This is a genomic window from Lysinibacillus sp. NPDC093216 (assembly GCF_050280325.1).
Lineage (GTDB): Bacteria > Bacillota > Bacilli > Bacillales_A > Planococcaceae > Lysinibacillus.
The window spans coordinates 1-57,671 of the sequence record NZ_JBNNVB010000018.1 but is presented as its reverse complement, the minus strand read 5'-3'; the positions used below and the strand labels follow the sequence as shown (position 1 = coordinate 57,671).

Sequence of the window (57,671 nt, the reverse complement as noted above, 5' to 3'; positions counted from 1 at the left end):
AGAATCTCCAAATGTTACTCGTAAAGATATCTTCAGACGCTGTATAATAACCAAATGCAAGTAACGCTGTCCCAAGTATAGCTGCTATGAATGATGCACGTGGAATTTTCTCTCCTTGCTTCTCAGCATGGAACAGGTCAATCAATTTAAATTGATAGATGACACGATAGCCTTGTAAAGATGTGAATAAAAATAGTAGTGCAAAAATCCATGTTGTATTTACTAGAGCCTCAGGGGAAAATGTTAAATTTCCTACAACCTCAAAGCCCATTAAACGTACTAAAATCATTAATAACCCTTGTGACATAAAGAATCCAAGAACAATCCCTAGTACTAAAGAGACAAAACCTATCACTAAATTCTCAAAAAAGAGCATTAAGCCGATTTTCTGCTTACGTACACCTAATAGCGAGTAAAGTGCTACTTCCTTTTTTCGTTTTTTCATAAAAAACGAATTGGAATACGCAATAAAGATGACGATAAAGAATAACAACACAACAGATGATCCACTCATCAAGCCTTTAATTTGCTGTGAAAATTGTTGTGAGGCTAAAATATCATCATTATATTTTAATGTTACAAACGTAAAGTAGATGACGATACTAAAAACCATCGAAGCGATATATAAAAAGTAGTTCGACAAATTACGCTGAATATTTTTACGCGCTAAACTAAATAACGTCATTTACTCCACCTCCGATGCCAGCAAGCACCTGTAAAATCTCTTGGAAGAATTGCTTTCTCGTTTGAGTACCACGATGAATTTCCTTAGAAAGCTGTCCATCCTGAATGAATAGAATGCGCTGGCAAAAGCTTGCTGCAAATGCATCATGCGTAACCATCATAATAGTGGACGCTTGAGAATTATTCAAATCACTTAAACTTTCAAGTAAGTCTGTTGCTGATTTTGAATCAAGAGCACCAGTCGGCTCATCCGCAAAAATTAATTTCGGCTCTGTAACTAATGCACGTGATGATGCTGTACGTTGTTTTTGTCCACCAGAAATTTGGTATGGGTATTTATCGAGTAACTCTTTTATCCCAAACAGTGTAGCTATGCGTTCTACCTTTGCGTTAATTGCTTTTGTTGGCACTTTTGCAATCGCAAGTGGCAGTACGATATTTTCACGAACTGTTAGAGAATCGAGTAAGTTATAGTCTTGGAAGATAAAACCTAGATTGTCGCGACGAAAATCTGCTAACTCTGCATCCTTCATGCGCGCTAAGTTTGTATCACCAATAATGATTTCACCAGTCGTCGGTGTATCAATTGTCGCTAACACATTTAGTAGCGTCGATTTTCCAGCCCCTGAAGGCCCCATTACACCAACAAACTCTCCTTTTTCTACTTCAAATGATATATTCGATAGCGCTGTAAATGTATTTGCGCCTTTGCCGTAAGTTTTTTCTACATTTTGTACCTTTAATAATGGCGTCATAAACGCTCACCTCTTCTTTCTGACTTTAGTATACGACCCCAAACTTACAACAAAATTGTCGCAAGCTTACAACAACCTTAAATCAACCTATCCACATGACATACGTTTTAACAAAATGCCATCCAACTTTTGAGTCTTATCGGAATACTTTTGGGATTTATCACCCAACTTTTGAATTTTATCTACTAACTTTCATGTTTTATCACCCAACTTCTGAATTTTATCGACATCTCCACCTTTCAAAGAGCAAAAAAAGATTCACACACAAACTTGTGCGTGAATCCTCTTACTTTTCTCTACTCCAATCAACTGATCCACATGACATACGTTTTAACAAAATGTCATCCAACTTTTGAGTCTTACCGGAACACTTTTGGGATTTATCACCCAACTTTTGAATTTTATCTACCAACTTTCACGTTTTATCTACCAACTTTTGAATTTTATCTACTAACTTTCATGTTTTATCCCCCAACTTCTGAATTTTATCGACATCTCCACCTTTCAAAGAGCAAAAAAAGGATTCACACACAAACTTGTGCGTGAATCCTTCCTCTATCTTTTTTATGCTAATACTTTTTTAATATCATCCTCAAAGCTACTTGGTTTATCAGCTGATCCATAGCGTCCAACGACTTCACCATTACGACTCACAAGGAATTTTGTGAAATTCCACTTTATACTGTTGCCGAGAAAGCCTTTTGAATGGGATGTCAAATGCTCAAAAATAGGGTGTGCCTCTTTACCATTGACCTTTACTATTTCATGCATCGGGAACGTCACCCCATATGTCAAACGACATTGTGATGCCGCTTCCTCAGCGGTCGCAACTTCTTGCTTAAACTGATTTGATGGGAAGCCAAGAATAACAAGGCCTTCATCCTGATATTTTTTATATAGACCCTCTAATTCTTCAAACTGCGGTGTAAAACCACATTTGGAAGCCGTATTAACAATTAACATTGCCTTACCCTTATAACGATCTAAGCTATATTCAGCACCATCTTCTAGAGCAACTTGAATGTCGTAAATGTTCATATCTAATTACCCCCTATGTTATAATCGCGCATTTTTTCTGGCAATCTGCTGCAGAGGATCCCAAACACCATTGAATGGAGGCGCGTAGGCTAAATCTAAATCTAAATCTAGTAAATCTGGTAATGTCATTTTATTGTATAAGGCTGTCGCAAACACATCGATCCGTTTATCCACACCTGCTGGTCCAACAATTTGTGCCCCTAAAAGTTTTTGATCTCGTTTACGAACAACAATTTTAATAAACATCCGTTGAGCACCTGGATAATATCCTGCAATATGACGCGCAGACAATTTAAATGCCTCATATTCAAAACCTAGCTCTTTAGCATTGCGCTCATTAATACCAGTCGTGGCAATCGTTAAATTGAAAAACTTTAAGATCGAAGTACCTACAATCCCACGAAACGGCGCAAACTTGCCCGACATATTGAGTCCCGCTAAACGACCTTGCTTATTAGCTGTCGTGCCAAGAGGTATATAATCTAAACGTTCTTTCACAATATTAAAATGCGTTGCACAATCGCCCGCAGCATAAATATTTTCAACAGATGTCTCTAAATGTCGATTGACGATGACTGCACCATTTTTAGCTAGTGCTATGCCTGTTCCCTCTAAAAATTGTGTATTCGGTTTAATTCCCACAGCCATAATGACTAAATCCGTATCATATGTGCCATTGTCCGTCATCACACGCTCAACACGGTGATTCCCCTCAAACGCCTCTACTTTTGTATTTAGCACAAGTTCGATATCATTCTTTTTCGCTTCCTCATGAACATGTTGTGCAAGTTCTTCATCTAGAATCCTAGCTACATAGCTACCTCGTTGAATTAATCTCACTTTTTTGCCGCAAGCATGAATCGTCTCAGCCATCTCTAGTCCAATATAGCCTGCACCTATAATTGTTACATTTTCTATATCTGGCGTTAAATCGGCTAGTAAATCATCTAGCTGAGGTATTGTTTTCACCGTGTGTATCCCAGTTAAATCTGAGCCCTTTTCCACTGGCATAATAGGATCCGCGCCTGTTGCAATCAGTAGCTTATCATAAGGAATTTCAAATGATTCCCCAGACGACTGTGTTCCAAAAACAAGCTTCTTGTCTACATCAATTCCGTTAACCTCATGACCAACACGGGCATCAATACGATACTTATCACGAAACGTTTCTACATCTCTTGCTATAAGACGCTTTGTCGATGAAATACGCCCATCTACAACATAGGGCAAGCCACACTGCCCATATGAATAAATAAATCCACGTTCTACAGATGTAATCTCTGCTCCTGGTACATTTCGATAAATTTCCATTGCTGCTGACATTCCGGCAGCATCTCCTCCGATAATTACGTATTTCATCCAACAATCCCCCTTATTTTTTTCTCGTTGCTAGTAAGCCTGCATAATAGTCCATATAAAAACGGCGTTTACCTCCACTTACGATGACACGTATTACATGAATAGCAATGACCATCGTTAGAACAAAATTCGCAATAAAGGCTAGCAACGTAATGACAATTTGCAGTACATAAAATGGTGAATCCATATCTAATTGAATATGACCAAAAGTTGTTATTATTTTCGAAACACATACTACTACGAGAATAGCAACACAACGGCGCCAAGATTGACTTATGATACTTTTGCCGTTTTCACTGACCATTGTAAAACGCATAAATTTCATCCCTAATGTTGCCCCATTTGTAAAGCTTGGAACAACACCAAATAGCAACATATACAAAGCAATTTTTACTAAAAATTCGAACATATCACTATAACCTGTTACGACACCCACGAAGAACAAAATGAACTGTGCGATAATCAAATCCATTGCTAGTGCTAACAAAATAGATAATGGCTTGACGATATCTTTTTCGACCATTTCTGCTGCCTTAGCCGCTACCTCTTCATGCGAAGGAAACAGCGCCCACACAACAGGAGCTAAAAAGAATCCTAATAGTGCACCAACACTGTTAAGCATTAAATCATCCACATCAAAAATTCGATACGCACAATTAAAGATGCCATAAATTCCCGTAAATTGGGTTACCTCATAAAACAATGTTAGCAAAAAGCTATATAAAAATGCACGCTTCCAGTACTCTCTTTTTTTAAGAAAATAACGCAAATATACACCAAAAGGCATGAGCAGTAAGAAATTATAGAATGCCTGGTAAAAAGCAGGTTGCTTCGGTATATACACCCACGTTGATGGATTCGTCAGAACAATCCCACTATCCTTTAAAATATCAGTGACAAATTGAAAAGGATGTAAATTATAATGGACTGTATCTGCAGCTTGTAGAGAGCAAGTATCTCGTGTTTCTGGGAAAGGCAATAAGACTAAACATAAAGCCGATAAGAAGTAAAAAATAAATGAGAACGTAATAATCGTTTTGGATACAGATAAGTAGCCATATTTCCGATACGTATAAATTAGCCAGGGTACAAATAGCACAAAGGATGCGAAAATTGTTATTAAAAAAGCTACCATTATTGAATGTGTATAAACTGACATAGAACACCTCTTCGTTTAAAAATCGGCTCTTCACCATAGGGTTGATTTCCGTTCCGGCTGGGCGCTTTCCTAGGCGCGATGTGTCCGATGAGCCGCGTTAGTGATAAACTTAAAAATAATCTTAAACTTAGTTTAGCACTTGAACACAACACGAATATTTCACCAATCTTAAATAATTCTTAATTAGCTATTATTGATGTAAAGTAAAATTCCGCATAGACTCCCAGGAGACAAACAAGAGTACACCAATGTACCTCGTGCCTGACTACGGAAAGAAAAGCGGAATTTTATCAAAGGAAAAAATATTAATTTTTGTTGGAAAGGCTTTTACACGAGCATACTATGCTTTTGCAATTTCCTCTTTGCAAAATGCTAAAATCTCTTCTAGCTCTTCATCCTCTAGTGCAAAATCTAAATACTCACCTTTAGCTTTTTCTAGGATGAAGTAATTTAAAATAAATGGCTCTTCACCTTTTTCAGCAATTAGTACACGAAGCTCAATTCCTGCTTCATGATAAAGCTCATCTTCTTCATCAATATCTACATCTAAAATAAATTCATAACGCTTACCTTCAATAATGTTTGTTGGATCTAAAATTTCTTCCATTGAGAATTGTGTAATTTCCATTGTATGATCTCCTTTTAGTTAACCTGTTCTTTTATATATTAAATCAAATTCAGCATGGGTCAACTAGAAAACTCGTATACACTTGAAAGTAATTATGCCAAAATGAAAATAAAATAATTGAGAGATGTGATTCTCTTAAGGATACTTTACATAAAGGAGGAGGCTAATTCTTGAAAGAACTACTATATTATCAAGACGTTATGCTACGTGAATTTAATGCAACAGTTGTCAATAAAGGAACCGATATAGATTGCCGTAACTACGTGGTGCTATCAAATACTGCATTTTATCCAACAGGAGGCGGACAACCTCATGATACAGGTACTTTAAATGATATCGAGGTCATCGATGTTGAGAAAATTAATGATGAAATTCGTCATTATATTCAAGGCGACTTTTCAAATTTAGCTGGAGAAGTGCATGGTAAATTGAATTGGCAACGACGCTTCGATCATATGCAGCAGCATGCAGGTCAGCATATTTTAACAGCGGCTTTTGTTGAGCTTTTTGATGCACCAACTGTTAGCTTCCATTTAGGTAGTGAGCAGGTCACAATTGATATTGCCGTAGATGCCTTAACGGAAGAACAGCTTGTGGCCGCAGAAGCCCGCGCCAATGAAATTATTCTAGAGAATCTTCCAATTGAAACGCAATGGATTACAGAAAAAGAACTTGAGAACTATAGCCTTCGTAAAGAGGTAGCCGTCACAGGAGATATTCGACTTGTTATTATTCCTGATTTTGATTACAACGGTTGTGGCGGTACCCACCCAACATCCACAGGACAAGTATGTGCGATAAAAATCCTTGGCACTGAAAAAATGAAAGGCAATATTCGTGTCTCTTTTGTCTGTGGTCATCGAGTTTTAGTGGAGCTTGCCATGCGAAAGAAAGTATTAGCTGACGTTGCAAGACAATTGAGTGTACCTGAAGCGGAAGCAGCTACAGCACTTACAAAAGTCTTAACAACACAGAAAAATACAGAAAAAGCACTCGTGGTAGCAAAAGAGGAGCTACTAAATTATGAAGCAAAAGCGCTAGTTTCTAGTAAAGGACGTATTATTACTGCAGCCTTTACTAAGCGTACTATGCAAGAGCTTCAAAAATTAGCTAGAACTACTGTCGCTGAGCAGACAGAAGCGATCGTTTTACTCGTTTCAGAAAATGAAGACAAGCTTCAGTTTGTCGCAGCACGTGGTGCAAAAGTTGAGAAAAGTATGAAGGACATTGCTGCAAAAGCATTGCCACTCGTTAACGGGAAAGGCGGTGGCAGTGATCAGATGGTACAAGGCGGTGGCGAGCGTATTATTTCTGCCGAGCAACTATTTGAAGCCATGCAAGAAGTACTTAAATAACTAACCTTTTCGATGATAGGAGCTCCCCATTACTTGGGAAGCTCCTTTATTCATTTATGCACATCATCACTTGCTGAACATTCTATTGCCGCTGTCTCCCCCATCGATGATTATCCACAGACATTTGCTCAGCTGTAGTAATCGATCTCTTAGTAGCTTTCGTTTATCCACACGTTACCCACAATTAACACATAACTTATCCACAATCCATCTCAATTACATCAAATCGATTCCACAGTTGGATTAAATTAAAAATTTTTCCAGAGATACCTGATTATAATTTACTTTTTTTGCTGATTATAAAAAAAAGAATAGTTTCTATACATTTTGAGGGGAGGATTTCTATGAGTCCTGAAAAAGATATTTCACGTCGTAATTTTTTAAAAACAACAGGGATCGCGGCAGGTACATTAGTCGGCGGTGGATTAATAGGTGGTCTTGTAGGCTATAACATGCCTGGTAAAGGAACTGCCACGCTAGAGCATGGTCAGCATGGAACTGCTACTGAAGAGACTGGCTCGCCAAAAGCCAAAATGTTTTTTATGAATCAAAGAGATTTTAATATTTTAGCAAATGCTACTGAACGTATTTTCCCTGAGGACGATTTAGGTCCAGGGGCAAAAGGCTTAGATGTACCTTACTTTATCGACCATCAGTTAGCAGGGCAATATGGCAGTAATTCTAAAGAATATATGCATGGACCATTCGGTGAGGGTGCTCCAACACAAGGTTATCAGAGTCGTTTAACGCGTGCAGAAATTTTTAAGCAAGGTGTTCAAAGGTTAGAGTCGGAAGCACAGAATCGCTATAAAAAGAGCTTCAATGATATAGATGCTAAGCAAATGGATGAAATTTTAACTACCTTCCAGAAAGGCGACGTACAAATGAGTGGCGTCACATCTGCTTTCTTCTTTACTTTATTACGTGCAGCTACATTAGAAGGTGCTTATTCTGACCCAATATATGGTGGAAACCGTAATATGGATGGCTGGCGCATGAAAGGCTTCCCTGGTCATCAAATGGCGTATATTACGCAAATCGAAGAACCGAAATTCCAAAAAATTGAGCCTAATTCATTAGGTAGCCACTAATAGGGGGTTAGAAAATGGCAAAAACATTACCTGGTGTAGACGTTGTAACAGTCGGGGTAGGTTGGACCGGCGGCATTGTCGCTGCAGAATGCTCGAAGGCAGGCTTAAAGGTCGTTGGTTTAGAGCGCGGACAAAAGCGCGGCACAGAAGATTATATGACGATCCACGACGAGTATCGTTATGCAATTCGTTACGATATAATGCAAAACCTTTCTAAGGAAACAGTAAGCTTCCGTAATAATCGCAATATGAAAGCATTGCCTATGCGTCAGCTTGGTTCCTTTTTACTTGGAGAAGGGCTTGGTGGCTCTGGGACACATTGGAACGGTATGACGTATCGCTTTTTACCATATGATTTTCAAATTAAAACATTAACAGACAAACGTTATGGTGCGAATAAACTTGGACCTGAATATTTATTACAGGATTGGGGATTAACATACGATGAACTTGAGCCCTATTTCGATAAATTCGAAAAAACGGCAGGTATTTCCGGAGATGATAAAAATCCATTTAGCGGAAAACGTTCAAATCCTTATCCGACTGGGCCTATGAAAATGACACCAATGCTTACGCAATTTGAAACAGCTGCAAAAAAATTAAAATTATCACCTTACATGGTACCTTCTGCAAACGTATCAGAAGTTTATAAGAATCCTGACGGTGAAACGATAAATGCTTGTCAATATTGCGGCTTCTGCGAGCGCTTCGGCTGTGAATATGGCGCCAAATCATCTGCAGAGATTACTGTTGTTCCTACTGCATTAAAAACAGGTAATTTTGACTTACGCTATAATTCCAATGTTGTTGAAATCTTAAAGAAAGGCAATAAAGTAACTGGTGTCCGATACATCGATACGATATCTGGTGAAGAATTTATTCAACCAGCAAACGCTGTTGTACTTACTAGTTATGTCTTTAATAATGCCAAACTATTGATGGTCTCTAACATTGGAGAACGATATGATCCGGCTACTGGAAAAGGGACACTTGGAAGAAACTATTGCTATCAAATACTACCTGGTGCAGCAGGTTTCTTCGATGAGCAGTATAACACCTTTATGGGTGCAGGTTCACTCGGTGTAAGTTTAGATGACTATAATGGTGATAATTTCGACCATAGTGACTTAGATTTTATTCACGGTGGAAATATAGCTCTAACACAAACAGGTGCACGCCCTATCGGCTCGAACCCAACACCTCCTGATACGCCAACATGGGGATCAGAATTTAAAAAGCAATCTATTCATTACTATACACGCTCATTCGGGATTGGTGCACAAGGTGCTTCGATGCCACATAAAGAAAATTATTTGTCTCTTGATTCTACTTATAAGGATGCTTACGGCTTACCTCTAATGCAGTTGACGTACAACTTTACGGATCAGGATCGTGCACTTCATAAATATATTTCAGCACGTGCAGCTGACATTATGAAAGAAATGGGCGCCAAAATTGTTGTCCCCAACGCTGAAATCACTGATTACAATATTGTACCGTATCAAACAACCCATAATACAGGCGGAACAGTTATGAGCTTAAAGCCAGAGGATGGCGTTGTGAATAACTACATGCAGCATTGGAATGTAGAAAATCTTTTTGCTGTGAGTGCCGGAAACTTCTCACACAATAGTGGCTATAACCCAACAGGTACTTTAGGGGCGCTAGCCTACCGCTGTGCAGAGGGTGTTGTGAAATATAGCAAATCAGGCGGTTCCTTAGTATAACTTCTTTTAGCGGGTGTTTGGACACCCGCTGAAATAGAAGAACTCAGTCTAAGAACACCACGTCCTGTGGCAATTTATCTGTGCGAAAGCGAAGCGACAGCAACACGGTTTTATCTGTGCGAAAGCGAAGCGACAGCAACACGGTTTTATCTGTGCGAAAGCGAAGCGACAGCAACAATTATGCCGCGGCACAATTGATATAATAAACATTTTATTAAAAGGAGGCAAGACTATGGGAGGTCTTGGAGCAATTGGATTACCTGGGTTAATCATCATTTTAGTCATTGTTTTAATCGTGTTTGGTCCGAAAAAATTGCCTGAAATCGGAGGCGCAGTCGGTAAAACATTTGCAGAGTTTAAAAAGTCCACGAAGGGGCTTATTGATGATGAGGATGATCCAGCGAAAAAAGAAGAAAAAAAATCTGACGTTTCGTAGGAGGTTGTCCTATGGATCCATATGAAGAAGGAAAAAGAAAATATTTAAGTCCACTTGATAAGAAAGAAGCTGAGCCTCTCACCCCTGTGGAGGCTTTTGTTGAAGTTCCAGTAGAGACAATTGAACAGGATGTGGTAGCTGATGAACCACTTTTCCCAATTGCATCATTACTTGAACATCTTACTGAACTGCGTAAACAAATTATTAAAGGGCTATTCGTATTTATTTTATTTTTTATTATTGTATTCTCTACCATTAATATTTGGTTTCCTTATGTAACACGAGGACATTCACTAATTATTTTAGGGCCATTAGAGGTTGTCAAATTTTATATGACGATTTCCACAACACTAGCATTCGGGCTATCTATGCCATTTTTAGTTCATTTTTTGTGGAGCTTCGTAAAGCCAGGTTTAAAAGAAGAAGAAAGCCGCTTCCTCGGTCTTTATGCACCTGTCATGCTTATACTCTTTTTATCAGGCGTAGCTTTCGGTTATTTTATTGTTAATCCACTCAGCTACTCATTTTTAGTAAGTGTAGGAGCAACTAATTTTGATGTTATGGTATCCGCAAATGAATACATGCATTTTTTAGTGATGACAACCGTACCACTTGGACTACTCTTTGAATTACCAATCGTAGCCCTCTTTTTATCGTCCATTGGTATATTAACGGCTGAATCCATGAAAAAAATACGAGGCTGGTCTTATATCGGGATGGGCGTTGGTTCTGCTTTGATTACCCCACCAGATTTTATTAGTCAGCTACTCATCTTAATTCCAATGATTATTTTATATGAAATAAGTATCTATCTTGTTAAGCGTATAGAGCGTAAACAAATAGAAAGCACTGCGTAGCAATGACGCAGTGCTTATTTTTTCTTTAATTCCATGACAACAATTTCTGGTGGATTAAAAATTCGCATAGGTACTGAACTATTACCTAATCCTCGACTAACGGCCATCGTTGTTGTTCCTTCTTCATAAAGACCAGCCGTATATTTCGGAAATATTCCCTGTCCTCGGGCGTAAAGACCGCCAATACCAGGAATACGAACCTGTCCGCCATGTGCATGTCCTGCAAATACTAAATCAATTCCAAATTCCACATACGTATTAAACACTTCTGGTCGATGTGCTAGTAGAATCGTTAGAACATTCGGTTGAACATTTTTTGTCGCTATCTTTAGCATTTCTTTCGTTGTTCTACCCGATAACGGATCTTCTATGCCAACAATCGCCAAGCGCTCCCCGTCGCGCTCAATGACGGTCGATTCATTGGACAATATATGTACTCCTAACGATGATAGCTCCTCATAAATTACATTCACTTTATTCGTCGCTACTTCATGGTTTCCTAGTACATAATAGACATCCGCTAATTTAACTAATCCTCTAACAGCCTGTAAGCTTCGCTCCAATTCATAGCGATTACTATCAACTAAATCACCTGTAATAAAAATCAGGTCAGGATTTGTTGTCTTCACCTTTGCTATGAGTTTCTCTTGATGTTCGCCGAAGAGAGCATCTTGTAAATCTGATATTTGCGTAATGCGTAGCCCATCAAAGCTGGCAGGCACTTTTTCTGACTCGAATTCATACTTGCTTACAACCAGCCAGTGATTGTTTACGTACAAAAAAATGACTATAAAAACAAGAAAAAAAGCTAAATATAATAATTTTTTCAATCGCAATCGCTCACCCTAGGCTACTTATTCATCAAATCAATCCTGAATGAAGATAAAATCTGACCCTCCTATTATAAGCATAAAACAAAGTAATTGTAAGCACATACACATAAAATCATTAGATTACATATAAAGAGTATCCCAAAAACGTTACATTTAAAGGGGTCCCTCTAAATAGAGAATAAAAGTCATAAGTGATAAAATTCATTAAAAATTATGAATAGGTGGTGCTTTATTTGTTAAAAAATACAACTATAGTATCTTTTGCTTTAGTACTCCTCTTTTTTTGTACCAGATGTTCTAATAATGCCCAAAAAATTATATTGGATATAGCCGATGAAAAAGGAAATTATAAAGAACGTATAGAAATCCTAGATAAAGACCAAGTTTCAATCGTAAATAAAATTCTTAATAACGCTAAATGGAAAGAAGAAAATGAGGCATCATTTGGGTTATTAAAGTATAGAATGTCTTTTGCTTTTATAGATTCCAATAAAGAGGTTAAGTCTTCTTACTATTTAATTTATTTATATTCAAATGAACAATTAATTTTTGTAGAGAATGATGCGAAATATACTAAATTATCAATAGAAGATTCGAAAAAATTATTTGATATACTACCAAGCGAAACTTGAAGAGGATCGATAAGGAGACTACAGCAGCAAATATCCACACACCAGTCATACAGGCAAAAGAATTACCAATTGATAAACAAACATAGCCGTGGAAAGATATAGAGATCCCGAAGAGATAAAACAAAATGAATACCTCATCAAAAAACAAAAAACGCGTTTAGACACTCCTTTCAGAAAGTCTAAATGCGTTTCATCGTTTATAATACTTTCTCTAAAAAATCTTTCGCACGCTGTGTAGATGGTGATGTGAAAAACTCTTCTGGTGATGCATCCTCAATTAACTTTCCGCCATCAAGGAATATTATACGGTCAGCTACCTCACGGGCAAAGCCCATCTCATGCGTTACGATTAACATCGTCATCCCAGTATCAGCAAGATTTTTCATAACAGCTAATACCTCTTTTACCATTTCAGGGTCAAGAGCTGAAGTAGGCTCATCAAATAAAATTACTTTCGGATCCATTGCAAGTGCTCGAGCAATGGCAACACGTTGCTTCTGCCCTCCTGATAGACGGCTTGGATATTCATTGCGCTTTTCAAATAGGCCTACCTTCGTTAGTAAATCTTCAGCCTTTTTGATCGCAGCTGCCTTATCCATTCCCTTCACATTAATCGGTGCGTATGTTAAATTTTCAAGTACCGTTTTATGAGGGAAAAGATGAAAATGCTGAAATACCATGCCGACTTCTTCACGGATTTTCATAATGTTCGTCCCTTTGTCCGTTAGAACGTCGCCAGCAATTGTAATCTTTCCGCTCGTTGGTTCTTCTAATAAATTTAAACAGCGCAGGAATGTTGATTTACCAGATCCTGATGGTCCAATAATAGCAATTACTTCTTGTTCTTTAATTTCTGTTGAAATACCTTTTAGTACTTCATTTTTTCCATATGATTTGTGTAAATCTTCAATTTTAATCACTTTTTCTCATTCCTTTCTCGATTCGTTTACCAAGGAACGTTAATACAAGTGTCATAATGTAATAGATTATACCTGCAAATAGTAAAGGCTCAAGATAGCGATATGTTGCTCCACCTACAATGTAAGCACGGCGCATAATATCAAGTGCACTAATAACCGTAACAACAGCTGTTTCTTTATTTAATGTAATAAACTCATTCACTAAAGATGGTAAAATATTTTTTATTGCTTGTGGGATAATAATATCCTTCATCATTTTTGCATATGGAATACCAAGTGCTTGTGCCGCTTCCATCTGTCCTTTATCTACCGCATTAATACCAGCGCGAATAATTTCAGAAATGTAAGCACCTGAGTTTAACCCAAATGCAATAATAGCCGTTGGAACTGGGTCAATTTGAATATCTAATAACTGTGGCACTGCATAGTAAATAATCATTAATTGTAGTACGAGCGGTGTGCCACGGAAGATCGATGTATAAAAATCTGCAAACCAACGCAAAACTTTCACTTTACCAATTTTGCATAACGCTAGTAATATACCAACTATAAAACCGATGATTGATGCACCGATTGCAATTTGAAGTGTAACACCTATCCCTTTTAATATGTAAGGGATAGAGGGAATGATTGCTGTAAAATCTAAATTCACAGTGCCCCCTCCTTTCTTGTGCTCTTTTTAAGAAATGAAAGTATAAGCGATAGCTCGAATAGAGCTATCGCAGTTCAACTTGCTTATTTAACTTTTAACCATTTATCTTCTAGCTCTTTAATTTTACCTTCATCAGCTAATTCTTTTAATGCTTTGTTAATTTTATCTTTAAGATCGCTACCTTTTTGAACAGCAATTGCCTTAAAGTCTTCAGGTTGCTCTTTTACTGGGAACGCTTCTAGTTTATCGTTCGTATCAAGGTAACCTTTTGCTACACCACTTTCTACAATCCCTGCATCTAAACGCTTAGACATCATGTCTTGAACAATTTCAGGAATTCGTGTACGTCCTTCAACTGTTGCATCTACTTCTTTAGCAATTTTGTTGCCTAATTTTTCTTGGATAGAAGCGTTTTGAACACCGATTTTTTTACCAGCTAAATCAGCTTCTTTTTTAATTCCACTATCCTTTTTCACGATAAACACTTGCTCTGTTTGATTGTATTTATCAGAGAAATCTACAACTTTCTCACGTTCTTCATCAGGTGACATACCAGAAATAACAACATCCACTTTACCCGATTGTAGAGCTGGTACTAGACTATTAAAGTCAATATCTTGAACTTGCATTTCTGCACCAATCTTGTCACCAACTAATTTAATTAAATCAATATCAAAACCAATAATATCTTCACCCTTTGCAGCGTCAACATACTCAAATGGTGCATAATCAGATGAAGTACCTACTTTTAAAACTTGCTTTTCTTCTGTGCCTTCGCTTGCATTTGATTTTTTATCGCTTGCCTTATCATCTTTTGCGCCACATGCTGCTAATACGCCAATTACTAGAACAAGCATTAGCATGAAAATTTTGTTTTTCATATTCACGATCCCCTTTTTTATGTTTTATTATCTATGAAAATCTAAGTTCTTGAAAATAATCAAATGGATATTTATTCACTTTAGAGAATAAAAAATCTATCTGCTAATAAGATATACCCTTTTGAAATAATAATCAAGCAAAACTAAAAATTTTCCGATAAAACATTATACACTTAATTTTCTGATAAATAAATCTACTTAGATTCCTCAGAAAAAATAAGTTCATCATTATAACGTATGGTTGATTTTCGTTCCGGCTGGGCCCTTTCCTTGGGGCGTCCGACGAGCCCCAAGGAGTCACCGCGCCTCCACTACAATCAACTTATGCATGGCGTACCAATACAATCTCCAACTTTTGGTAATGAATATATTTAAGCAGTTTTATTCAACAAAAGACCTCCCAAAATGGAGGTCAGCCACTTATTTTATTTTTCATCTGCAAAAAGCTTTTCCTTCAACTCATCCTCCCCGGACCCTTCCGCTAAAGGTACACGAGAGCGATACGCTGCACGACATATTAAATGCCCCGCTACAGGAGCTGTAACAAAAACAAAGCCAATTCCTAAAATTAAACGTACACTAACATACCCATCATGCACCCAAAAGTAAATAAATGCGCCTAATAGACATGTTAAGACCGATAATGTCGAACTTTTCGTTGCAGCATGTGAACGCGTGTATACGTCGGGTAAACGAATCATCCCAAATGCGCTAATAACACTGACAATGGAGCCAATCAATATAAGGATAACTGCCGCCCATTCAATCATTTGATTTACGTTCAACAATCACACCTCTTTCAATATATTTCGTAAACGCAATCGTGCCGATAAAAGCTAAAATACCCAATATTAAAATAGCTTCTAAATATGCCTTTGTTTTCAATATAATGGAGACGATAGCGATTGCTGAAAGTAAATTAACACCTATTGTATCAAGTGCTATGGCACGGTCGGGCAACGAAGGACCTCGAATCACACGAAACAGCGACAACGCAATCGATACACTGAATAATGCAAGAGCCAAAAGTAAAATTTTATCAATCATTAACGTGTCACCTCCATGATTGCTTGTTCAAATTTCCCTATTGAACGAATGACAGCTTCTTTCGATTGTTCAATATCCATTGCATGAATATAAAACAGATCTCCCTCTTCAGAAACTTCCATCACGACTGAACCTGGAGTCAGGGTGAGCAACAACGCAAGAGCTGTTATTTCCCAATCTCCTTTAAGCGCTGTTTTATACGTAAATATTCCAGGAGTAATAGTGAGCTTCGGCGTAGTAATTTGTCTTAATACGCTGTAACTCGATAATAGTAGCTCCCAATTAAAGAGCCATAATAATTTAATGATTGAGAACACACGTCTTAAATAAAATTGTGTGCCGTAAAAGCGGTGCATCGCATATAAGATCCCTATTCCGACGACAAACCCCATTAAAAATGTCGAAAACTGCGGTATAACTTCATCCTGTAACAAGAGCCAAAGTGTTGCGATAAATAAATTCAAGATAAATTGCATCGCCATTATTTATTCACCTCACCTTGCCATGTTGTGCCATCCAGCACTGCATCGATATAGATCGATGGCGTATAGAGCGTCTTTGCTGCATCTGTTACATACGGAGCCATCCATTCAGCTCCAATTCCTAAAGCAATTGTACAAGCTACCAACAATGTTAATGGTAAGACCATACGCTTTGGTAACGGCTTTTCATCCTCTAGACTAATAATCGTTTCACCAAAGAATGAGGAGAGAAATATTCGTAATAGTGAATACAAAACAATTAAACTAGATAAAAACCCTAGCCCTAGTAGAACAAAATTGCCTCCTTCAATAGCTCCTTGTCCAATTAAAACCTTACCTAAAAAGCCGCTCAATGGTGGTATCCCAGCAAGGGAACACATGACAATAAAGAATAACCAGCCAAATAGAGGGTAATTTCGAATAAGCCCACTCATTTTATCAATAACCGTTTCACCGGTAACATACATCATCATGCCAACTGCTAAAAACAGCATGGCCTTAGCTACCATATCGTGCATCAAATAGTATGTTACGCCCTGTAAGGCAGACTCCGTACCGATCGCTAGACCAGCTACTATAAAGCCAACACCAATAAGGACGTTATAAGCGGCAATTGTTCTTACATCTCGCCCTGCTAGTGCTCCCATACATCCAGCAATAATCGTTACTCCCGCCATAATTCCTAGCACCATATGAGTCACTTCAGTATTATTTGGGAAAAGTAATGTAAAAGTGCGGACGAGTGCATAAATTCCAACCTTTGTTAATAATGCTGCAAAAAGTGCTGCTATAGCTGTTGGAGGTACACTGTATGAGCCTGGAAGCCAGAAGAATAATAATAGGCCAGCCTTCAAGCTAAAGACAATTAAGAAAATCAGAGCCACAGTCGTGATCAGTGGGTCAGCTCCTAGCTCCATCACGCGGACAGAAATATGTGCCATATTCAACGTTCCAACGGTTCCATATAAAAAAGCTAGTGCCACTAGGAAAATCCAAGAGGCAACAATATTAATAAGGACATATTTTAATGCCTCTCGCAGCTGAACTTTCTCTCCACCTAAACTAATGAGCGCATAAGAAGCAAGTAACATCACCTCAAAGCACACAAACAAGTTAAAAATATCCCCTGTTAGAAATGAGCCATTCACACCCGCTACCATAAGTAGGACAAACGGGTAAAAATACATCTTTTCAAAGTTCTTACCGATTGTAAAAATGGCATATAACAGACAAATGGCTGCGACAATATTCGCCACTAATACAAGAAGCATTGCGAACGAATCAGCAACAAATAAAATGCCGAATGGTGGTGCCCAGCCACTAAAATCAATACGCATTACACCTTGTTTCTGAATCTCTTGTAATAAAATGACACTAATAAGGACAACAAAGCTTAATGTCAATAAACTAATGATTCGCTGTAAAAAAACATTGTCACGTAAAAACACAAGTAAAATGGCCGTAATAACCGGCACAATTAATGGTAAAACAATCATATTACTCATCCGGCGTACCTCTCAATTCATCAAAATTCGCCGAACCGTTCGTTTTATAAGCTCGGTAACCGAGAACAAGCACGAACGCCGTCACCGCAAAGCTAATCACGATTGCCGTTAAAATTAATGCTTGCGGCAGAGCGTCTGTGTAAGGACCTTCAGATTCCTCTAAAAGTGGTACATTCCCCTTCTTCAGTCCACCCATCGTTAAAATCAGTAAATGTGCCGCATGTGATAAGACCGCCGTTCCTAAAATCACACGTAATAACTGTTTCGAGAGGATTAAGTACGTCGCAACAGCTACTAATACACCAACTAACACTAGTATTAAAGACTCCATTGGCTACTCATCCTCACTTATACTTAGAATAATTGTGACTACAACACCTACTACCGTTAAAGCCACACCTGCCTCGAAAATGGTTACAGTAGAAAAGCCCATCTTCCCGAAGATCGGTACATTTATATAACTATGTGTCTGCGTTAAAAACGGAACATCAAAAAATAATGAGCCGATTGCTGTGCCGGTCGCCAGTAATACGCCAAGCGCTGCAACTTTTTTAAAATCAAATGGCATCCCTTTATGCACTGTTTCAATGTCATACGCTAAATACAGTAGAACAATGCCAGAGGCTAGCACGAGACCACCTATAAAACCTCCACCCGGCGCATGATGCCCTGCAAAGAATAGATAAATACCAAGAGTTAAAATAATGAAGACGACTGTCTTTGTGACCGTACGTAAAATAACGTCATTTATTTTCATGATCCGCTTCCTCCTTTCGTGGCTTTAGCTTCGTTAATGTATACACCCCTAAGCCAGCAATCAGAAGAACGACAACTTCTAGCATCGTATCAAATGCACGGAAATCGCCTAATATGGTGTTGACGATATTTGAACCACCCGCCAGCTCGTAGGAATCATTGAAGTAAGTAGCTACTGGCTCAAAGTGATCGAAATGGACAACTGCTAAGCCTACTAATGTAACTGTTGCGCCAACGAAAATGGAGATAATCACCTTAGACCATTGCATTTTTTTGCGAGAGGCTTCAGGCATTAAATCAGGTAAATATTTAAAGCATAGAAGGAATAAAGCAGTTGTCACAGATTCAACGACTAATTGGGTTAATGCTAAATCAGGAGCACGGAAAATTACAAAGAAAAATGCGATTGAATAGCCAAGTACGCCATTCAACAACATGGCTGTTACGCGGCCTTTAGCAAAAATCATCCACACTGCAGCGAACATCATCACAAACACTAAAATGAGCTCATAAGTCTCAATTGTGGAATCTTTCGCAAAATTAAATGCAATAGCATCAGACCAAATAAAATATCCTGCAATTAGCGCAACAAAAAATACATAGATATAGACAAAATAATGCGTTAAATTACCTGTCATATAACGATTAGTAAGCTTCGCAGAACTATTTTCACTAAACTCAATCATACGATTGTAATACGTATTAAACGTATATCTTTGCGGGAATATCCGATACAAAGGCTTCCAGCTTTTTAACGTTTTAAATAAGATGATCCCCATAATAATGACACCAAAAGTCATTAACAATTCTGTATTAATGCCATGCCAAGCATGAATATGTGGTGTTAATTCACTAGTTGTTGGGAATGTTGGATAAATACTTGCCATAGCAGGCTCTAAAATATAATGCCCTAGCACGTTTGGGAAGAAGAAAATCCCAACTACAAAGACGCACAGAATGATTGGCGAAAATAGCATACCTAACGGAGCTTCATGCGGTTTTTTATCCAACTTATCTAGCTGTAATTTTCCGAAAAACGTTCGACTGATCAAAATCATACAGTAAACAAATGTAAAGATACTTGCTATCCATGCCATTATTGGAAAGAGCAGTCCTAAATCAGCAATTGAAAATGCCTCTACATTGCGAATCGCTAGTACCGCTGTGAAAAACATTTCTTTACTTAAGAAGCCATTAAATGGAGGTAAACCGGCCATAGAAAATCCGCCAATGACTGCAATTGTAAAAGTTACCGGCATTATGGCCATTAATCCCCCAAGACGGCGAATATCACGTGTGCCTGCCTCATGATCGACAATACCGACCATCATGAATAGCGCACCTTTAAACGTGGAGTGATTAATAAGATGGAACAATGCCGCAAAGCTTGCCTGCGTATAAAGAACAGTATCTGCAGCATAACCGTAATAATGGCCTACTGATCCTAGCCCAAATAAACTCATAATCAATCCAAGCTGACTAATCGTTGAAAAGGCCAGCAATGCCTTTAAATCGGTCTGACGCACCGCATTAAACGAACCCCAGAACAACGTTATAAGGCCAATCACACTTACTAGCCAGAACCAAACAGCCTCTCCCCCAAATACTGGAGAAAAACGTGCGACTAAATATATACCGGCCTTTACCATTGTTGCTGAGTGTAAGTAAGCACTAACAGGTGTTGGCGCCTCCATTGCATCTGGTAACCAAATATGGAAAGGAAACTGCGCAGATTTTGTAAATGCACCGATTAGAATAAGGATTAACGCTGGGATAAACAGTGTATGATCTCGTATAACGCCTACATTAGCTACGATTTCACGGATACTAAATGTATCCGAAGCTACATAGAGCATCAAAAAGCCTGCTAACATTGAAAGGCCACCAAAAACGGTAATTGTCATAGCTTTCCTTGCACCAGCACGAGATGCTTTTCGATGATGCCAAAATGCAATTAACAGGAAAGATGACACACTTGTTAACTCCCAAAATGTGTATAAGACCATTAAATTATCTGAAAAGACGACGCCAAGCATAGCGCCCATGAATAGTAATAAATAGCAGTAAAAATGGTGAAGAGATTCTTTCGTTGATAAATAAAAAATAGAATATAAAATGACTAAACTACCCACACCCGTAATCAGCAAGCCAAAAATCATACTGAGTCCGTCGAGATAAGTTGTGAAATTTATATTAAAAGAGGGAATCCACTCATATGTATGAATAAACGTTTTACCCTCGGCAATTTGAGGAATGTAGCGCGCGAGTAAAAGAAACAAGATGAATGGAACGGATAAAACAAACCAGCCAAGATGTGCAACACGCCTTAGTCGCCTATAAAGTAGTGGAATAAGTGCAGCACAGACAATTGGTAAAAGAATCGCAAAGAGAACTGTAACCAAGTGAAAACCTCCTACTAACAATTTCGTTCAGCAACTGTTTGATATGGTGCGAAAAGCTGTGGATATGAGAAAACAACCGATAATAAAGTATTCCCAAATCTACTGAAGTTACTACTGTTTTATACTGTGCTTCACACACAAAAATCTATAACAATTGCTGGAGATCATTTGAAAAACTCACTGAAGATGAATAAAGCTAACTAACATATTAGAAATTCTCTTGAAATTTGATTCATGTAATAAAGTGTGTACTCCTTGAATTGGAAAGTAAGTGGTATGTGTTGAAGTGTCATCAATGATTTAATGAAAAGATCTAGTTCATTCAACATTCAGCACATATTTTATGCAGGCTTTTGGTGATTACACTGCATAAAACCAGGGGAATTTTTCAGGCTATGAGCTTTATTTACTGAGAAGCCTGAATAGCCAATAGCGTATTGCCTTAGAGTCTTTTAGAAAATGGCATGACTTTTGGAAAGATTATATGTACACACTATCCATGTCACTATGGCGTACCAAGTCACTTGACTAACTATTTATCTAACTGCATAATAGTGTGGCATATAGAAGCAATTGGTTCAAATGCACGAAATGCATAATTCAAATAACTGTAAAGAATAGAGATATCCCTGTTTCCACAAGGTTTTCTCAATATATTATCATTAACTTTTATACGCTTTTTAGTATACAATATAAATGAGCATAATGCACTGTATCAGTATCGATTTTTGCTGTTTTAGACTAATTTTCTCAAAACCGACTGTAGAAATGACAAAATAACGACAAGATTAAGAGGTGTTAATTTTTATGAAGCATGTAAAAGGGCGTTTAGACGAAAGTATATTAGTTTGTGTCTACTATGGGCTTAATGGTGAGCGATTAATACGACGTGGTCATAAAATGGCTACAATGTTAGATTGTCCGCTCTATATTCTTTCGGTCGATTCGCAACCCCTTGATGCATTTGATGCAGAGAAATCTAGCTACATTGAGCAATGGAAAAAGTTATCTGATGAGCTTGAAATTGAAGAGTTCATATTACAAGATAATGAAAAGCGTCCCATACAAAAAGTTATTGCAGAAGTGGCAAAAAATTATGGGATTTCTCAAATTATCGTAGGTCAAAGTGCACAAAGTCGCTGGGAAGAGATTACAAAGGGTTCCTTCCTAAACGTTTTATTAAAAGAGGTTCCTTTTGTTGATTTTCATATCGTAGCTGTCCAACGTCCAACTGACGATGATGCGAACGATACATATGAAAAAGGTGTGCGTGCTTATTTAATCCAAGATCATGAAGACTTTAAAGTAGCATTTACATGTCCTAAATATGTATCCATTGAAGGTATATTCTTCAAAGAGATTGGTACTGACTTTGATAATGGTATTTTTAAATTCACTTACAATGATAAAATGCATGAAGTTCACATATCAGAGGGCTATATACTAGATAAGGAAAAACTTCCATCTGAATTTTTATCACCATTACGTCAATAATAAAAACGCGTTCCCTTGAGAACGCGTTTTAGCTTATCTATAAAATAATGAATATAAATTAAAGTGTAGCATTAATCAAAAGTTGATTTTCACTCCGAGTTGGCGCTTTCCGCGGGCTTGGAGGAAAATAGACTGTTTTCGATGCTCCTCTCAAAAATCACCATACAGCTTTATGCAATTAGGAGTAGCATTTTTATCTTTCACTCTTACCTGACCGTTACACCGCTGAAGCCGGTTTATCTTTAGGTAAGAAAAATGCTACTAGTAATAATAATGGTAGCAAAGAAACAACCATCATCGTAAAATCAATACCCCTATGATCCATTAATACACCAATGACCATCGCACCGATTGCACCCATTCCGAAAGCAAAACCAGTTGTTAAACCAGCCATTGTACCAATTTTTGTCGGGACAAGCTCCTGTGCATAGACAACTGTTACCGAGAAGCTAATCATAATAAGTGTACCGATAATCACTAAAAATATCATTGCTGCCCATAACGGTACATAAGGCAATGCTAAACAAAATGGCATCGGTACAACAACAGACAGTATAATAACGTTTTTTCTACCAATTCGATCTGATAATGAACCTCCGAAAAATGTGCCCACGACGCCAAAGGCCATAAAGGTGAAAATTAAAATTTGTCCAAGGCGAAGACTAACACCATAATGATCCATTAAATAAAATACATAAAAACTTGTAATATTAGTTGTATAAAATGATCTCGCAAAAATAATAGTAAATAGTAACGTCAACGCAATGCCTACTTGTTTCTTTGTTAATGGGGGCAAATTAGAAACTAATACTCGCTTTTTCTTTGCTATACGTTCTTGCTCCAACTGCTTTTTATACCACTTTGCAATTTTACTTAATAGTAGAATACCAATTGCTGCCACTACTAAGACAATTGCGGCACCACGTTGTCCAAAAATAGCAAAAATATAAGCACTAATTAGTGGTGCGAGCGCTTGTCCCGAATTACCTCCAACTTGATAAATCGATTGAGCAAGTCCTCTTTTTGAGCCTGCTGCCATAAATGAAACACGTGAACCCTCAGGATGGAAAATAGCTGAGCCAAACCCTAAAAATAATACTGCAATAATAATTATCCAATATTGTGATGTGAACGCTATAATAGCAATGCCTATGAATGAGCTTGCCATACCAATCGGTAGTGCGTAAGGCATCGGCTTTTTATCGCTAGCAAAACCAACAATTGGCTGTAATGCAGAAGCAAACATATTTAATGCGAACGAAATAAGACCTATTTGTGTGAAAGTTAGCCCTAAATCACTCTTCAATATCGGGAACATCGCTGGAATAACTGCTTGCATCGTATCATTGATAAGATGGGCAACAGCTATTGCAATCATAATTGGATAAACTGGATTATTTAAATTTTCTATTTTCTTATTCATGTCGCCACCTACTTTCCAATTTTATTCAATCTCCATTTATAAGAGATCGTCGCATACTATTAACCTTTTTGCACAAGCTATTCATTGAAATAGCAGTTTTAAGGGAGTTGATTTATGTATGAATATAGACGAATTTTTTAAAGCTGATTTTTGGGAAATGATACTTAGGTCCACACTTTCCTTCTTTGCGTTACTCATCGTAACCCGACTACTAGGAAAAAAACAGCTTGGACAACTTACATTCTTCCACTATACAACAGGTATCACATTTGGTTCCATTGCATCAGAAATAGCAGCACAGGCTGAGACACCCTTTTTAGATGGACTCATTGCCCTCATTTGGTGGAGCGTTTTAACATATTTAATGACCATCATTACCATTAAATCTAAAAAAGCTCGTGTAATTGTTGATGACAAGCCAACAATCCTCATTCAAAATGGAATTATTTTAGAGTCTGCCTTAAAGAAGAATCGTTTGCATATGGATGAATTAGCGATGATGCTAAGGGAACAAGCCGTATTCTCTGTACAAGATGTACAATATGCGTTACTTGAAACTACGGGTAAACTAAGTGTGCTACCAAGGCCTGCTGAACAACCAGCTACAAAACAAGATGTAAAGGCCGATGTCACACCACCAACCTATATACCAACAGAAGTAGCTTCAGATGGGAAAGTTATTTATGAAAACTTAGTTGAACTCCAATTAACTGAAGATTGGCTTATGAAAAAGCTGAAAAAGCAAAACGTCCAATCCGTAGAAGATGTTTATTTTGCTCAAGTTCAAGGAAACGGTTCCTTATATGTAAGCTTAAAGGATAAAGCAAGACGATCAAGCTCTTAACAGCTTGTCTCGTCTTGCTTAATCTATTTTTACAATATCTAATGGTGTAACAATGCCGATTAGTTTTTGATGGGGTTTCCCATGCTCCGTTATTAATAAAGCTTCAAAGCGGCGTCCCCGCTCTACGCCTTGTTTAAAAATATCTTCAGCTTCGTAAATGTTTATGTATCTACTTACAAATTTATAATTCACTCTATTCTTTTCATGCATTAATATATCATGTAAGGTCGGAATCTTCTTAGGTATTTGATCGCCTCCCATCATCGTAGCTAACCAGTTTGTAATTCCTACTGTCGTCACAAGCCCTTTAAATTGATCTTTATGATATACAGGGAACTGTGTAAATTTACGATGACGTATAACTTTTAACGCATGTTTCAGTGAATCCCTTTCCTGAAAAACTAGTACTTTTTTATGAAACATTTGACCAACTAATGTTGGCTTAGCAAGTGTTGCATCTATATATTCAATTCTTTCCACCACGTCTATATGTGGTTCAGCAATGACAAATTCTAACGACGTGCGATGATGAACAATGGCATTTCGTAAATCTGCATAAGAGCGCAAGTCGTCTTCGTATTTACGAACTAGTACATCCTTCTTCTTAGCTTGATCGATAAGACGATAAAAGGGCATAAAGTCCTTTGCACCAACAATATCTCTTAACCTATGATCTATCCGATTAAACGCCGTAAGAAAGCGATCGGAATTTTCTGTAGCCAATTTATCCACATCCTCCTACTTATATTTATATATGTATTTTCTGAGTTGTTCGACAAATCGCGGGTTATAGCTACATTATATTCCTAAGTTATGGATATTCCAAGAACAGTTCTTAGATAAAAAAGCATCAACTCGGTAGGAATTTACCAGGTTGATGCTCTTAAATATGATTAAACCATTAAAATAAAGTTACTTATGTGTAACGGAATAGCACTTCAACAGACATGAAATTCTTACTTTAACCATGTAGCTAAGTACCCTATAGTTTTCTATTAGCAAGGTATATTTCCTTTAAATTTTCGTCATCGATGCATTTTTCTTCATTGTCAAAATTCCTATACTCACACAAATTATTGAGATAACTAATGTTAGAGATAGACTCCACCAATAATCCGACATCTCCATTGTGCCTCTCATTAATTGAACGCCATATACCGGTAATTTCCACGGTGATATTGTCCAAAATGCTCCCACTAAAGAATCTAATATTTGCCCAATAAATATGACAGCGAATGCACATGTTGTTGCTACCACTGTTTTAAAGGCAGCACTCATCATTAATGTCACCGCTATCACTAAGAGTAGCCAAGAAAAATACGTGAAAAAACTTGCCACAAGTGGCCCTATCTCTAATGTTCCATAAAGCACGACCGTATAGTATATGCTCGCAGCGAAACCAGCTAAAATACTAACAAGGCCAACAGTACTCATGACGATAAATTTGCTCATAAAATAAGCGCTGAACGATATAGGACGGACATACAATAAAGTAGCCATTCCACTTGTTCTTTCTTTACTAATGGCTCCTACGAAAGTAGCCATTAATACGAGTAAACCTATCGTTTGAAACTGTCCAATGGAGGCTTGTATTAGGTCAACCGGCATTAATTCAGGCATCAACATTTCAAAGCCTTCTGGTACGTTACCAACAGCATTTAAAATATCCATCATATAATAGTTTGTTAGTGGATCGCTCATGCCGAGCAAAGCAAATACAAGAGGTATCCATAAAAACTTCCAGCTTCGCCAAGCTTCTCTGAATTCCTTTTGCAGAAGTACAGTAAATCCTCTCATATTTTTCTCGCCACCTTCATGAAAATCTCTTCAAGTGATGCTGTTTGTCGCTCCACTTTTCGTATTTTATAAGGATATCTACTCAAATGTTGAAGCAGATCCTGCATACTCGGTTGCTCATCAATAATTTCTATATATACATGATTGCCCTTTGTCTCTCCTCTAAGTTCAGATTGACTGGCAAAAAGTTGTGCCTCTTTTTCAGTGCTAAATTCTACAACATAATTTGGTTCATCGAAACGTTGTCGAACTTCACGTAATGTCCCCTGTTCTACTAGCTTTCCATCACGTAAAAATAATAATTGATCTGTCATCTCTTCGGCATCATTTAAAATATGTGTTGAATATAAAATAGTTGTTTCTTGCTGTAAGCCCTTCAATAAATCAAGAACTTCCCTACGACCTACTGGATCCAATGCAGACACAGGTTCATCCAATAACAGTAATTTAGGCTTATGAACAATTGCCTGGGAAATTCCAAGCCGTTGCTTCATGCCACCAGAAAACGTGGAAATTTTCTTATTTAAATCATTACCTAGACCTACAAACTCAAGTGTTTTTTGTGCTTCTACTTTTGCTTTTTTTGCTGGCACACCATTTAACTTTGCCGCCATTTCAGTAAACTCTAACGCACTTAACCAAGGATGGAATTGCGGATATTGTGGCAAGAAACCAATATTAGCTCTTACATCACCATCCAGCATTTTTACACTTCCGGAGGTTGGTTTTAATAAACCTGTTAACATCGATAATGTCGTAGTTTTACCAGCGCCATTAGGCCCAATTAAAGCTGTCGATGTGTTTTTTTCTAGTGTGAACTCGATTCCATCCACAACTACTCTCTCTGCAAATTGCTTTGTAAGTCCTGTTACCTGAAATAATATCGTCATGATTGCTTTCTCCCAACTATAAAGTATGCAATCGATCCAATATAACTAGTAAAAACAATAAGAAACACCCATAAAATTTTAGGCCCATTTGTTGCATGGACTTTACGTAAATCAACTAAAGCTACAATCATTAAAATAAATTGAACCACTATTAGTGGTGCTATGACTGCCCATGGAACTTTCGCTAACTCCTCCATCATACAGATTCACCTCATCTTTGTTATATTATCACTATAACAAAATCTGTTCTAATATGTATAGCACAAATTTATGTATCTACAGTTATAAACATTCCGGCTGAGCACTTTCCCGGGGCGTCCGATGAGCCGCATCGCTTGCGCTACAAGATCTCATCAATGATCCTGATTCCCAAGGAGTCACTCAGCCTTCACTCTGATCAATTTAACAAATATCATCCATATGTTTCTTCACCTAAATTGGGTATACATTAATTCGAATCAAAACCGTTAGGACCATCGACTGCTAACGCCATAGCTAAAGCGTAGAATGTGCGACGTGCTCCAGCACAGTTTGGAGATTCTTTATCAGTAGTTGTTAGGTCTGTAGCCGAGCTAACAGTCCCACCTGTATTTGAAGCATCAGCTAATATATCTAAGCGGGCTAAATCCCAAAGACCTGAACGACCGTGTGATGGGAAGGTACTTTGACCATGTAATGCTCGACCAACTTCAAGTTGGAGTTTAACTGCTTCCCCGATTTTATTATTTATACTTGCAAATCCTTGACCTGTGAATCCAGGATAAACATTGAACAATCCGACCATGGCTTGATTGATCCCCTCGCCCTTATTAGGTATTTGCCACGGATTTTTAATCAACTCGGATGAACCTAACATAGCATTTTCCGGAATGTACATACCCCAATATTTAGCTTGGCTAAACAAATTATTAATTAAAGTGTTTTTGATAGTTGAATAGTTTGTAAAAATATCTTGGTAGGTATTAATCATCTGAGCGACCATAATTCCAGAATCCGAATCAGAATTTGGAACAAGATTGTACCATGATGAAACTGTTGGATTTTCAATCAAGCTTGCAAAGATTTGTAAGAATGTCATTGCAAATGTATTATATGCTGGAGAATCAAATCGAGATCGCAGCATATTATTCGTTAAGTTTACTTCGGAATATCCATGAACCGGAAGAACTCTTTTAGCAGTTAATGCATCGTTAAAAGGCTCTTGTTGAAAACACCCTTTAGAATCATTAGCAACTGACGTATTTGAACCCCAATGGGTATAGCTAAGAACATCTCTGATAGCATTTTTCAAGTTATAGGCAGGATTTAATGAAGCTCCAGTCTTATTCACTTTTACATCATAAACATGTGCCGCCATCCATAAAGCAATTGTATTTAGCGATTCGTTAAGAATAAATCGCTGGTTTTTAGTGTTGAAATAGGAATGGTGATCTATATAATCTCTACCACTTGTTCCTGGTTGAATAGCAGCAAAAGAAACTTGTCCTGAGCTGTCAAGAACTGTTGGCATCTCTAAGTATTTTTTTTGAGGATCGGTGGATAAATCTGCGGTAGTTATCCAATATCCTATTTGACCCGAATATGGTCCAGTAGCAAAACGGTACGCTTTTTCTGAATCATTGTATGTCCAAGCAGACGGAGTCCGATGATACATTAAAGCATGGTATTCTATAGAACTTAATACTTCATTAGCAAAATAGTCTCGGTATCGCACTAACAACTCATCTACATTAAAAAGTGATACATCACTTTGAGATTCATCCAACTTCTTAAGCATTGCTACACCAAGATAAAGAAAGCCTGCTAATGGATTGATTGACGGGAAATTATATGTTCTTTCCAAAAGCTTAGGAATAACCGTATTAACCATTTCCTTGTAAACTGCATCACGCTCTCCAACCAATGCCTTTTGTTGAGCGAACTGGGCGCAGAACATCATTAATTGCCCAACACCTTGTTGATATGTGGAAGCATCACCTGTACCATTTAATAAATGATTTTGGAAAAATTTCCGCACTCGTGGATATCGACCTTTATCCTTCTTATAAGGATGGTTTAAAGATTCCTGCTCATTAGACAATAGAAAAGCTTCTGTAAAGGCTTGAGCCTCTTGTAAGGGTGTAAATGTAGTCAATTGATTCACTCCTAAATTTGTATTTTCAACTTACAAACATTAAAGTGAAAAACATTTCCAAAAATAAACCAATTTATTATTTTTTGTGCTGATCCCCATTATGGGATTGATTTTCGTTTCGACTGGGCGCTTTCCTGAGGGGCGTCTTCTTCTTTCAGCGGATGTTTGGGCACCCGCTGAAAGAAGTTAATTTTTATCGATTAAGTTTCATGTTTTATCACCCAACTTTTAATTTTTATCAACATTCACCCTTCAAAGAGCTAACTAAAAAAGAAGATGTACCAAAGTTGAAATAACCTTTTGGTACATCTTCTCATTTATTTGTATAGCTTCTGCAACGCATCTGCCATTTTTGGACGAATTGTTACTTGTGGGCGGGCGTTCTTTACGGCCACTTCCGCTTCCTCTAGAGAATTGGCCATGCCAAGCTCCATTAATACAGCAGTGGCAGCCACTCCAGCGCGACCTCCCCCGCTTCCGCAATGGAAGTACACTTTCTGCCCATTCTCATAGGCAGAAACAATTTCTTTCGCAACTTTTTGAATAGATGGTGCTACTTCTATGTCCTCATCAGCAATTGGCATATGCTTGTACGCATATGAAGCCGCTTCTTGCTCCTCATTAGATAAGCCATTTACTCGAACATCAATGACGATATCAACCGTTTCTTGTTCAAAAGCTAAATCTGCATCTTTCGCACCGCCAAAGAATAATCGATCCTTCACTAATACATCGTAATTTTTCTCCATTGTATGCACGCTCCAAACGACTATTTAAGTAAATGCTTAATATCATCATAAAATGGAAGAGCCGTTAATGCCCCTGCTTTAGTAGCTGCTAAAGCACCAAGCTTATTACCAAAGCTTACACAACGAACAAGTTCCTCTTCCGTTGTAGGTAAACCATTATAATGAACATCGCGTAATACACCAGCCATAAATGCATCTCCGGCACCTGTAGTATCTACTGGCACAACCTTTTCTGTCGGTACATGGATAACCTCACCATTTAATACCGCATATGTGCCATTTTCCCCTACTGTTACTAAAATAATAGGCACTAAATAACTGTTTAATTGCTCAATGCCCTCTTCCAAGCTAGTTGTTTCTGTCAGGAAAAATAATTCTTCATCAGTTACCTTTAAAATATCTACGTGCTCAAAAAATGACGTGATCGTTTCGCGGCAAACTTGCTCACTGCTCCAGCGTAGAGGACGAATATTCGCATCCATTGCGATAATTGCCCCTTTTTCCTTCGCCATCTCTACAGCAGCGCGTGTTGTATCAAGGGCTGTAGGATGGAACATTGTACCTGAGCAAACAGTTAAAGCAGATGCATGTTTAAAAGCTGCTTCATTTAATTGTGTTGCTTCTACTTGTAAATCTGGCGTCTCATCGACATAATCTTTAAAAATTCGCTCACATGCTTCTGTTAAATGTACATAGACACCGCTAACACGCTTCGTAGGGTTAAATACTGCATAATCCAGGCTTACCCCTTCTTGCGCAAGGCCATCTCGAACAAACTGAGAGCCTTCGTCATCTCCTGTGATCGTAATTAATGCAGATGGAGCCCCGATACGGCTAATTCCCGCAGCAACATTTACCGTTGCACCACCCATATATTTAGTAAAAGATGTGTTTGTTACATCATCTGCGATATAGTCAATAAAAGCATCTCCATAAACTAAAATATAGTCCTTATCTTCCTTTGTCATTGTTGTCCTCCCGAAACTCTAGTCATTATAGATTAACACGAAATCTGATATCGTATAAAGTTTTAAACTTTCGGAAAAATAGTATCAGAATATCACCATTTTCTCAAAAACTTGAGTCATGCTCTATCTTTGTTATACTTGCCTATAGAAAGGTGGGGATTTTGACAATGAGTATTACAATTCGACAAGCGCAACCACAGGATGCCCATGCCGTTGTACCATTAATTATTGATGCGATTGGTGATATTGCCAACCGTTTAACAGGTGAACAAACAGCGAAAGCCGTTGAACAAGAACTTACTGGACTATTCAAGCGTGAGGACAATCGACATTCCTATTTAAATACTTTTGTTGCTATTGAGAATGAGCAAGTATTAGGAACTCTTGTTTACTATAATGGTGTCGAAGCCATTCATATGGATGCAAATCTCGTAAAATGGCTTGAAGAAAAAAATGCGCCATCCATCATCATCGATAAAGAAGCTCATGAAGATGAATATTATATTGATACTATTTGTGTAGCACCAGAAGCTCGTGGTAAAGGGATAGGAACATTATTACTACAATTTGCCATAGGGGAAACACAAAAACGAGGCTATACAAAATTATCATTAAATGTTGAAACGGAAAAAGAAGACGCTCGTCGCCTTTATGAACGCATGGGCTTTGTCATTACAGAGCCATGGTCCATAATTGATGAACCCTTTCATCATATGGTGAAGCAATTTTAGGAAGTGAAACAAAAAACATGAAGAAAAATTTATTTTATCCTCTTTTAATTGTCATTGCTTCTAGTAGCTACGGTGTACTATCGACAATTGTCAAAGTAGCTATGCAGCATGGCTTTACAACAGGAGAGGCAGTATCAAGTCAATATATTATTGGCTTTATGCTTGTTGCAACTATTTTTATAGTGACACAAAGACAATTACCGAAGCTTTCTAAAAAGGGACTGCTTATTTTGGTGTGCGCCGGGATATTTACCGGAACTACAGGAATTATATACGGCGAATCATTAAAGTATCTACCAGCCTCTCTTGCAGTAGTAATGCTCTTCCAATTCACGTGGATCGGCTTATTAATAGATTGCGCGCTTCATAAACGCTTACCAAGTCGGGCTGAAGTGATTTCCATCATTGTATTATTTGCTGGAACTATTTTAGCTGCTGGCGTACTAAATGTAGATTTAAGTGGTATTGCTATTCAAGGCTGGCTACTAGGTTTTGCTGCTGCCTTTACTTTTGCTTGCTTTATCCAATTTAACTCTCGTCACGTGGAAGGTATTACAACTACATCACGCGTGTTGATTGTTTCCTTTGTCGCTCTGATCATGATTAGTATTTTCCTAAACCCTGAAGTACTTTGGAACGGCAAATTATTCGCCGGGGGATTATGGAAATTCGGACTAGCACTGGGGCTATTTGGTATTATTTTACCAATTTATTTATTCTCTATAGCTGTTCCGAAAGTGGGAGGAGCTCTTGCCTCTATTTTAAGTGCTATGGAGCTGCCTGTTGCCGTAACCGTTTCAGTTATTGTTCTACATGAACCATTAACTTCTTTACAAATAGCGGGTATTATTTTAGTTATTTTAGGTATGATGTTACCGACAATACTTTCGCAACGACGACAAAAGAAAAAATCTTTAGAGCCTATTAGTAAGTAAATACTTTAATCTACATTAGAAAGGGAGATGTATCATTTTTTGATATATCTCCCTTGTTTCATTATTAACTTTTATAAACCAAGTGCTAGATACATAAACGCCGTAATCTGCGCGCGTGTTAAGCTTTCGTTTAGTCTAAAATTGTCGTTTTCATCGCCTAGTACAATGTTATGTACACCCTTAATTTAAAGTTGATAACAGAGATAAAGTCATAACCAATAAAAAAACGCTAAAAATAATAATACGCTCTCTTCTAAATATGAAACATAAAAAGAATATAATAAACGTCAATTTATAAGTTACCTCTAAATAGAAGCTTTGAAAGACAAAATTGAAAGCCATAGTCAGTAAAGCGATCATCAGTAAAAATTCTTTTGGGCGTTTAAAAAAACGCTTTATTCCATGTTCTCGTATTTTCCAAGTTCCAAATAAATGTGATGTATCTACCAATGGAAATGAATCATCATTTTGTTCATATTTTACATATATATGTTGTAAGTAAGGAGCTCTCCCGTTAAGGGATTGCTGTCCCCAACAAAAAGGATCCCCATTAATGAGAATGGGATTTAAAGTAAAGGCTTCTTCATCATTCTTATATTTTGGTAGTAACTCTATTTCCGTATCTTTAGAAAAAACCACTCGTTGTCCTTCAGTTTCACCAAAATATTTTTTCCAATGTAACGTCTTTAAAGAACTATCAAAAAACCTAAATGGTTGTTTCTTTTGTATGTAGGCCATACTTGTATCGACTGAAATCCAACCTTCATCTTCTATAAAAAACTCGTTCCAAACATGGGCATTCATTTTCCCATATGCCCAGCTTCCAACTACTGTCCTTGCTGGTATTTTTAATGCTCTACATAGTGCGGTAAAAAGAAATGAAAATTCCCCACAATCACCTTCTTTTGCTTCGAGAAACGAGTGAACACCCCTACTACTCGGGGGATAAATATAGCGATAATTTTCTACTATATAATGAAAAATAGCACGCGCTTTTTCATGATCACTTTTCTGTTGGCTAGTTATTTCTTTTGCTAATTTTGTAGTTTCTGTATTTATTGGTGAAAGAATAGTATTTCTTAAATAAAAATTTCTTTCCTCATCCGTCATTGTCTTCTTTTCATTCTTAGTACTATATAATTCTATTTCATAATTAAGATGTAAGCTCTGATCTTTGTTTAAAATATAGTACCCTAGTTTCTCTCCTGTTGGAATATTTGTAACTTGATCGGGCTTCACATTATTCTCGTTAAATTGAATAGCAGGAGGCATAATCATCCAAAGTTCTAGCTTTTCACACAGTTCATTTCTATAAAAAAAATCAACTGTCACAGTTTTACCCATAGTTTTTATCCTCTTTCATTCATATATTAAAGTTAGAAATTCAGTAAAATATTGTTATTATTTAAATTAATTAACAATATTCACCTTAACCTTATATAAAGCAGAAATCAAATATTGCCTACATAACTAGGAATCAATATAGATATCTAAAAGTTTTTGTCTAGGATACCCCCAGCAAGCACATAAACAATTCGAACAGTTTTTAAAATCGTAGCATTCATTTCAAAATCACCAAAATCAACTTTTGTTCACTTTTGTAATAATCTATCCTCAAAACTCTTAAACTTGAAACTCTCCGCTACTTTAAAGAGTTTCCAACTTTAGTGAAGCACTATTGCTATCTAGTATTTACATAGTTATGATGAATCTAATTATAATTTTTTAATTATTCTAACATTAATGTCGGGTTTTAGTATTATACTGATAGTATGTAAGTTTTTCACTATAGGGAGGAGGAAGATTATGCAGAGAACACGTATCTTCGGTTTTTTACTTGTGCTGATGGTTATCGTCTTAGCTGCTTGTAGTAATGACAAGGCTGCTACAAAAGATAGCGGCAAAACGTCCAGTTCTGAAAAGACCGATGTAGCGGCTACGCCATCTGGAAAGCTTGTTATTTATACAGGACGCGATGAAGAGATGGTGCAAAAGGTAATCAATCAGTTTAATGAAAAGTATCCGGACATTGAAGTGGAATTTTTAACGATGGGCGCACAGCAAATTTTAGAACGCCTACGTGGTGAAAAAGCAAATCCTCAAGCTGATTTTTGGTGGGGCGGTACGCAATCTGCACTAACTGTAGGCGCCAATGAAGGTTTGCTTCAAGCTTGGAAGCCTAGCTTTAACGACTCCATTGATGCGGCTTATAAAGATCAAGATGGTCGTTGGTTTGGTGAAATGTTACTGCCAGAAGTCATTATGATTAACAAGGATGTATTAACGAAAGAAACGGGTCCACAAGATTGGGATGATTTATTAGATCCAAAGTGGAAAGATAAAATTTTAATTCGTGGTGTGTTAGCATCTGGGACGATGCGTACTATTTATTCATCTATGATTTTACGTCAAGGTGCAGATTCGCCTGAGAAGGGCTACGATTGGTTATTAAAATTAGATGCCAACACGAAGGAATATACACAAGATCCAAATGCACTTTATTTAAAGATGACACGACAAGAAGGCAGTATTTCTTTATGGAATTTACAAGATATTTTATTAAAGAAATATACGACTGATTATCCGTTTGATTATATTTATCCGAAAAGTGGTGCACCGATTTTAGTTGATGGTGTTGCTGTTGTCAATAATGCCAAAAACTTAGAAAATGCAAAGCTCTTCGTAGAGTTCTTATTTGAAAAAGGACTGGTCACTCAGCTAGCAAACGATTACTATCAAATTCCTACTCGCTCCGATATCGATAAAGCCGCAATGCCTGAGTGGTATAAAGAATTAGACTTAAAAACGTTTGATATAGACTGGAAACTCATGACTGATAAAGAAGCTGAATGGATGGAGCATTGGGATAATAATATTAAAGGGCGCGGAAAAAAGTGATCGAGAATTAAAAAGTTGTGAACCTGTCCTATGTTGCTAACAGGTTACTCACAAAAAATCAGGAATGATATTTGTTAAAACGTATGTCATGCATATAAGTTGATTGGAGTGGAGACTGGGCGACTCCTTGGGGATCAGCGATAGAGGAACGAAGGCTAAAACCATCACATCCTGTGATAACGCCTTCGTGACCAACATCGTGTTGGCCCGAGACCCTGCAGCGAAGCGAAGCTGCTCATCGGACGCCCCCAGGAAGCTCTGCTCTGCGCGAAAGCGAAGCGTCAGCGGCAAATGTTTTATCTGTGCGAAAGCGAAGCGTCAGCAACAAAGCGCCCAGTCGGAACGGAAATCAACCCCACGTTATGGTGATGAGCCTTTTAATATCATAAGACATCTATGAATATTGTTCATATCTTTAAGCCTCGAGTATATTTTTGCTCGAGGCTTCATGTAACTAATTTTCTAACGGGAAAGGAGCATTTCAGTTGAAAAGTGTCAAAATAAAAAATGTCTCTAAGAAGTTCGGTCACATTCATGGCGTAAAAGATTTAGATCTTCATATTAAAGCTGGTGAATTTTTCACCTTCCTCGGCCCAAGTGGTTGTGGGAAAACGACTACATTAAGGATGATAGCCGGCTTTTATTACCCAACAGAAGGGAAAATTCTTTTTGATGATTTTGATGTGACAAGACTTCAACCTAATAAACGGAATATCGGTATGGTGTTTCAAAATTATGCCCTCTTTCCACATATGACGGTAGATGAAAATATTGCCTTTGGCTTACAAGTACGAAAATTTTCGAAGTCGGAGATCAAACGAAAGGTTGACCGTATTAGAGGGCTCGTTCATTTATCGCAATATGGTAATCGGAAAATTAATGAATTATCTGGTGGGCAGCAGCAACGGGTTGCATTGGCAAGAGCACTTGTGATAGAGCCCGATATTTTATTGTTAGACGAGCCATTGTCGAATTTAGATGCTAAATTACGCGAAGAAACGCGCGTTGAAATAAAACGTATTCAATCCGAGCTCGGTGTTACAACCATCTATGTTACGCATGATCAAATGGAAGCTATGTCCATGTCAGATCGGATAATGGTCATGGAAAATGGGAACGTCAGACAAGTCGGTACTCCGCAAGAAATTTATAATCGACCTTCTAACCGCTTCGTCGCAGATTTTATTGGTGAGACAAACTTAATTGAGGCGATAATTGATGCTGTTAATGGTGACGATGTACAAGTAAAAACAGCAAGTGGACTTGTTTTGACTGGGCGAAAGCAACAAAGCTCCCCCACTTTAACGCATATGATTGGAGACAAAGTGTTTATTTCTATTCGTCCTGAATCTATTAGTCAAGGTACTGGTGAAAACACATTAACAGGTAAAATCACTTTTGTTGAATTTACAGGAATTAGTGTCAACTATATTGTAGAATGTCTAGATTTTTCACTAAAAGTAATGATTATCAATATGAACGGTCAATTGAAAAAAATTGGCGAAGACATCACCTTAAATATAGCCCAAGATTCACTGTATTTTTTGGGAGAATAGGAGGGTAACAACATGGAAAAAACACACCTCAATCCTTCTGAAGGAAATGCATGGACACGACTAACTAGGTCAAATTGGTTTGTCTATATTTTAGTTGCACCTTTATTTTTAGTGTTGTTTGCCTATGTAGTATACCCGTTCTATCAAACTTTTACAGAAAGCTTTTCTGGTGATGATGCACTATCTAATTATAAAAATTTCTTTAGTATAGCTAGCCCAGCAAATATAGAGGCATTGTGGACTAGTATTTATATATCCGTTATCAGTGTTATTTGCTGTGCAATCGTCGGTGTAGCTATGGCATTTTTATTGGAACGCTATGATTTCCCAGGCAGACGGATACTCTCTGTTTTAGTATTGGTACCCATGGCTCTTCCGCCGTTAGTAGGTGTGCTGTCCTTTACATTTTTGTATGGTGAGAGTGGTATATTCCCACGTGCGTTTCAGCACCTTTTCGGTTTAGAGCAAGTTCCATTTTCATTAAAAGGCATATGGGGGGTTATCATAGTACATACATTCACGATGTACACTTACTTCTACTTAACCGCCTCAGCAGCTATAAAAGGTCTTGATCCAGCTTTAGAAGAAGCCGCAACAAGCTTAGGTGCCGGGCGTGTTCGAGTATGGATAAAAGTTATTCTGCCCATGTTAACACCCTCGATTGTTGCCTCATCCTTACTCGTATTTATGATTTCTATGGCATCCTACACTGCACCTTTAATGTTCGGTGTTGAACGCACGATGACCATGCAAATCTATTTATCACGTACGAATGGGAATTTAGATATGGCAGCGACACAATCTATGATTTTATCCTTTGTGTCCATTACCTTTTTAATTATTATGCGCTGGTATCAAAACCGCCGAAATTACCAAAATCTCAGCAAGGGTATTAGTGTTCATCGATCTGAAGTGTCTTCAAGACGTATGAAAGTTATGGCGACTATTGCGTCTTTCATAGGTACATTAATTTTAATTTTGCCGATTTTAGTGCTTATATTAATTTCATTTTCCGTTGATGGTGCATGGAAAACGCAAATTCTCCCAACAGACTATACATTGGATCATTATCACGCTCTTTTTACAGATGAACGGACGTGGCGACCGATTTGGAATTCTGTTCGAATGGGGATTGTTGCCACAATCGGCAATATCATTTTCGGTGTTGCGGCAGCCTATGCTATGGTACGGTTAAATTTTAAAGGTAAAACATTACTCGATATTTTAATCATGGTTCCTTGGGCATTACCAGGTACGGTTGTAGCTGTCAATTTGATTGCAGCCTTTAGTACGGAAAATATCTTTTCCTTTAATCAAGTTCTTATCGGGACGTTCTGGATTTTGCCGTTAGCTTATTTTATTAGACATTTACCTCTTGTTTTCCGATCAACATCGGCATCACTTGTGCAATTAGATCAATCTATCGAAGAAGCATCCCGAAGTTTAGGTGCAACATGGTGGTATTCATTTAGACGTATTGTATTACCGCTTACATTTACGGGCATTTTGGCAGGTACATTACTAGCACTTGTTCAAAGCTTTGGCGAATTCGTAGCGTCTATTCTTCTTTACAGTACATCAACGATCCCATTATCAGTGGCGATATTCCAAAAATTGTATTCTTTTAAATTTGGTACTGCTTGTGCATATGGTGTCTTACAAATTTGTTTAATTTTAATTGTACTTATTATTTCCGAGAAGTTATCTAAAGGCAGTGCTGGTTCGGCCATATAACTGCCAATCTACTAGGAGGCAATAACTATGTTTGAAGATTTCCGCAACAAGACCCAGCGAGAAGATGGGATGATCTTCCCTTCTAATATTTATCGTAAAATTGTCTTGCAACCAGCTTACGATGAAGCTAAGAAAAATTTTTTAACAATTATGTTGCAAATCAATATTGCACACTTAAAAATGTTAGAAGAACAGGGTCTGGTCAAAAAAGAAGAAGCTAAAGAAATTGGTACTGCTTTAAAAAAACTAGACTTGAACTATTATCGTATAGAGGATTATAGCCCGCGATATGAGGACTTGTTTTTCCGCATCGAAAATAAATTAATAGAGCTTGCTGGTGATGTTGCAGGGAATCTTCACATTGGTAGAAGTCGTAATGATATGGGCATTGCCATCTATCGCATGACTTTAAGAAAAAAATTGTTGTTGCTTATGCAAGAATTACTGACATTACGGGATGATTTAATCGCAGCTGCTGAGGAGCACGTTGATACGATTATGATTGGCTATACACATACGCAGCAGGCACAGCCAACAACCTTTGCGCATTATTTGAAAGCTGTCATCGATCAACTTGAACGAGACTTTGAACGTTTACAACATGTCTATAAAACGGTGAACCGCAGTAGCATGGGGGCTGCGGCATTAACGACAACAGGCTTCAATATTAATCGAGAGCGCATGCGTGAGTTATTGGCATTCGATGATATTATCGAAAATGCGTGGGATGCTGTTGCTGGTGCCGATTATATTGCAGAGGCAGCGAGTATCGTGCAACTTGCGGCACTTAATCTTGGCCGCACATCCCAAGATTTCTTACTATGGGCTACACAGGAATTCAATGCATTTACGCTAGCAAGCCCGTACGTGCAAGTTAGCTCTATCATGCCACAAAAGCGCAATCCTGTTTCGATCGAGCATACACGTTCATTGCTATCAGCAGTTGTTGGTGATGCTAGTACAGTATTACAAATGGTACATAATACACCTTTTGGAGATATCGTAGACACAGAGGATGATATGCAACCTTATTTATGGCGCGCCATCGACCGTTTAATAGGTATTTACAAACTATTTGGTTCACTTGTTGTCACGATGGATGTAAACAAGAAAAAACTAAGAAATCGAGCAGAAAACAGCTTTGCCAATGTGACAGAGCTCGCCGATACGTTTGTGCGCACTGAAGGGATTTCCTTCCGCCAAGCACATAGTATTGTTAGTAAATGTATTAAAGTATTGCTCTCTCATGGGGAGGAATCTCTAGCAAGCCTTACATGGGGTCTTGCCAATACACAATCTAAATTAATTACTGGTAAACCATTAAAAATTTCCGAGGAAGATTTTTATAGCACATTAAAACCAGAAACTTTCGTCGGTGTACGTACATTATTTGGTGGTCCAGCGCCCGTAACGATGAAAGAATCTCTTGAACGCTCCAAGGCAAATTCTCATAACCTTAAAGAGTGGGTTAGTTTGAAAGAGTCTATGATTATTGAGGCAGAAAAACAATTAACAGTAATAATCGAGGAATGGAATCAATGATGGAATGGCTACTTATAATTGACGGTGGTGCTACAAAAACGGCATGTGCGCTCGTACATGCCGAGTCTGGTGAAATAAAATATACAACATCAACAAGTGGCTCGAATTATCAAGCAATCGGTGCTGCATCTACTACAGAAATATTGCAAGCATTATTAGCAAATGTGCAGGACTTTTTACAACAGCATGATGATTCAAATATTGCTGTTGCTACCTTTGCAATGGCTGGGATTGATTCTCCCAAAGATCATGAAACCGTATCAGCAATCGTTCATAGTGCACTATCTACATTACAGTTAAAGATAGATACGCTTATTATAGAAAATGATGCACAAGCCACTTTACTTGGTGTTACTGCTGGACAGGCAGGCGCATTACTCATTGCTGGAACAGGAGCCATTGCGTACGCATTTGATGGTACACAAATAGTACGTGCAGGTGGTTGGGGGCATCGTGCAGGAGATGAAGGCAGTGGCTATTGGTTAGGACAAGAGGTTATACGCGCCATTTTCCGCATGGAAGACGGGCGTGGTGAGCCGACCCTATTAAAAAGTCCTGTCTATGATTACTTACGAATCCAAGATGTTACAGAGCTAGCTTCATGGCTATTCCGACCATCCTACACGAACGCGCAGCTTGCAAAAATGGGTGCATTTTTGGCAGATGCCGTGACTAAAAAGGATTCATGTGCCATTCAAATATCAAAGCGTGGTGCTCAAGAATTAGTACTCCTTGCACGCGCTGTGTTGAAAAAAATTGACTATAAGGGCGATACATTCAACCTTTATTGTAATGGTGGTGCCATTAAGCATAATCCATTAATTTTCAAAACTTTTTCATATGAAATGAAATCGATGTATCCACAAATTGAGATTTCTCTATGTCAGCATCAGCCTATCCTTTATCTTATAAAGCGAACAAAAATGGCCTATGACAGTTTGTAATGTCATAGGCTCTTCATGTTGTTGAAAAACTATTATTCAATTAAGGTGTCTATTTAAACAAAGTACTATTCTTCTGCAAAACGAGGGGTTGATTTCCGTTCCGACTGGGCGCTTTGTTGCTGACGCTTCGCTTTCGCACAGTTAAAACATTTGTTGCTGACGCTTCGCTTTCGCACAGTTAAAACATTTGTTGCTGACGCTTCGCTTTCGCACAGAGCAAAGCTTCCTAGGGGCGTCCGATGAGCCGCTTGGGCCAACACGATGTTGGTCACGAAGGCGTTATCACAGGATGTGATGGTTTTAGCCTTCGTTCCTCTATTGCTGATCCCCAAGGAGTCGCCCAGCCTCCACTCCAATCAACCACTCTACATAAAATGTAACTTCTGGCATGTCATTCACATCTTTTTCGTTCTAACATTAAAGTGCCATTTTTTTCAGTTCATTTGTCGTGAAATATAAATAGCTGTCCTTCACAAATAAATCTTTCGTTTCTTCCCTATTTAACATTTGTTCTCCGCTTCCATCTGGACGAATCTTCGTTAAATACGCTCCGTGTGAATAATTACTAAAATATAGCCAGCTATCTGCATAAACGAGGTACTGTGCACGCGAATTAGAGACGCGTTTCGATTTACCTGTTTTTAAATCAAGGACATACAATTTATTATCATCAGCAACATTACTATAAAATATTTGTTGCCCTACTTGTGCAGCGAAATCTACATTGTGAAAGTAGTTATACGTCGTACTCGTTGCTTTCGGGTAGTCGTTAGCAATCCACGTATGATCCTTTGCCATCGTTCGATCATCCACTAAAAAGTATTGATAGCGAACCGCCCCTTTACGATCAGGCACCGGGTCATTCCATGTTGTATCGAGGTGATACCATTGACCATCCAGCTTTACTAAATTCCAAGCATGTCCCTCCTGTCCGACATAGCCTACGATATATTTTGTTTCTATACCTAGCTTTTGTAACATCGAATGAGCGAGCAATGCATAGCCCTGACAAACGCCGCCATGTTCTGCAAGCACTGTATAAGCGCTGTGTGGACTTGAATTCGTTTGATCCGTATAGGCGGTATTGGCGACGATATAATCATTGACCGCCCTAACCTTCTCTACTTCACTTAACGATTTCTCATTGATAGAGGCTACAATCTCTTGCACATTCATTTCAACGAATGCTGCCTGTTCTGGTGTCATTAAATAGCTTTGCTCTCCAAAGATTTTGGCTGTTTTTCTTCCATATTCAAAACGAATTGAATGTTTACTAATATGTCCATATACATAATCATCTCGTTTTATAGCATTTTCATAGGCTTCTTCCACTAGCTGTTCAATTCTTTGTGTATCGCCTTTATATTGAATCTCAAACGTAGGTGAAAAACTACTATAGTACGCATACATCGCATCAGCCATTTCCTTTGCATTTGTTACAACTAACTTTGCTTCAGGTTTTTTGGCTACAGGCGCTGTAACGGCTCCTTCTTCTGGCTTTTCTTCTATAGGTGTGGCCGTTTCAATGGAGGCATTCTCTGAAAGTTTAGCAGTAACATCTATGATTTTGTCCTTTGTTGAAAGAAGCATCGTTTCTATTTCATCATTATTTGACCAAGTTATTACTTGTTGCACAACTGCTTTACCAGCCGTATAAATAGGGTCAATAAAAATAATTAAAATTACGATAATGGCTAATTTTTTCCACAAAATCCTCACCTCCAAACGTTATCCTGTTTTCATTATATACAAAAAAAGCACAAAGGACTCACTTGGAAGTCCTTTTGTGCTTTCATTTTATTAATAGATAAGTATTTGAAGTTTATTTTATTTTAAACTTCTGTTCTTTGCCATTAACATTATAAACTAAATAATTATCATTAATTCTTAAATCAGAAACTGCTTGCTTCACGAGCACCTCAGTTTTTAATGTTTTAAGATTTAATTTTGTTAAGTAGCCACTGTTACTGTAATCACTGAAATATAAAAAGTTATCTGCTCCTGTAATATACAAGGCACGTCTATCAATGACCTTTGTTTTCTTACCGCTTGCTAAATCAAGCGTATACAATTTATCTTTGTCTGCCGTATTGCTAAAGTACAGTGTATTATTAACCTGATATGCAAAATGAACATTTTGCATATAGCTATAATTTGTACTTGTTGCAGCAGGATAATTTGATGCTATCCATTTATGATCTTTCTTAAGCTGTGCATCCGTTACTAAAAAATAATCGTACGAAGAAGCACCGAAACGATTTGGTAATGGATCATTCCATGTTGTATCTAAATGATACCATTTACCATCAACCTTCACTAAATTCCATGCATGTGCCTCGTTACCATTAACAGTACCCACAACATATTTTACATCGAACCCAGCTTGTTCTAACATTTTATAAGTTGTTAACGCGTAGCCCTGACATACAGCTTGTCCTTCCATTAACAATGCATAAGCACTATGGGGACTAGCCTTTGTTTTAGTACCATATGCTGTATTTGACACAATATAATCATTAATCGCTTTTACTTTTTCGAATTCTGTTTTCATTGAAGGCTTAATAATCGTTTTTAATATTTGATCTACCTTTTTTTGTACGGCCGCTTCTTGTGTTTGGTTAGTCAAATACTTCACTTTAAATGTCACATTGCCCGTTGAGTCTGCAGAAATAGCAGTACTTTCCATATGACCACTCGCATAGACTGCTTGCTCCTGTGCTTTTTCAAAGGACTCCATAAAATTCTTTTTGAAATCAGTCATTGATCCACTATATGTAATTTTAATTTCGGGAGCGAAATTATTTAATTGCTTTACGATTTCTGTTGTGAATTGATCCCAAGTTGTTACTTTTGTATCAGCTACTACATTATAAGCAAACACAGAGGAAGTATTTACTGAGCGAGCGTCTGCATTTTGAGCATAGGCTGCTGTTGGACTTAACATCAGTAATGCTGCTCCGCTTATCAACCATTTCTTCACAATAAATCACCTTCCATTTGTTATATTCTTGTAATCAGAATAACAGATAAAGGAACTATAAATCTATCGGACAAGTTCACTATCCGTGACTTTCAACTGTATACATAACACACGAATCATAGGTATAAATTCCCTAAAATAAAATATAAGTATCGAATTAAACTATATTTTTGTAAAAAAATAAAAACTCACTTGTTTTTAAGTGAGTTTTCTATATATTAATGATCTTTTTTATAGGGTAGGCTTCTCTTTATTTAACGACTTTTCACTACTAAATTGACTGCTTCTTGAATAGCTTCATTCATTTTCTCGCCATCACCTTCAGCATTTTGTACACATTCTAAAAGATTCGTACTAACAATAACACCAACTGTACGATCTACTGCTGAGCGTACTGCCGATAATTGAGTAATGACTGCCTTACAGTCCTTTTCTTCTTCCATCATTTTTAAAATTCCACGTAGCTGACCTTCCATCCGTTTCACACGATTTTTCACTTGATCTGAATATTCCATCATCATAGCTCCTTCTTTCTATACTCGCTACGTTCTTGAGTAATTATTATTCTTTATCCTAGCTGTAACTATTTTTTCCTTGGTTTTAAATAATTCATAAGCATTTTAGAAATAATTGATCCTGCATTTGTTATTTCATCATACTGTATAACTGTATTTTTCTTTATTCGTAGCTGACCTATCTCTACTTCAAAAATTGGACATTTTCTTTTAAGTGCAGCAACTAACATATTTGTGTCGTAGTCATATCGTTCACCTTTTACTTTTATTAGCCATGGTAGCTCCTTTATAGAAATAAACCGTAAACCTGTTTGTGTATCCATTAATTTTCTATGATAAAGGATTTCAAAAAACAAACTTGTTGTTCGATTACCCCAATATGATAGGAAACGTGCTGTCCGAAGAATGGAAGTTACGTACTCCTAACACAATTCCTTCAGAAAATACCTTTGTCATTGTTAAAACTAGCTTTACATCTTGTAACGTATGTTGGCCATGAGCACCTACTGTAATAACACCTTGAAACATCCCCCTTTGCTCCATTACATAGATAAAGGCTGTTTTCAGTGCGCCTCCCTTACCAATATTATTGCCATGTTCTAGTACTCGACAGCAGTCAATCTTTTGTAACGCTTCAAATACATCTGCATATTTTTGATCGCTGCCATCATTGACAATAATAACTTGGCTAATGGTGGTGGCTAATAATTGATGGACATAGGTTATAAGTGACTGTTGTGGATTATAGGCTGGTATAATTACTGCAATATTTTTCATCATTTCTATCCCCCGGATAACATGAAACTTTGACATATGCACTCGCTAGTAATCGTTACTGAATTTCAACGAATCTCCTTATAACAAATAGTATCATGTATCGAGGACAATTCAACAATAACGGTATTTTCCCGATATATGAAAAAAGAGGATATCTTCGTAGCGTATGGTTGATTTCCGTTCCGACTGGGCGCTTTGTAGCTGACGCGTTGCTTTCGCTACAGAAAACATTTGTTGTTGCTGTCGCTTTGCTTTCGCACAGAGCAAAGCTTCCTGGGGGCGTCCGATGAGCCGCTTAGGCCAACAGATGTTTTTTGCGCGAAAGCGTAGTGCTAACGTAGCGTCAGCAAAGTGTTTTTGTCTGTGCGAAAGCGTAGTGCAACGTAGTGACAGCAACAGCACCGATGTTGCTCACGAAGGCGTTATCACAGGATGTGATGGTTTTAGCCTTCGTTCCCCTATCGCTAATCCCAAAGGAGTCGCCCAGTCTCCACTTCAATCAACTAATATACACGGTATACGTTTTAACAAATTAAACATCCAGATTTCGTGATGAGCAGAAAAAGAATAATGTTATGAAAGTGGTGAGTTCTATCGTCATACAATATGAAATTCTCCAAGATCAATGTACAAAATTAAAAGCTTTATACTTGGTTAAATTGGCTAATAATTTACAGGATGCTAGCTCGCTCGCCATTGCAAAGCCAGCTATATCTCTTCAAAAATCACTCCTTGTACTAGAGGAAATTCTATATGAACTTTATAAGCTGGAAATGCATACCGAACCGAAGCTAAAAAATATTCGATCATTACTCAATAATCGTAGCTTTGTTGCAAAAATCCATCCACGTCGCATTTATTTATTAATGAATCTTGTAAGCAAAATGACTTCTAGTAATAGAAGTGAAGTTGTGGAGGCTAAGGCAGCAAAAATTGTTCTTGATTATATAAGTGATATTGTAGAATGGTTTATCGATCGCTATGACCGTACCTTAAAGGCAAAGTTAATGCGCCAAGGCTCCAGCTTTGAAGATATAACTTCAGCTTTTGATATTAATACGCTACTTCAAGATGACCAATCATCCGAGGCCTATAAAACCGCCGCAGACTGGTTTGAGCTTGCCGCAAAACAAGGGAATGCAAGTGCTCAATATAATTTAGGCGCTCTTTATAATCAAGGGCGTGGCGTTAAGAAGGATTATGCAGTTGCAAAAATGTGGTATGAACGCGCTGCTGCGCAAAAGGATGCAAACGCGCTTTATAGCTTAGGCGTGCTCTATCATTTAGGTCACGGTGTTGTACAAAATTATGAGGAAGCCGCTCATTATTATAAAGCTGCTGCAGATTTAGAAAACGCAGATGCACAGTACAATCTAGGGGTCCTATACAATCAAGGACTCGGTATGCCACTAAACTTTGCCGAGGCAGCAAAATGGTACATGCTAGCAGCCAATCAAGGGAATACAAGCGCTCAAAATAATCTTGGGTTCCTTTATCACAATGGAACTGGTGTCGAGCAAAGCTATGAGGAAGCTATAACCTATTTTGAAATGGCTGCATTGGCTGGTGATGCAAGTGCTCAGTATAATCTTGGTTATATGTACCTTAAAGGTCGAGGCATCTCGCAAAATTTTGAAGAAGCTGCGCAATGGTTCCATTTAGCTGCACTTCAAGACCATACAAATGCAGAATTTCAATTGGCTATGCTATATAACACTGGACAAGGTATTCCTCAAGATCATCTAGAGGCTATAAAATGGTTTAAGCTCGCAGCACATAAAGGACACTTGAATGCCCAATACTGTCTCGGTGTGCTCTATGTTAAAGAAAACGATATAACTTTAGCTGAAAAATGGTTGCAGTTAGCCGCTAACAACGGACATATAAGTGCTGGCTTTGAGCTTGGACGTATTTATGTATACCACCTCCAGCAACCAGAGAAGGCTCTCTCTTACTTCAAAGTGGCTGCTGAAAAGGGTTATGCTGATGCTCAGTACGAGCTCGGATTATTATATGAAGCTGAATTGAATTATGATGAAGCAGTAAAATGGTGGAGGGCCGCTACTGATCAGTCCCATATTCAGTCTGAATATCAATTGGGGTTATTATATGAGCATGGATTGGGGATCGAACAGGACTTAGAAGAGGCACGACGCTGCTATCGACTAGCAGCCATCCAAGGACATTCAGGTGCTCAATATCAACTTGGTAATTTATTTGATAAGGGCAAAGGTGTCGAACAGGATTATACTGAGGCTGCAAAATGGATTGAACAAGCTGCCACTAAGGGTCACGCCAAAGCACAGTATCAATTAGCTCAAATGCACAGTCATGGACAAGGGGTACCGAAGGATTTTGCGAAAGCAGCCCAACTGTATCGACTGGCTGCCAATCAAGGGCATCAAAAGGCACAATTCCAGCTTGGTATGCTTTATAAAAAAGGGCATGGTGTTGCACAGGATTATACCGAGGCAACAAAATGGCTTAAGAAGTCTCTTGAAAATTTAAAATAAAGGGATTATAAGCATAACGTGGGGTTAGGCGCTTTCTTCGAGGCGTCAGATGAGCCGATTCACTCGCGTTGCTCGCTCCAGGGTCTCATCTGTGACGCTGATCCCCAAGGAGTCGCCCAGTCTCCACTCCAATCAACTTATATATATATGGCATATGTTTCAAAAAATGCCATCCCTAACTTTTAGTAATAAACCGAATAAAGCTGTTCTTCATAAAAAATACCGTGTCACCTCTTATTAAAGACAGTGACACGGTATGTTGATTAGTTTTTCATTTCTTCTTTTTGATTTACCATAAATGTTACAACGATGAATAAAGCAAAGCTAATTAATAGTGTTGTTCCACCTACTATAAAGAAAATCATTGTAAACGTTCTGCTAAAATTAAATGGATTCAAATTGTAGAACCACATTCCTAGTGTTAAGCCAAAAACACCGAGAATTGCAGTCCAACCATGAGCTGTTACTAATTTTTTTGATTTCACTTTAAAGGCACGATAGAAAATCCCCCATGCAAACATACTTAACCAACCTACGAGCAAAATATGTGCATGTATCGGTCTATATTCATAACTACCTGAACCAGACATATGTGAGCCTAGATACGTTCCCAATAAGGCAAAAATCGCAGCAAGACGAATAAGGCGCATACTCCATTTTTGTTCCATACGATAACCCCTCCTAAGCTTTTTCAACTTAGTCAGCAGTTTATCTCGTGAACATGAACTTTACATGAACTCCTCATTACAATTTTGGTAAGTGAACACGTACCTTTGTGCCGGAATTTATAAAACTGTCTATATGAACCGTTCCTCCATGTAGCTCTGCAATTTGCTTCACGATGGCTAGTCCAAGACCAGTACCTTGCTTTGTTCTGGACGCATCTACTCGATAAAAGCGATCAAATACCTTTTGTAGTTGCTCGGCAGTCATTCCTATGCCGCTATCCTCAATAAGCACTTCAACTGAGGTTGAGGATTCTTGTAAGTGAATATGAATTTCTCCACCTTCGACATTGTATTTAATGGCATTCGTCAATAAATTATCCCACACATTTTGTAATAGCCCTGCATCGCCATCATATGTTACTGGTTCAAGCTGATACGATAATTGTACATTAGCGTCTTCAAGCTGCCAGCGATATTTTCTTACGGTTTCCTTTAATTGCTCATCTAAACGATAAGGTTCACGCTTTAACAACCTTGTAGATTGATCGAGTGATGTTAGTAAAAGTAATTGCTTCGTTAATGTCGACATACGCTTCGTTTCTAACTCAATAATCGTTGTATATTCTTGCCTTTCCTTGTCGGTCAGCAAAGGATTCTTTAGTAAATCTACATAGCCTTGAATATTCAACAATGGCGACTGAAAATCATGGGATACATTACTTATAAACTCTTTACGTATTCGATCATTTTCCTGTAATTTTTCGGTCATAACATTAAAGCTAACTGCTAATTGTCCAATCTCATCTGCTCGATCTATCTCCAGTAGCGTATCGAATTTTTCATGTGCAAGCTGATATGTTGCCTCTGTTAGTTGTGTAATTGGGCGGATTAGAGCCTTAGCAAAAAGTAGCATTGCCAATAGACTAAGTACTGTCATCGTAAGCATAAGTCCACCAAGTATCGTATGCACTTCAGAGAACAACAAGCGTATGTCAGGTCTAATGAACAGTGCATACTGCTTATTTTCATAAGTAAATGGCACACCTATCGTATTAATTAACTCATTCGCAAAAAAGCCTGTCACAAAAGTCTCTTTTGGAAAGTCACGCATACCATGATAAATTTCCCCGTTTAAAACACGCTTGACTGTATTAGATGGTAATGTTTTATCACGATACTCACCGCCGAAGAAATGCCCTTCGCCATCAGTTGTTACATAAATTTGATAACCTATTTTACCAAGAGTCGTTAAATAATTATCTAAATCGTTAGGCTTTGAAGACTCAATATATTTCGCAATATCCTGCGCAATTTTCACATTTTTAGCATCGTTTTTTTCCTTCACAACTTGATGATAATACGTATTTGTCGCTAAAAAGCCGATACATAAGCTGCCGATCATAACGAGCATCGTCGTGACAACAAATCTACTATATAACGTTTTTATCATGCAATAACCTCAACCTTATATCCAACACCACGCACTGTTGTAATCTCAACACCTGATTTATAACGATAAAGACGCTCACGAATCCGCTTCACATGCGTATTTAAAGTCTGCTCATCTCCATCGTAATCATAGCCCCACACCTGCTCCATAATAAAGCTACGTGTAAATACCTGATTCGGACGAGATGCTAGTAATGCTAAAAGTTCAAATTCCTTTAAAGGTAGAACAAGTGTATCTTCCCCGATGACAACCTCAAAACTTCGACGATCAATAACGAGTCTACCCACCTGGATGGTTACCTGATTTTTCTTATCGAGTCTACGCAATATCGCGGCTATGCGAAACAGCAATTCTTTAGGTTCAAAAGGCTTTACAACATAGTCGTCTGAGCCTGCCAAAAACCCTCGTTCCTTGTCCTCTAGCTCGTCTTTTGCTGTTAATAACAATACGGGGATATCGTACTCCTGGCTCAATGTCTCGGTTAATGTAAAACCATCCATTCCCGGCATCATAACATCTACAACAGCCAAATCAGGCAAGCTTCCTTCAAGTAGTTTAAGAGCCTGTTGTCCGTTTTCCGCCTGTATCACCTGATAGCCCTCTCTTGTCAGATAAATATTCACTAGCTGTAAAATATGTACATCATCATCTACAACGAGAATTTTCATTCAGGTCAACCTCCATCCAACTTGTTTCCTGTAACAAAGAATCCGCTCCATTCCGCGGACGATCTGCAAGCTTTAGGTTCCTTGCTGTCCATGCCGAAGTGTAGCGAATTTTTTCTATAACAACTTTCATTTATATTATAACGAAAAGAAAGAAATCAACAGCAGTATAAGTAACGGCAAACCAATTACGATATAACCACGTGGATTTGCAAAATTCATCGTCCAACCGACCCCAAAGCGTTTCTCTACAAAAACGGAAGGATCTTGACGATTCACATAAATTAATCCGCCCTTCCAATAGCGATCCTCATCAACATCCATTACTTCCGAAACGACATTGTCTCCATAGTTCACCCTCAGCCGGCGTTTTTTCCATGCGTAAACAAGGGCTGAGCCAAGAACAAGCAATAAGAACATAATAAATACCGGTAGTAGACTTCTTCCTGTAGTCACTGAAGGATAGATGTTGCTTAGCTGTAATACTGTAAATAATACTGTAAAGGCATAGCTTAATAACATAATGCTCCAACTCATAAACTTTCGGCTTTTTAACTGATCTTCCAATGATTCTTCCTTACGATTAACAGCTAACTTGATTGCTGAACGCTTTATAGAATCTACAGTTCCCCACATCATACATTGTATCATCAGCATAACAAGCGGTAGTGAAACCGCAGTAAAATATGTTTTGCTTCTCCAAGAATCCGCTTCACCGCTAGGTCCCCAATGTACAGCAATGTGATCTGGTATTTGGTCATAATGGCGGAATGTAAAGATAATTAGAAACACCGTAACACCAAAAGGGATTACATAAAATGGCCACGGAAGCATTTCATCACGACTACGTGCCGTTAAGTCAACTGCACGAACTTGTTTTATATTTAAGCCCCATTGCTCTTCCTTTTTAAGCTTTAAAACTTTTTGATGGTTTATCCAATAAAATGTCATACTGATTGCAAGCATTGCAAATAAGCACCCTAGCAGTAAAATACTTTGCATGAACTCAGATTGAGCAAAGTAATAATAGCTAACAATCATCATCATTAATAACATGACACCAGATATTCCAACGAATTGAGCATAATGCTTTTTCATATTACGTAATGCGGGATGTTTTACATTTTGTTCAGGTACAGTAACGCCAAAAATGATTGTCTCACGTACTATATATGGAACAAATACTTGTAGAACTAATGTTATGATGTAGACGGTTGAAAAAACGCTAAGTAGCATGTACTACACCCCTTCTGCAGGTATTTGCAAATCAGAAAATACCTTTTTCATCATGTGCTCGATTTGTTCAGCTGTTGCCCCGAGCACCATTCCTTCTACCACAACAGGCTTTAAGTTTTTTTCAATTTGTTGTAATTGTTCAGGAGTTAACGCTCGTTCTTCTGTTGAACGAATAATAGCACCTGATTTAGCTCTAATAGTAATGATCCCCTTTTCCTCTAGCTCATGATAGCTTTTATTAACCGTATGCATATTTACGCCCAAATCAGCCGCTAAACTACGTACAGATGGTAGAGTATCTCCTGGCTTCATTTCTCCTCTTGCAATACCTTCAATAATTTGCCGTGTTACCTGTTCATAGATTGGTACATCAGATTGTGGCTCTATTTGAATAAACATTACTATCATCTCCATAATTGTTATATAGCTAATATAACAAATAATCATTCTTTATGCATAATGAAGGAGACCAATTGAACAATCGAAAAAAGGAGATGTCTCATCATTAATTTGAGACATCCCCTTTCAACTATAGCTATTTCGTAACTATTGCTTATGCAATATAAATTTCATCAACTACCGGTGTCGGCCCAGGAACATTTTTTAGAAGATAAAAAAATGCCTTACAAGCTCCCCATCTAAGCTCGTAAGACATCCTTCACCCCATTTAAATCTCTTTTTATTAATAGACCCCTTTTTGTAACCGTGTTCATTTTTCAGTAAGGAACGGGGGAACAGACCCCGCCCGTTATATTAGTGGAATAAGGTGGACTCCATTCGAGTTTAGTCCACAACAATTTAGGAAAGTTTGGATATGTTCGTTTAGTAGACTCGTATCTCAAATCAATTATGCCGAGGCGTAATTACGTGATTAAGCTAATTTCTCGTAACCTGGAAGCGTCAAGAATTCCGCAAATTCGTCTTGTTCAATTAAAGATTTAAACAGCTCAGCAGCTTCTTCATAGCGGCCACTGTTATAGGCTTGTTCCCCAACAGCCTCTTTAATTTTCACAAGCTCTTCCTCCAAGGTTACTAGTACAAATGCCAATGTAATACCACGGCCATCATCCAAGACACCTTTTGGATGGCGAATCCATTGCCATACTTGTGTACGAGAGATTTCTGCAGTTGCAGCATCCTCCATTAAGTTGTTAATAGGTGCAGCTCCGTTGCCTCGTAGCCAAGAAGCAATGTACTGCACGCCTACACTACAGTTAATACGAAGACCTTCAAGTGTAATTGTACCTTTTGGAACAGCTACTAGATCTTCTGCTGTAACATTTACATCCTCACGCTTTTTATGGATTTGGTTTGGTGTCGTCATAATCGCATCAAACTGTTCCATAGCCGTTGCAACCATACCCGGGTGCGCTACCCAAGTACCATCGTGGCCATCTGTTGCCTCGCGACGTTTATCTTCTGCAACCTTTGCAAAAGCTACAGCATTCGCGTCGTCATCCCCTTTAACAGGGATTTGTGCCGCCATACCGCCCATCGCAGGAGCATTTCGTTTATGACATGTTTGAATACATAAAGACGTATATGCCTTCATGAATGGTACAGTCATTGTCACTTGCCCACGGTCCGGTAAAATTACATCAGGTTGATTGCGCAGACGTTTGATATAGCTGAAAATGTAATCCCAGCGTCCACAATTCAGACCAGCTGAATGTTCACGTAATTCATATAAAATTTCATCCATTTCAAATGCTGCTAAAATTGTTTCGATTAATACAGTAGCCTTAATTGTCCCTTGTGGAATTCCGATATAATCTTGTGCAAACACAAAGACATCATTCCATAAGCGTGCCTCCAAATGGCTTTCAAGCTTCGGTAAGTAGAAATAAGGTCCTGTACCTTGTGCCAAAGCATTTTTAGCATTGTGGAATAAATACAGACCGAAATCAAAGAAACTACCAGAGATCGGTTCGCCATCCACTAGTACATGCTTTTCAAGTAAATGAAGACCACGTGGACGAACTAATAACACAGCTGTGTTTTCGTTTAATTTATACGTTTTACCATTTGATGCTTGTGTAAATTCAATTGTCTTATTAATAGCATCACGCATATTAATTTGACCGCCAATCATGTTTTCCCATGTCGGAGCAGATGCATCCTCAAAGCAAGCCATAAACATTCTTGCACCAGAGTTTAATGCATTAATAACCATTTTACGGTCAACAGGTCCTGTAATTTCTACACGACGGTCTTGCAAATCTGCTGGAAGTGGTGCAATTGTCCAATCTCCCTCACGGATATGCTTCGTGTCTGGTAAGAAGTCGAGTTTCTCACCTGCATCAAGAAGCTTTTGGCGTTCTTGACGGGCCTCTAACAGCTCTTTTCGACGAGCATCAAATTTCTCGTGCAGGGCAAGAACAAACTCAAGGGCTTCTGGTGTTAAAATTTCTTTTGTTTGCTCGTTTTGTTCCCCAACAATTTTAAGCTTACCTGTTGTTGCTTGTTCCATCAGTTATTCCCCCATCTTTGCGAATTTAAGTAGTCCCCCCGCTTTAGGAGGAGCGGAGGAGACTAATCTATGATTATGAATTTAGGAATACGCGTACTTTATGAAACTTAAACGAATTGTTCTGTTTCTGTAGAACCAGCCATTGCTGTTGTAGAAGAAGTACCACCAGAGATAGCTTGAGATACATCATCAAAGTAACCAGTACCTACTTCACGTTGGTGACGTGTAGCTGTGTAGCCTTTTGATTCTGATGCAAACTCTGCTTGTTGTAGCTTAGAGTATGCGGCCATACCATTATCTTTATAATCATGCGCAAGCTCAAACATAGAATGGTTTAATGCGTGGAAACCAGCTAATGTTACGAATTGGAATTTATATCCCAATTTACCTAGCTCGCGTTGGTATTCTGCGATTTCTTCTTCTGATAGATTTGCTTTCCAGTTGAAAGAAGGTGAGCAGTTGTATGCTAGCAATTTACCTGGGAATTTAGCATGAATAGCTGCCGCAAATTCACGAGCTTCCTCAAGTGATGGTTTAGAAGTTTCACACCAAATCAAATCTGCATATGGCGCGTAAGCTAAACCACGAGCAATCGCTTGTTTGATGCCTGGTTTTGTACGGAAGAAGCCTTCTGGAGTACGTTCACCAGTAATAAACTCAGCATCACGTGGATCGATATCAGATGTTACCATATCAGCAGCATCAGCATCTGTACGAGCGATTAAAATTGTATCAACACCCATTACATCTGTTGCAAGACGAGCAGCAATTAAGTTACGAACAGCATTTTGTGTTGGAAGTAACACTTTCCCACCTAAGTGACCGCACTTTTTCTCAGAAGCTAATTGGTCTTCTAAGTGAACACCAGCAGCTCCAGCTTCAATCATTCCTTTTACAAGCTCAAATACGTTTAGAGGACCCCCGAAACCAGCCTCAGCATCTGCTACGATTGGAGCGAACCAATCAAATTGATCTACACGTCCTTCAGCATGATCGATTTGGTCTGCACGTTGTAAAGCTTGGTTAATACGCTTAACTACTGCAGGAACAGAGTTTGCTGGATATAAGGATTGGTCAGGGTACATTTGACCAGAAAGGTTAGCATCAGCAGCTACTTGCCAGCCCGATAAGTAGATTGCTTTTAATCCTGCTTTTACTTGCTGTACAGCTTGATTACCAGTCAATGCACCTAATGCATTAATGAATGGTTCTTCGTGTAAAGAGTTCCAAAGTCGAGCCGCACCTTTAGTTGCTAAAGTTTGTTCAAGTACAACAGAGCCCTGTAGCTTAATAACCTCTTCAGCTGAATATGCGCGTTCAATACCAGCCCAACGAGGGTTCTCTGCCCATTGTTTTTCTAATGCTTGGATTTTTTCTTGACGTGTTGACATATTGAAATTCCACCTTCCCCTTTGTATACAATATACTCTGTTAAAAAACTTTTAATCCGCTGTTCCATAACAGGTTTATTTGTTATAAATTAATATATAACAGTACATCTGAATTTTCATTATTTTTAGATAAAATACCAAATTTTAATGATGAAACCGCTTTTTTTGGCGACGAAATTTGGTAAACTGTTTACAAACAAGGGGGATATTCACAATGAACAATGAGCTTAATTCTTTGCCAAAAGATATTTCACAACAGTTTATTTCAATGTTAAAAGACTGGGTTCCAGCCAATTCATCCATTGCAATTGCTGCTGAAAACTCCTATATCTATTTTCATTCTGGACATCAAAACATTAACTTAGAAATTGGTCAACAAGTTCAGTCTGGTAGCATTGCCGAGCAAGTACTACGTACGGGGAAACGAACAGATGCCGTTTTAGAGAATTCCTTATTCGAAACACCGTATTATGGGATAGGTTATCCTATAAACATATTAGATGTGCCTGCAGCACTTGTTGTAGTATTACCTTCAACCTTTACCGAAAAGAAATTGGAGCCCTTTCAATTTTTAACTGGAAAGCAAGAAGAGGAATGGAATCCTGTTGCAATTGAAAAAATCTCTCATATTGAAAGCCTGCAGAAAAAAACGTGGTTTTATGTGGAGGGGGAACAATTTAAAACAAGTATTACTCTTAAAGAACTTCAAATGCGTCTACCGTCATCTTTTATTCGCATTCACAGGTCTTATATTGTTAATATTCATTTCATAAAAAAAATGGCTCGTGATCTTACTTCTAATTTTATTGTCACTTTAAAGGATGGCAGTGAATTACCCGTTAGCCAATCTTATTTAAATAATCTTCGAATCGCCCTTGAATTTTAGATTTTGCCTTGCGTAATTGTTGTTGTGGCTGTCGCTTCGCTTTCGCACAGAAAACATTTGTTGCTGTCGCTTCGCTTTCGCACAGAAAACATTTGTTGATTGAAAATAAAAGGCTGTCTTATACATTTGTTGTATAAGACAGCCTAAAAAATAAAAAAGTCTGAGAATAAATTCTCAGACTTTAGATTGCCTAGCGACGTCCTACTCTCACAGGGGGAAGCCCCCAACTACCATCGGCGCTAAAGAGCTTAACTTCCGTGTTCGGTATGGGAACGGGTGTGA

Annotated in this window: 56 protein-coding genes and 1 rRNA gene (1 of these 57 running past the window's edge); 18 read left to right on the top strand and 39 right to left on the bottom strand. The window is 38.0% G+C overall.

The window, feature by feature from the left end; all coding sequences use genetic code 11:
- The 6 genes from ACQKOG_RS18200 to ACQKOG_RS18175 form a co-directional block, all read right to left on the bottom strand.
- On the bottom strand, nt 1-685 hold the 5' end (the start) of the coding sequence (locus ACQKOG_RS18200) for an ABC transporter permease (RefSeq protein WP_427447781.1). The gene continues 1,184 nt to the left of window position 1, outside the view; 685 of the gene's 1,869 nt are visible here — the first part of the coding sequence; the start codon lies at nt 683-685; its stop codon lies off the left edge, out of view.
- Entirely contained in the window at nt 672-1,439 is a 768-nt protein-coding gene (locus ACQKOG_RS18195) for an ABC transporter ATP-binding protein (protein ID WP_132363565.1), read from the bottom strand. Before ACQKOG_RS18195 ends, ACQKOG_RS18200 begins: the two co-directional genes overlap by 14 nt.
- A 564-nt stretch (nt 1,440-2,003) precedes the next feature.
- Nucleotides 2,004-2,477 (bottom strand): glutathione peroxidase, encoded by a 474-nt coding sequence (locus ACQKOG_RS18190; protein WP_402873935.1) that lies wholly within the window; start codon nt 2,475-2,477, stop codon nt 2,004-2,006.
- Between the two features lie 18 nt (nt 2,478-2,495).
- On the bottom strand, nt 2,496-3,836 hold the full coding sequence (locus ACQKOG_RS18185; protein WP_427447778.1) for an FAD-dependent oxidoreductase: 1,341 nt from the start codon (nt 3,834-3,836) through the stop codon (nt 2,496-2,498).
- Between the two features lie 13 nt (nt 3,837-3,849).
- Complete coding sequence (locus tag ACQKOG_RS18180; protein ID WP_427447776.1) at nt 3,850-4,995, bottom strand: VanZ family protein; 1,146 nt, start codon at nt 4,993-4,995, stop codon at nt 3,850-3,852.
- A 340-nt stretch (nt 4,996-5,335) separates the two neighbouring features.
- Nucleotides 5,336-5,623, bottom strand: coding sequence for a DUF6509 family protein (locus ACQKOG_RS18175; protein ID WP_370045435.1), 288 nt, complete (start codon nt 5,621-5,623; stop codon nt 5,336-5,338).
- A 170-nt stretch (nt 5,624-5,793) separates the two neighbouring features.
- Between ACQKOG_RS18175 and ACQKOG_RS18170 the strand changes: the two genes are divergently transcribed.
- From ACQKOG_RS18170 to tatC, 5 genes are all read left to right on the top strand, one after another.
- On the top strand, nt 5,794-6,978 hold the full coding sequence (locus tag ACQKOG_RS18170; RefSeq protein ID WP_427447773.1) for an alanyl-tRNA editing protein: 1,185 nt from the start codon (nt 5,794-5,796) through the stop codon (nt 6,976-6,978).
- A 344-nt stretch (nt 6,979-7,322) separates the two neighbouring features.
- Nucleotides 7,323-8,069 carry a gluconate 2-dehydrogenase subunit 3 family protein gene (locus ACQKOG_RS18165; protein WP_370079608.1) on the top strand — a complete coding sequence of 249 codons (747 nt, stop codon included), beginning with the start codon at nt 7,323-7,325 and terminating at the stop codon, nt 8,067-8,069.
- 14 nt (nt 8,070-8,083) lie between these two features.
- Complete coding sequence (locus ACQKOG_RS18160) at nt 8,084-9,796, top strand: GMC family oxidoreductase (protein ID WP_370079606.1); 1,713 nt, start codon at nt 8,084-8,086, stop codon at nt 9,794-9,796.
- 232 nt (nt 9,797-10,028) lie between these two features.
- Nucleotides 10,029-10,232 (top strand): twin-arginine translocase TatA/TatE family subunit, encoded by a 204-nt coding sequence (gene tatA, locus ACQKOG_RS18155; RefSeq protein ID WP_370079604.1) that lies wholly within the window; start codon nt 10,029-10,031, stop codon nt 10,230-10,232.
- An 11-nt stretch (nt 10,233-10,243) separates the two neighbouring features.
- A complete protein-coding gene (tatC, locus tag ACQKOG_RS18150; RefSeq protein WP_370079602.1) occupies nt 10,244-11,089 on the top strand; it encodes a twin-arginine translocase subunit TatC in 846 nt (281 codons plus the stop codon).
- Between the two features lie 14 nt (nt 11,090-11,103).
- On the opposite strand, the gene ACQKOG_RS18145 is transcribed toward tatC, so the two are convergent.
- A complete protein-coding gene (locus ACQKOG_RS18145) occupies nt 11,104-11,919 on the bottom strand; it encodes a metallophosphoesterase (protein WP_402873947.1) in 816 nt (271 codons plus the stop codon).
- Between the two features lie 236 nt (nt 11,920-12,155).
- Between ACQKOG_RS18145 and ACQKOG_RS18140 the strand changes: the two genes are divergently transcribed.
- Nucleotides 12,156-12,554, top strand: coding sequence for a hypothetical protein (locus tag ACQKOG_RS18140; protein WP_427447769.1), 399 nt, complete (start codon nt 12,156-12,158; stop codon nt 12,552-12,554).
- A 197-nt stretch (nt 12,555-12,751) separates the two neighbouring features.
- Here the strand turns inward: ACQKOG_RS18140 and ACQKOG_RS18135 are convergent, their stop codons facing one another.
- From ACQKOG_RS18135 to ACQKOG_RS18090, 10 genes are all read right to left on the bottom strand, one after another.
- On the bottom strand, nt 12,752-13,474 hold the full coding sequence (locus tag ACQKOG_RS18135; protein WP_370079596.1) for an amino acid ABC transporter ATP-binding protein: 723 nt from the start codon (nt 13,472-13,474) through the stop codon (nt 12,752-12,754).
- Complete coding sequence (locus ACQKOG_RS18130) at nt 13,467-14,126, bottom strand: amino acid ABC transporter permease (RefSeq protein WP_370079594.1); 660 nt, start codon at nt 14,124-14,126, stop codon at nt 13,467-13,469. Before ACQKOG_RS18130 ends, ACQKOG_RS18135 begins: the two co-directional genes overlap by 8 nt.
- Before the next feature lie 83 nt (nt 14,127-14,209).
- Nucleotides 14,210-15,007 carry a transporter substrate-binding domain-containing protein gene (locus tag ACQKOG_RS18125; protein ID WP_415731976.1) on the bottom strand — a complete coding sequence of 266 codons (798 nt, stop codon included), beginning with the start codon at nt 15,005-15,007 and terminating at the stop codon, nt 14,210-14,212.
- A gap of 425 nt (nt 15,008-15,432) precedes the next feature.
- Complete coding sequence (locus tag ACQKOG_RS18120; protein ID WP_079562765.1) at nt 15,433-15,792, bottom strand: Na+/H+ antiporter subunit G; 360 nt, start codon at nt 15,790-15,792, stop codon at nt 15,433-15,435.
- Nucleotides 15,770-16,054 carry a Na(+)/H(+) antiporter subunit F1 gene (locus ACQKOG_RS18115; protein WP_079562764.1) on the bottom strand — a complete coding sequence of 95 codons (285 nt, stop codon included), beginning with the start codon at nt 16,052-16,054 and terminating at the stop codon, nt 15,770-15,772. The genes ACQKOG_RS18120 and ACQKOG_RS18115 overlap by 23 nt, the downstream gene beginning before the upstream one ends.
- A complete protein-coding gene (locus ACQKOG_RS18110) occupies nt 16,054-16,536 on the bottom strand; it encodes a Na+/H+ antiporter subunit E (protein WP_370079589.1) in 483 nt (160 codons plus the stop codon). The genes ACQKOG_RS18115 and ACQKOG_RS18110 overlap by 1 nt, the downstream gene beginning before the upstream one ends.
- Nucleotides 16,536-18,041 carry a Na+/H+ antiporter subunit D gene (locus tag ACQKOG_RS18105; protein WP_370079587.1) on the bottom strand — a complete coding sequence of 502 codons (1,506 nt, stop codon included), beginning with the start codon at nt 18,039-18,041 and terminating at the stop codon, nt 16,536-16,538. The genes ACQKOG_RS18110 and ACQKOG_RS18105 overlap by 1 nt, the downstream gene beginning before the upstream one ends.
- Nucleotides 18,034-18,372: a Na(+)/H(+) antiporter subunit C gene (locus ACQKOG_RS18100; RefSeq protein WP_079562761.1), complete on the bottom strand. Its 339-nt coding sequence runs from the start codon at nt 18,370-18,372 to the stop codon at nt 18,034-18,036. The genes ACQKOG_RS18105 and ACQKOG_RS18100 overlap by 8 nt, the downstream gene beginning before the upstream one ends.
- Nucleotides 18,373-18,375: 3 nt before the next feature.
- Nucleotides 18,376-18,798 carry a Na(+)/H(+) antiporter subunit B gene (locus tag ACQKOG_RS18095; protein WP_349661496.1) on the bottom strand — a complete coding sequence of 141 codons (423 nt, stop codon included), beginning with the start codon at nt 18,796-18,798 and terminating at the stop codon, nt 18,376-18,378.
- A complete protein-coding gene (locus tag ACQKOG_RS18090; RefSeq protein WP_427447765.1) occupies nt 18,785-21,199 on the bottom strand; it encodes a Na+/H+ antiporter subunit A in 2,415 nt (804 codons plus the stop codon). Before ACQKOG_RS18090 ends, ACQKOG_RS18095 begins: the two co-directional genes overlap by 14 nt.
- A gap of 807 nt (nt 21,200-22,006) precedes the next feature.
- Here ACQKOG_RS18090 and ACQKOG_RS18085 point away from each other — a divergent pair.
- A complete protein-coding gene (locus ACQKOG_RS18085) occupies nt 22,007-22,693 on the top strand; it encodes a histidine kinase (RefSeq protein WP_402874543.1) in 687 nt (228 codons plus the stop codon).
- A gap of 217 nt (nt 22,694-22,910) precedes the next feature.
- On the opposite strand, the gene ACQKOG_RS18080 is transcribed toward ACQKOG_RS18085, so the two are convergent.
- On the bottom strand, nt 22,911-24,116 hold the full coding sequence (locus ACQKOG_RS18080; protein WP_402874540.1) for an MFS transporter: 1,206 nt from the start codon (nt 24,114-24,116) through the stop codon (nt 22,911-22,913).
- Nucleotides 24,117-24,234: 118 nt separating this feature from the next.
- On the opposite strand from ACQKOG_RS18080, the gene ACQKOG_RS18075 reads away from it, so the two are divergent.
- Complete coding sequence (locus ACQKOG_RS18075; protein WP_370079579.1) at nt 24,235-24,960, top strand: DUF421 domain-containing protein; 726 nt, start codon at nt 24,235-24,237, stop codon at nt 24,958-24,960.
- Between the two features lie 18 nt (nt 24,961-24,978).
- On the opposite strand, the gene ACQKOG_RS18070 is transcribed toward ACQKOG_RS18075, so the two are convergent.
- The 7 genes from ACQKOG_RS18070 to ACQKOG_RS18040 form a co-directional block, all read right to left on the bottom strand.
- The gene (locus tag ACQKOG_RS18070; protein WP_370079577.1) at nt 24,979-25,692 is read right to left on the bottom strand and encodes a CBS domain-containing protein; all 714 of its coding nucleotides are present in this window, start codon (nt 25,690-25,692) and stop codon (nt 24,979-24,981) included.
- Nucleotides 25,693-25,974: 282 nt separating this feature from the next.
- Nucleotides 25,975-26,757: an ABC transporter permease gene (locus ACQKOG_RS18065; RefSeq protein WP_370079576.1), complete on the bottom strand. Its 783-nt coding sequence runs from the start codon at nt 26,755-26,757 to the stop codon at nt 25,975-25,977.
- Entirely contained in the window at nt 26,754-27,647 is an 894-nt protein-coding gene (locus ACQKOG_RS18060) for an ATP-binding cassette domain-containing protein (protein ID WP_402874535.1), read from the bottom strand. The genes ACQKOG_RS18065 and ACQKOG_RS18060 overlap by 4 nt, the downstream gene beginning before the upstream one ends.
- Nucleotides 27,644-27,847 (bottom strand): PLDc N-terminal domain-containing protein, encoded by a 204-nt coding sequence (locus tag ACQKOG_RS18055; RefSeq protein ID WP_370079572.1) that lies wholly within the window; start codon nt 27,845-27,847, stop codon nt 27,644-27,646. Before ACQKOG_RS18055 ends, ACQKOG_RS18060 begins: the two co-directional genes overlap by 4 nt.
- Nucleotides 27,848-28,095: 248 nt before the next feature.
- A complete protein-coding gene (locus ACQKOG_RS18050) occupies nt 28,096-29,781 on the bottom strand; it encodes a hypothetical protein (protein ID WP_402874532.1) in 1,686 nt (561 codons plus the stop codon).
- A 317-nt stretch (nt 29,782-30,098) separates the two neighbouring features.
- A complete protein-coding gene (locus ACQKOG_RS18045; protein WP_370079568.1) occupies nt 30,099-30,530 on the bottom strand; it encodes a protein-tyrosine phosphatase family protein in 432 nt (143 codons plus the stop codon).
- A gap of 20 nt (nt 30,531-30,550) precedes the next feature.
- Nucleotides 30,551-31,498, bottom strand: coding sequence for a carbohydrate kinase family protein (locus ACQKOG_RS18040; RefSeq protein WP_427447760.1), 948 nt, complete (start codon nt 31,496-31,498; stop codon nt 30,551-30,553).
- A 167-nt stretch (nt 31,499-31,665) separates the two neighbouring features.
- Between ACQKOG_RS18040 and ACQKOG_RS18035 the strand changes: the two genes are divergently transcribed.
- Together ACQKOG_RS18035 and ACQKOG_RS18030 are read left to right on the top strand one after the other, a co-directional pair.
- Entirely contained in the window at nt 31,666-32,229 is a 564-nt protein-coding gene (locus ACQKOG_RS18035) for a GNAT family N-acetyltransferase (protein ID WP_427447758.1), read from the top strand.
- 17 nt (nt 32,230-32,246) lie between these two features.
- Entirely contained in the window at nt 32,247-33,164 is a 918-nt protein-coding gene (locus ACQKOG_RS18030; protein WP_427447756.1) for an EamA family transporter, read from the top strand.
- A 180-nt stretch (nt 33,165-33,344) separates the two neighbouring features.
- On the opposite strand, the gene ACQKOG_RS18025 is transcribed toward ACQKOG_RS18030, so the two are convergent.
- A complete protein-coding gene (locus ACQKOG_RS18025; RefSeq protein WP_427447754.1) occupies nt 33,345-34,508 on the bottom strand; it encodes a transglutaminase-like domain-containing protein in 1,164 nt (387 codons plus the stop codon).
- A 462-nt stretch (nt 34,509-34,970) separates the two neighbouring features.
- On the opposite strand from ACQKOG_RS18025, the gene ACQKOG_RS18020 reads away from it, so the two are divergent.
- From ACQKOG_RS18020 to ACQKOG_RS17995, 6 genes are all read left to right on the top strand, one after another.
- Nucleotides 34,971-36,062, top strand: a complete 1,092-nt coding sequence (locus ACQKOG_RS18020; protein ID WP_427447752.1) for an extracellular solute-binding protein — start codon at nt 34,971-34,973, stop codon at nt 36,060-36,062.
- Between the two features lie 485 nt (nt 36,063-36,547).
- On the top strand, nt 36,548-37,618 hold the full coding sequence (locus ACQKOG_RS18015) for an ABC transporter ATP-binding protein (protein ID WP_427447750.1): 1,071 nt from the start codon (nt 36,548-36,550) through the stop codon (nt 37,616-37,618).
- A gap of 12 nt (nt 37,619-37,630) precedes the next feature.
- Nucleotides 37,631-39,352: an ABC transporter permease gene (locus tag ACQKOG_RS18010; protein ID WP_370079554.1), complete on the top strand. Its 1,722-nt coding sequence runs from the start codon at nt 37,631-37,633 to the stop codon at nt 39,350-39,352.
- A 27-nt stretch (nt 39,353-39,379) separates the two neighbouring features.
- Nucleotides 39,380-40,894: an argininosuccinate lyase gene (argH, locus tag ACQKOG_RS18005; protein WP_370079552.1), complete on the top strand. Its 1,515-nt coding sequence runs from the start codon at nt 39,380-39,382 to the stop codon at nt 40,892-40,894.
- Entirely contained in the window at nt 40,891-41,838 is a 948-nt protein-coding gene (locus ACQKOG_RS18000) for an N-acetylglucosamine kinase (protein ID WP_427447747.1), read from the top strand. Before argH ends, ACQKOG_RS18000 begins: the two co-directional genes overlap by 4 nt.
- 239 nt (nt 41,839-42,077) lie before the next feature.
- Nucleotides 42,078-42,218 (top strand): hypothetical protein, encoded by a 141-nt coding sequence (locus tag ACQKOG_RS17995; RefSeq protein ID WP_427447745.1) that lies wholly within the window; start codon nt 42,078-42,080, stop codon nt 42,216-42,218.
- Between the two features lie 37 nt (nt 42,219-42,255).
- Here ACQKOG_RS17995 and ACQKOG_RS17990 read toward each other — a convergent pair whose 3' ends face one another.
- From ACQKOG_RS17990 to ACQKOG_RS17970, 5 genes are all read right to left on the bottom strand, one after another.
- On the bottom strand, nt 42,256-43,557 hold the full coding sequence (locus tag ACQKOG_RS17990) for a transglutaminase domain-containing protein (RefSeq protein WP_427447743.1): 1,302 nt from the start codon (nt 43,555-43,557) through the stop codon (nt 42,256-42,258).
- Nucleotides 43,558-43,660: 103 nt separating this feature from the next.
- The gene (locus ACQKOG_RS17985; protein ID WP_402874496.1) at nt 43,661-44,818 is read right to left on the bottom strand and encodes a transglutaminase domain-containing protein; all 1,158 of its coding nucleotides are present in this window, start codon (nt 44,816-44,818) and stop codon (nt 43,661-43,663) included.
- Between the two features lie 254 nt (nt 44,819-45,072).
- Entirely contained in the window at nt 45,073-45,333 is a 261-nt protein-coding gene (locus ACQKOG_RS17980; protein ID WP_004233098.1) for a metal-sensitive transcriptional regulator, read from the bottom strand.
- 68 nt (nt 45,334-45,401) lie between these two features.
- The gene (locus tag ACQKOG_RS17975) at nt 45,402-45,656 is read right to left on the bottom strand and encodes a hypothetical protein (RefSeq protein WP_427447741.1); all 255 of its coding nucleotides are present in this window, start codon (nt 45,654-45,656) and stop codon (nt 45,402-45,404) included.
- Between the two features lie 46 nt (nt 45,657-45,702).
- Entirely contained in the window at nt 45,703-46,113 is a 411-nt protein-coding gene (locus tag ACQKOG_RS17970) for a glycosyltransferase (protein WP_427447739.1), read from the bottom strand.
- 572 nt (nt 46,114-46,685) lie between these two features.
- Here ACQKOG_RS17970 and ACQKOG_RS17965 point away from each other — a divergent pair.
- Nucleotides 46,686-48,623 (top strand): tetratricopeptide repeat protein, encoded by a 1,938-nt coding sequence (locus ACQKOG_RS17965; protein ID WP_402874487.1) that lies wholly within the window; start codon nt 46,686-46,688, stop codon nt 48,621-48,623.
- A 263-nt stretch (nt 48,624-48,886) separates the two neighbouring features.
- Here the strand turns inward: ACQKOG_RS17965 and ACQKOG_RS17960 are convergent, their stop codons facing one another.
- From ACQKOG_RS17960 to aceA, 7 genes are all read right to left on the bottom strand, one after another.
- Nucleotides 48,887-49,291 carry a hypothetical protein gene (locus ACQKOG_RS17960; protein WP_427447736.1) on the bottom strand — a complete coding sequence of 135 codons (405 nt, stop codon included), beginning with the start codon at nt 49,289-49,291 and terminating at the stop codon, nt 48,887-48,889.
- Between the two features lie 76 nt (nt 49,292-49,367).
- On the bottom strand, nt 49,368-50,738 hold the full coding sequence (locus tag ACQKOG_RS17955) for an ATP-binding protein (protein WP_427447824.1): 1,371 nt from the start codon (nt 50,736-50,738) through the stop codon (nt 49,368-49,370).
- Complete coding sequence (locus ACQKOG_RS17950; RefSeq protein ID WP_427447734.1) at nt 50,738-51,409, bottom strand: response regulator transcription factor; 672 nt, start codon at nt 51,407-51,409, stop codon at nt 50,738-50,740. Before ACQKOG_RS17950 ends, ACQKOG_RS17955 begins: the two co-directional genes overlap by 1 nt.
- Nucleotides 51,410-51,544: 135 nt before the next feature.
- The gene (locus ACQKOG_RS17945; protein WP_427447732.1) at nt 51,545-52,642 is read right to left on the bottom strand and encodes a DUF1648 domain-containing protein; all 1,098 of its coding nucleotides are present in this window, start codon (nt 52,640-52,642) and stop codon (nt 51,545-51,547) included.
- 3 nt (nt 52,643-52,645) lie between these two features.
- Nucleotides 52,646-53,041 (bottom strand): GntR family transcriptional regulator, encoded by a 396-nt coding sequence (locus ACQKOG_RS17940; protein ID WP_370079533.1) that lies wholly within the window; start codon nt 53,039-53,041, stop codon nt 52,646-52,648.
- 472 nt (nt 53,042-53,513) lie between these two features.
- Nucleotides 53,514-55,112, bottom strand: a complete 1,599-nt coding sequence (aceB, locus tag ACQKOG_RS17935) for a malate synthase A (RefSeq protein ID WP_402874478.1) — start codon at nt 55,110-55,112, stop codon at nt 53,514-53,516.
- A 107-nt stretch (nt 55,113-55,219) separates the two neighbouring features.
- Nucleotides 55,220-56,503, bottom strand: a complete 1,284-nt coding sequence (gene aceA, locus ACQKOG_RS17930) for an isocitrate lyase (RefSeq protein WP_402874475.1) — start codon at nt 56,501-56,503, stop codon at nt 55,220-55,222.
- A gap of 214 nt (nt 56,504-56,717) precedes the next feature.
- Here aceA and ACQKOG_RS17925 point away from each other — a divergent pair, with 214 nt between their 5' ends.
- Entirely contained in the window at nt 56,718-57,389 is a 672-nt protein-coding gene (locus tag ACQKOG_RS17925) for a LytTR family DNA-binding domain-containing protein (protein WP_402874472.1), read from the top strand.
- A 188-nt stretch (nt 57,390-57,577) separates the two neighbouring features.
- On the opposite strand, the gene rrf is transcribed toward ACQKOG_RS17925, so the two are convergent.
- A 5S ribosomal RNA gene (gene rrf, locus ACQKOG_RS17920) occupies nt 57,578-57,671 on the bottom strand; the annotation flags it as partial.

Excerpts from the sequence above, each read along its gene's own strand:
- ACQKOG_RS18040 (WP_427447760.1), bottom strand. The coding sequence starts at position 31,498 with ATGACAAAGGAAGATAAGGACTATATTTTAGTTTATGGAGATGCTTTT.
- argH (WP_370079552.1), top strand. The coding sequence starts at position 39,380 with ATGTTTGAAGATTTCCGCAACAAGACCCAGCGAGAAGATGGGATGATC.
- ACQKOG_RS18030 (WP_427447756.1), top strand. The coding sequence starts at position 32,247 with ATGAAGAAAAATTTATTTTATCCTCTTTTAATTGTCATTGCTTCTAGT.
- ACQKOG_RS18165 (WP_370079608.1), top strand. The coding sequence starts at position 7,323 with ATGAGTCCTGAAAAAGATATTTCACGTCGTAATTTTTTAAAAACAACA.
- ACQKOG_RS18045 (WP_370079568.1), bottom strand. The coding sequence starts at position 30,530 with ATGGAGAAAAATTACGATGTATTAGTGAAGGATCGATTATTCTTTGGC.
- ACQKOG_RS17965 (WP_402874487.1), top strand. The coding sequence starts at position 46,686 with ATGAAAGTGGTGAGTTCTATCGTCATACAATATGAAATTCTCCAAGAT.
- ACQKOG_RS18065 (WP_370079576.1), bottom strand. The coding sequence starts at position 26,757 with ATGAGAGGATTTACTGTACTTCTGCAAAAGGAATTCAGAGAAGCTTGG.
- ACQKOG_RS18185 (WP_427447778.1), bottom strand. The coding sequence starts at position 3,836 with ATGAAATACGTAATTATCGGAGGAGATGCTGCCGGAATGTCAGCAGCA.
- ACQKOG_RS18110 (WP_370079589.1), bottom strand. The coding sequence starts at position 16,536 with ATGGCGATGCAATTTATCTTGAATTTATTTATCGCAACACTTTGGCTC.
- ACQKOG_RS18125 (WP_415731976.1), bottom strand. The coding sequence starts at position 15,007 with ATGAAAAACAAAATTTTCATGCTAATGCTTGTTCTAGTAATTGGCGTA.
- ACQKOG_RS18010 (WP_370079554.1), top strand. The coding sequence starts at position 37,631 with ATGGAAAAAACACACCTCAATCCTTCTGAAGGAAATGCATGGACACGA.
- ACQKOG_RS18055 (WP_370079572.1), bottom strand. The coding sequence starts at position 27,847 with ATGATGGAGGAGTTAGCGAAAGTTCCATGGGCAGTCATAGCACCACTA.
- ACQKOG_RS17940 (WP_370079533.1), bottom strand. The coding sequence starts at position 53,041 with ATGTTTATTCAAATAGAGCCACAATCTGATGTACCAATCTATGAACAG.
- ACQKOG_RS17960 (WP_427447736.1), bottom strand. The coding sequence starts at position 49,291 with ATGGAACAAAAATGGAGTATGCGCCTTATTCGTCTTGCTGCGATTTTT.
- ACQKOG_RS17945 (WP_427447732.1), bottom strand. The coding sequence starts at position 52,642 with ATGCTACTTAGCGTTTTTTCAACCGTCTACATCATAACATTAGTTCTA.
- aceA (WP_402874475.1), bottom strand. The coding sequence starts at position 56,503 with ATGTCAACACGTCAAGAAAAAATCCAAGCATTAGAAAAACAATGGGCA.
- ACQKOG_RS17975 (WP_427447741.1), bottom strand. The coding sequence starts at position 45,656 with ATGGATACACAAACAGGTTTACGGTTTATTTCTATAAAGGAGCTACCA.
- tatC (WP_370079602.1), top strand. The coding sequence starts at position 10,244 with ATGGATCCATATGAAGAAGGAAAAAGAAAATATTTAAGTCCACTTGAT.
- ACQKOG_RS18105 (WP_370079587.1), bottom strand. The coding sequence starts at position 18,041 with ATGAGTAATATGATTGTTTTACCATTAATTGTGCCGGTTATTACGGCC.
- ACQKOG_RS18095 (WP_349661496.1), bottom strand. The coding sequence starts at position 18,798 with ATGAAAATAAATGACGTTATTTTACGTACGGTCACAAAGACAGTCGTC.
- ACQKOG_RS18080 (WP_402874540.1), bottom strand. The coding sequence starts at position 24,116 with ATGAATAAGAAAATAGAAAATTTAAATAATCCAGTTTATCCAATTATG.
- ACQKOG_RS17970 (WP_427447739.1), bottom strand. The coding sequence starts at position 46,113 with ATGATGAAAAATATTGCAGTAATTATACCAGCCTATAATCCACAACAG.
- ACQKOG_RS18175 (WP_370045435.1), bottom strand. The coding sequence starts at position 5,623 with ATGGAAATTACACAATTCTCAATGGAAGAAATTTTAGATCCAACAAAC.
- ACQKOG_RS18180 (WP_427447776.1), bottom strand. The coding sequence starts at position 4,995 with ATGTCAGTTTATACACATTCAATAATGGTAGCTTTTTTAATAACAATT.
- ACQKOG_RS18115 (WP_079562764.1), bottom strand. The coding sequence starts at position 16,054 with ATGATTGATAAAATTTTACTTTTGGCTCTTGCATTATTCAGTGTATCG.
- ACQKOG_RS18000 (WP_427447747.1), top strand. The coding sequence starts at position 40,891 with ATGATGGAATGGCTACTTATAATTGACGGTGGTGCTACAAAAACGGCA.
- ACQKOG_RS18020 (WP_427447752.1), top strand. The coding sequence starts at position 34,971 with ATGCAGAGAACACGTATCTTCGGTTTTTTACTTGTGCTGATGGTTATC.
- ACQKOG_RS18075 (WP_370079579.1), top strand. The coding sequence starts at position 24,235 with ATGAATATAGACGAATTTTTTAAAGCTGATTTTTGGGAAATGATACTT.
- ACQKOG_RS17925 (WP_402874472.1), top strand. The coding sequence starts at position 56,718 with ATGAACAATGAGCTTAATTCTTTGCCAAAAGATATTTCACAACAGTTT.
- ACQKOG_RS18100 (WP_079562761.1), bottom strand. The coding sequence starts at position 18,372 with ATGGAGTCTTTAATACTAGTGTTAGTTGGTGTATTAGTAGCTGTTGCG.
- aceB (WP_402874478.1), bottom strand. The coding sequence starts at position 55,112 with ATGGAACAAGCAACAACAGGTAAGCTTAAAATTGTTGGGGAACAAAAC.
- ACQKOG_RS18190 (WP_402873935.1), bottom strand. The coding sequence starts at position 2,477 with ATGAACATTTACGACATTCAAGTTGCTCTAGAAGATGGTGCTGAATAT.
- ACQKOG_RS17980 (WP_004233098.1), bottom strand. The coding sequence starts at position 45,333 with ATGGAATATTCAGATCAAGTGAAAAATCGTGTGAAACGGATGGAAGGT.
- ACQKOG_RS18025 (WP_427447754.1), bottom strand. The coding sequence starts at position 34,508 with ATGGGTAAAACTGTGACAGTTGATTTTTTTTATAGAAATGAACTGTGT.
- ACQKOG_RS18195 (WP_132363565.1), bottom strand. The coding sequence starts at position 1,439 with ATGACGCCATTATTAAAGGTACAAAATGTAGAAAAAACTTACGGCAAA.
- tatA (WP_370079604.1), top strand. The coding sequence starts at position 10,029 with ATGGGAGGTCTTGGAGCAATTGGATTACCTGGGTTAATCATCATTTTA.
- ACQKOG_RS18060 (WP_402874535.1), bottom strand. The coding sequence starts at position 27,647 with ATGACGATATTATTTCAGGTAACAGGACTTACAAAGCAATTTGCAGAG.
- ACQKOG_RS18035 (WP_427447758.1), top strand. The coding sequence starts at position 31,666 with ATGAGTATTACAATTCGACAAGCGCAACCACAGGATGCCCATGCCGTT.
- ACQKOG_RS17950 (WP_427447734.1), bottom strand. The coding sequence starts at position 51,409 with ATGAAAATTCTCGTTGTAGATGATGATGTACATATTTTACAGCTAGTG.
- ACQKOG_RS18085 (WP_402874543.1), top strand. The coding sequence starts at position 22,007 with ATGAAGCATGTAAAAGGGCGTTTAGACGAAAGTATATTAGTTTGTGTC.
- ACQKOG_RS17995 (WP_427447745.1), top strand. The coding sequence starts at position 42,078 with ATGAGCCGCTTGGGCCAACACGATGTTGGTCACGAAGGCGTTATCACA.
- ACQKOG_RS18160 (WP_370079606.1), top strand. The coding sequence starts at position 8,084 with ATGGCAAAAACATTACCTGGTGTAGACGTTGTAACAGTCGGGGTAGGT.